The sequence below is a fragment of the Providencia sp. UF-224 genome (assembly GCF_058245955.1).
Window position 1 is genome coordinate 115,343 of sequence record NZ_JBSICC010000010.1, and the last position, 57,671, is coordinate 173,013.

Here is a 57,671-nt window from a genome sequence, read left to right on the forward strand (position 1 = left end):
AAGTTGCTCCCGAAGGAAAACGCAAAGTGGTGCTAGCGACTAATATAGCCGAAACCAGTTTAACCATCGAAGGTATTCGTTTAGTGGTCGATAGCGGCTTTGAGCGTGTTGGGCAGTTTAACCCACGTTCAGGGCTAACTAAACTGGTCAAACAGCGGATTAGCCAAGCCTCAATGGCTCAGCGAGCTGGGCGGGCAGGACGTTTGGAGGCGGGTATTTGCTGGCACTTATTTAGTGAAGAACAAGCCGAGCGTGCCGCGCAGTTTAGTGATGCAGAAATTAACCAAAGCGATCTCAGTGGGTTATGGCTCTCCTTATTGCAATGGGGATGCCATGATACGGCACAACTAAGTTGGTTATCGCCACCGCCACAACCTGCTATTGCCGCTGCGAAGGATTTATTAACGAAATTAGGCGCGGTTGATAGCCAAGGTAAGTTAACAGTCTTGGGGCAAAAGATGGCAGCTTTCGGTAGCGAGGTGCGAACTGCCGCGATGCTCTGTAAAGCGCAAGAAAGCGAAAATAAAAATGTGATTCAGCTCGCCGGATTGCTCACGGCAATCATTGAAGAACCTCCACGTAATGGGGGGGGCGACTTACGCAGCTTCATTGAAAGGCCGACAGATAATTGGTGCAAGCGAGCATCAGTGCTGAGTGAACAAAAAGTATCAAATAAAATTGGGCTGCAATCAGAATTGATAAGTGAGTGGTTACCAACATTATTAGCCGCGGCTTTCCCAGACCGCATCGCCAAATCGCGTGATAACCAACTGCGCTACCAACTCGCCAGCGGGCTGGGGGCATCCCTGACTGAATCGGATCCGCTAATTGGCACGCCTTGGCTAATGGTTGTCTCTCTCTGGCAGCCTGAAAACTCAGCGGATGCGAGAGTCTCATTAGCCTATCCTATTCAAATTGAAAGGTTACAAGCAGATTGCCCTTTTTTATTTAGCACACAAGAAACCGTTGAATGGGATGAGCAAAAAGGCACTTTGCTAGCATGGAGGCGCTTACAATGTGGGCAATTGGTGGTGAAATCTGAGCGGCTCACAAATCCAGATAAAGCAGAAATTCGCCAAGCATTGGTTTACTGGTTAAAGCAAAATGGGTTACAACAGCTAAATTGGCAGGAAGATGCACTGCAACTGTGCATTCGTTGCACATTGGCAAAGCAGTTGTTTCCTGAAGTCAATTTCCCTGATTTTGATGAAAATGCCCTATTGGATTCTTTGGGAGAATGGTTAGAACCCTATCTGGATGGCGTGACAAACAAGCAAAAGTTGCAACAAATTGATTTGGCTAAGTTATTAATCAACCGTTTGGATTGGCAGCAACAACAATGGTTACAGAGTCTGTTCCCTGATACCTATCACGCACCATCTTCCCACGATGTGAGTATTCACTACGCTTTAGACAAGCCTCCCTTTATTGAAATTCGCATGCAGGAAATGTACGGTGAAAAAACGAACCCGACTGTTGCTCAGGGAAAACTGACGTTAACCGTGTCTTTGTTATCGCCTGCCATGCGACCACTGCAAATTACGCAAGACCTTGGTGCTTTTTGGCAAGGTAGCTACAAAGAGATCCAAAAAGAGATGAAAGGGCGTTATCCAAAGCACTTGTGGCCCGATGACCCTGCGAATACGGCACCCACAAGGCAAACAAAAAAAGCGATGATGAGTACGAAATAACCGATTTTTATGCTCTAATAGCGGGTTTCCAAAACTGGCTTAAATGGGCGAGTCAGAGTAAGGAAATGTAATTAAGAGCTTTCTTTGGTGAAATCTCAAGGGTTATGGGCCAAAATTAACCACTACGCGTTAAGCAATTAGTGAATAATTAAGTTGTTAAGTGATTTTGTAAGGTGATATGGAGCGACCATGTCCGGTAAAGATTTTGAACCAATCGGCCGACGTAATAAAAAAACGGCTGACAAAAAACAATCTTCATCACGCCGCCGTAGAGACCGCGATGATTATGATGATGAAGATTTATACCAAGATGATGATATTGAAGAACAATATCTTGACGATGAAGATGAAGAAGAGCACATGGCTAAAAAAGGCTCAAAAAATAAAAAAACACGCAAAGTAAAAAGCAAATGGCGTTGGTTCTGGCTACTTGTCAAACTGATGATTGTATTTGCAGTGCTATTGGCTGCGTATGGTTTTTATTTAAATCAACAAATTAAAGAACGCCTCGATGGTAAGGTCTGGGATCTCCCCGCTGCGGTATACGGCCGCATGGTCAACCTTGAGCCGGGGATGGATTACAGCCAAGCAGAAATGACACGCTTGCTTGAAGGCATGCAATATCGCAAAGTCAGCAAAATCACCACATCGGGTGAGTTTGTTGTGCGTGGCAATACCATCGAAATTTTACGCCGCCCATTTAACTTCCCTGACCAAAAAGAAGGGCAGATTTTGGCGCGTATGGTGTTTGAAAACAATTCATTAAGTAAGATTGAAAATATGGAAAATGGCCGCTCATTTGGCTTTTTCCGTTTAGATCCAAAACTTATCACCATGATGCAATCAGCAAATAACGAGCAGCGCTTAGTTTTGCCACTCGCTGATTTCCCTGAATCATTGGTGAAAATCTTACTTGAAACCGAAGATAGGAACTTTTACGAGCACGATGGCGTCAGTTTGTACTCTATCGGCCGAGCTGTTGTCGCTAACTTAACCGCTGGGCGTTCTGTTCAAGGGGGAAGTACCCTGACACAGCAATTGGTCAAAAACCTATTTTTAACCAATGAGCGCACCCTGAAACGTAAAGCCAATGAAGCCTACATGGCGATTTTGTTGGACTATAACTACGGTAAAGAGCGTATTTTAGAACTGTATTTAAACGAAGTTTTCCTTGGCCAAAACGGTAATGACGAAATTCGTGGCTTCCCATTAGCGAGTTTATATTATTTTGGTCGTCCAATTAATGAGCTGAGTTTTGATCAGCAAGCATTGTTAGTGGGCATGGTGCAAGGGGCGTCAACGTATAATCCTTGGACGAAACCGCAAAATGCCATTAAACGCCGTAATATCGTGCTAAAAATTCTTGAAACGCGCGGTGTGATTGACCAAGAAATGTACCAAGTCCTTAGTGCAAGGCCGCTAGGTGTGAAAAACAAAGAAGGGCTGGTGGCTTCTCAACCTGCCTTTATGCAGATGGTACGGTTAGAACTCAATGAAAAATTGGGTGATAAAGTCAAAGAACTATCAGGCGCGAAAATTTTCACAACCTTAGACCCCGTTGCACAAACTGCGGCAGAAAATGCCGTGGAAAATGGTGTCGCAGATTTACGCAAAACCCGTAAATTAGATGACATTGAAGGTGCTATGGTGGTGGTTGACCGCATTAATGGCGAAGTTCGTGCCATGGTTGGTGGTTCTCAACCTCAGTTCTCAGGTTTTAACCGTGCATTGAACGCACGCCGCAGCATTGGTTCATTAGCAAAACCGCCTGTGTACCTTGCCGCATTGAGTGAACCGGACCGTTACCGTTTGAATACGTGGTTAAAAGATGAGCCGCTGACGGTTAAAGTTGGCAATCAAAATTGGAGCCCAAGAAACTACAGCCGTAACTTCAATGGCCGTATGATGCTGGTTGATGCATTAGCTAAATCGCAAAATATCCCAACAGTAAACTTAGGGTTAGATGTTGGTCTCGACCAAGTGTTTAATACCTTTGTTCGTTTAGGGGCACCTGCCGCAGCGATGGAAAAAGTCCCTGCAATGTTATTGGGTGCCGTTAACTTAACACCAGCGGAAGTGGCTCAGGTATACCAAACCATTGGTGGCGAAGGGAATCGGGCGAAATTATCCTCCTTACGTTCTGTTATTGATGGTGATGGTAACGAAATTTACCAAAGCTACCCATCCGCAGAGCGTGCTGTGCCTTCGCAAGCTGCTTATTTAACACTTTATGGTATGCAGCAAGTGGTGAATCAAGGCACAGGGCGCGTTTTATTATCCAAATACGGTAAGTACAATTTGGCGGGTAAGACGGGGACAACCAATGATTTGCGTGATAGCTGGTATGCGGGTATTGATGGTAAAGAAGTGGCAATCGTCTGGGTTGGGCGTGATAACAATGGTCCAACACAGTTAACAGGGGCGACAGGGGCTTTGAAAGTCTACCAACGCTACCTTGATAACCAAGCACCTTTAGCGCTGATTAACCGTGCACCGGAAGGCATTGTTGATATGCAAGTTACGGCAGATGGGCAGTTAAGTTGTTCAAACTTTGGTGGCGGTAGAATGTTACCGATTTGGACAGATAACCCAGAAAGCTTGTGCCAAGGCTCAGAAAATCAAGCACCTGAGTGGAATTTAAATGGCAATAATGACGAGCAAAAAAGTGATGCGCCAGATTGGGTAAAAGATATGTTTGGCGATAACCCATAAATTCTCGTCATATTTCGAGCTGTGGCGGTGTTGGCTACATTCAACTACTCGGGTCACATACTAGTGTATGCTCCCCGAGATAGTTTCACTTGCCGCCTTGCCACAACTCGAACTATTTAGAGAATTAACGGTATATTTAGTTTTCTGATTCTCTTCATTGTTCATGTATCTAGACTAGTTACAGTTCAAGCTATTTAAATAACTAATAAAGATGATCTGTTCTAGATTTAATAACCTAATTGGGTGAGTTAGCGGGGAATACTGATAGATAAGAGAGAGGTGAAGCGAAATTGCTTCACCTCTTTGTTTTTAATACGAATTAGTTTGCTTTAATCTTTGCCAGTGCTGTTTCTGCAGCTTTGATGGTTTTCTCAATATCTTCATCGCTGTGTGCGATAGACATAAAACCTGCTTCAAAGGCAGATGGTGCGAGGTAAATACCTTGTTCTAACATGTAATGGAAGAATTTTTTGAAGCGTTCCACATCACATTTCATCACGTCTTGGTAGCAAGTTACTGTTGGCGCATCAGTGAAGAAAAGACCAAACATACCGCCGACATGGTTAATGACCATCGGAATACCTTGCTCTTGGGAAACACGTTTTAACCCGCGTGCTAATTTTTCGGTTAACTCATTTAAACGTGAATGAACCCCCGGCTGAGACACTTCTTTTAAGCAAGCAAGGCCTGCGGCCATCGCAACAGGGTTACCTGATAAGGTACCTGCTTGGTAAACAGGGCCGATAGGCGCTAATTTTTCCATGATTTCAAGACGGCCGCCAAATGCACCTACAGGCATACCACCACCAATAATTTTACCTAAGCAGGTTAAGTCTGGCTCAACACCGTAGTAATCTTGTGCGCCACCTAATGCAACACGAAAGCCTGTCATCACTTCATCAATGATTAGGACAGCGTTGAACTCATCACATAGCGCACGTAGGCCCGGTAGAAATTCAGCGGTTGGTGGTACACAGTTCATGTTCCCAGCAACAGGTTCTACGATGACACAAGCGATATCTTCAGGATAGTTTTCAAATGCTTGGCGTACAGATGCAAGATCATTGTAGGTGCAAGTTAGCGTGTGTTTGACAAAATCTTCTGGTACACCCGGTGAGTTTGGTTCACCCATAGTCAGTGCGCCAGAACCTGCTTTGACTAATAAGCAATCTGCGTGGCCATGGTAGCAGCCTTCGAATTTGATGATTTTATCGCGGCCCGTATAGCCACGCGCTAGGCGAATGGCACTCATGGTGGCTTCAGTACCCGAGTTCACCATGCGTACTAAGTCCATAGAAGGAACCAGTTCACAAACTAATTCAGCCATTTCAACCTCGGCCGCGGTTGGGGCGCCGAAACTCAACCCTTTATGGACTGCTTTAATGACAGCATCACGAATTTCTGGGTGATTATGGCCTAAAACCATTGGTCCCCATGAGCCAACGTAATCGACATACGCTTTACCATCAACATCATAAATATAAGCGCCATCTGCTTTTTCGATAAATAAAGGCGTGCCACCGACACCGTTAAAGGCGCGAACAGGCGAGTTTACACCGCCGGGAATTTGTTGTTTTGCTTGCTCATACAGAATTTCAGATTGCGACATGGCAGGGCTCCAAAAAAGGGCGAAATAAAAATTTGCTACCATTCTAAAGCACCACATCAATTAAACCAAATGTTGCTATCAAGATATGCACAATGTGTCTAATTGTGTAACAACACTTGAACGATTTAGTCAAGTGGCGGATAATTAGGTTAATTGATCTGAGTGGGTTTTAGCCCACGCATGAATTTACCGGTCACCGGTTTGGAGTAAAAAATGAGTGATGATGCAGCTCTGCCATTGCAATTTACTGATGCGGCAGCAATTAAAGTTAAAGATTTAGTCTCTGATGAGGACAACCCAAATCTGCGTCTGCGTGTATATATCACCGGTGGCGGATGTAGCGGTTTCCAGTATGGTTTCACCTTCGATGATCAAATCAATGATGGTGATATGACGATTGAGAAACAAGGCGTTGCACTGGTCGTTGATCCTATGAGCCTGCAATATTTAGTAGGCGGAAGTGTTGACTATACCGAAGGTTTAGAGGGTTCTCGTTTTATTGTTACGAATCCAAATGCTAAGTCTACGTGTGGGTGTGGTTCGTCTTTTAGCGTCTGATTTTCGTCATATTTCGTAATTTTCGTCATATTTCGCGCTGTGGCGGCGTTGGCTTCATTCAGCTACTCGGGTCACATACTTATGTATGCTCCCCGAGATATCTTCATTCGCCGCCTTGCCACAACGCGAACTATTTAGAAAATTCCTGTAATTCGTAATTCGTAATTCGTAATTTGTAATTCGTAATTCGTAATTTGTAATTCTTAATTGGATAAATCGTTTAGCTGTTCGCGTAGTTGTTAGCTTTACGCTCTTTTCACCCTAGCCACATACTTGTGTATGCTTCCCGAGATATCTTCATTCGCCGCCGTGCCACAACACGAACTATTTAGAAGATTTTTGTAACTTGTAATTTTTAATTATTACTTATCAATAGGATAAGGTGTTTAGCTGTCCGCAGAGTTGCTCGGTGGCGTCGATAATTCGTGGGCCTGCGCGGTGGAACCAGTCTTCATTTAAACGAATGATTGGCACATCCAATTGTGAATGCCAAAAATCCCTGACGACTTTTTCCTGTTCAGCTGAGCCGGTCATTACAATCACATTAGGATTGCGTGTGAGCACTTGCTCACGACTAACTTGTGGCCATTGTACAGCGCTGTTAGCAAAAATATTTTCCCCTCCACAAAATGTCACGACATCATTTTGCAAGGTATGGTTACCTGCGCTGAATAAAGGCTGAGTTCCCAGTTGGATAAATACTTTTTGGGTTTTAAGGCCTGATTTTTTTTGGTTTTGATAAGGTGTTAGTTTTGCTCGCATAGCATCAACATTTTGCTGAGCCAGCTCAGGTTTAGGGCTATATTGGGATAATTCATTGACTGCATCAATGACATCATCAATGGTTTGTGGGTCAAAATAGACAATGGGAATACCAAAGGACGCTAGCTGATCAAGTGGCCGCTGTGGGTTTCCCCCTCGCCATGCCAAAATCAAGTCAGGTTTAAGCGCGATAATACGTTCGACATTAACCCCTTGCCAATCAGAAACTTGTTCTAATATTTTTGCCTGCTCGGGGTAATCTGAATAAGCACTGACCGCAATCAAGTTATCACCTAAACCAGCGGCATAGGCGAGCTCTGTATTTGCAGGGGATAGGCTAATTACACGCTGCTTTGGCTCTGACAAAGCAGAAAATGAGATAAAACAAGCCAGTAATAAAGCAATAAGTTGAGATAAATAGACGGTTAATTTTTTCATCGCTATCATCATATTGAAATAAAAGGCATGCCTGACAAACAGTTATGCCTTTTTTGTTGAACTAAGCCAGCTTAGCTAAAATTGCATTAATCATCAGTGAAGATTGGCGGGCAGCAACGGGAAGAAATTCGTCAAAACTGGTGTGCGATTCTTTATCAGCAACATCTGAAATCGCGCGAACTACGACAAATGGTACACCGAATTGATGACAAACTTGGCCAATCGCAGTGGCTTCCATTTCAACGGCAGCTACTTGCGGGAAAGTGGCTTTAATACGTGCCAACGGCTCTGCGCCATTAATAAAAGCATCGCCACTGCACACTAAACCACGAACTGCATTCATGTCGAGTAACTGAATGCACTGCTCAGCAACATCAATCAGTTTGCTATCGGCAACAAATGCAGGTGGGCATTGTGCCATCTGACCCGGTTCATAGCCAAATGCGGTGACATCGGCATCGTGATAACGTACTTCGGTAGAAACGACGATATCACCCACATTTAAGCGTGGATCCAACCCGCCTGCGGAACCTGTGTTAATCACTACATCAGGCTGGCAGTGTTCTAATAATAAGGTTGTACCAATTGCAGCAGCAACTTTACCAATACCTGATTTTAATAGGGCAACATCAACACCATTAATTTTACCTGTATAAATTTCACAGCCTGCACGGCTAATGGTTTGGCAGTTTTCAATTTGTGAGCGCAAAATGGCAACTTCTTGCTCCATCGCACCAATGATCCCAACTTTCATTTTGTCTCCTTTTCCCTGCTTAATGTGTACGATTAGTGTCAATATTTTGACTAGGGAAGATAATGTTTTATTGTGTTAGTGCTGTATTCTTCGAGCGGGTTCGCAAATTTTTTTGCAACAACTCGAATTTTGACAACGAAATTACAAAGATGCACGAAGTGTAACATTGAAAGGCAAGTCGGGAAGTATTTTTCCTGTATTTAGGCTATATAATGAAGCATCAATCGAGATAGGGAAGGTGGCAGCGTGGGTGAGATTAATTTTCTAAAGAAACTGAGTTTTCAACGTAACTACATGAGCAGCGCTAAAAACCAGAAAGTCTCACCGCAGGATGAAGACGCTGTAAACCGCTTATTTGAAAGTGACCGTGGGCGCATTATTAACTCCGCTGCTATCCGCCGTTTACAACAAAAAACACAGGTTTTTCCATTAGAACAAAATGCAGCAGTGCGCAGCCGGTTAACGCATTCACTTGAAGTTCAGCAGGTTGGGCGCTACATCAGTAAAACGGTGCTTGGTGAGCTGAAAAAGAAAAAATTGTTAGAAACCTATGGGTTAGATGAGCGTTGTGATGCTTTTGAAAGCCTAGTGGAAATGTCTTGCTTGATGCACGATATCGGCAATCCACCTTTCGGCCACTTTGGCGAAGCCGCTATTCAGCGTTGGTTTAGTAAGTTACTTTTTCCTGATTACGTTTATTCACCAGACTTGCCTGATCCTTGCCAAATTCAGGCACTGCAATTAACGGGGAATGAGAAACAAGACCTTTTTCGCCGCCAATTAAAACAAGATTTATGTTCATTCGAAGGGAATGCGCAAGGTTTGCGCATGGCTCACCGCTTGCTGAAACTTAACCTAACCTATGCACAAATTGGTGCCATCTTGAAATACACGCGTGGCGCTTATGATTTAGAACCCATTCCCGCAGAATTTGATTATTTGATGAAAAAACCAGGATATTACTGGTCTGAAGCGGATTTTGTAAGCGAACTCACCAAAAAACTCGATATGGAGAAATACTGTCGCTTTCCACTTTCGTACATTATGGAGGCGGCTGATGATATATCTTATTGTATTGCCGATTTGGATGATGCTGCAGAGAAAGGGATATTTACCGTTGAGCAACTGATCGATTATTTACGTGAAGAGTGGGGCGAAGTTGAGCCGAATGATTTATTCGACCAAACCATTATGCGTGCTTATAACAATATTAGTGATAATCACACTAGGCGTATTCAGCAAGACCAGTTTTTTATGTATTTACGCGTCAATATTACGGGTAAGTTAGCGCACTATAGCGCTCAACGCTTTATTAAAAACCTTCCAGAGATCTACCATGGTAATTTTAATAGCGCGCTATTAGAGGATAAAAGCCCCGAGCATCGCTTACTGAAAGTGTTGAAAACCGTTGCTTTTAAACATGTGTTTAATCATCACGAAGTCGAACAGTTAGAGTTACAAGGTTATAAAATTATCAGTGGGCTACTCGATTTTTATAGCCCATTATTGATGATGAGCCGGACTGACTTTGCGGATTTAGTCGAAAAAAACTACCACAAACACTTTTTTATTGAAACACGGCTATTCCATAAGTTATCCAACAAGCACCGATTATCCTACAATGAGGCGCTTGAGAAAGTATCTGCAACGAATGAATCGGATAAATCTATTCTTGAGTTTTATTACCGAGCTCGTTTGATCCAAGACTATATTAGTGGGATGACAGATCATTATGCCTATGAAGAATATCGAAAATTTATGGTGAGTAATTAATAATATTAATTCGCTAAGCAATAAAGTCGTAAAGTAGGCAATAAAATAAAAGGAAAAACAGGTATACTATACATGTCTGTTTTTCCCTCTTCATGCATCAAAAATGCTTGAAATGGAAGCAAACAAGGACCCTTTTTTGTAACTAATACTTCGTTGTGATGACTTATGGCTCAATTTTACTCTCCGAACCGCCGCACCACTCCACGCCGTCAACTTACGGTTATTGCTGATAGCTTAGATGCCGCTGGGCAAGGTATTGCACGCCTTGATGGCAAAACAATTTTTGTTGCGGATTTATTGCCTGGGGAAGAAGCCCAAATTGAGTTAACGGAAGATAAACGTAGCTTTGCAAAAGCGAAAGTGGTTAAACGTTTATCAACAAGTCCACAGCGGGTAAAACCCCAATGTCGTTATTTTAATCAATGTGGTGGCTGCCAACAGCAGCATATTGATATTGAATTACAAAGAAAAAGTAAGGCAGAAGCTTTACAATATTTAATGATGAGGGAAACTGGAGTTGATAAAAGCGCAGCTCCTGTAATGAGTGGTGAGTCTTATGGTTATCGACGTCGTGCGCGTTTAGGCCTGCAATACCAGCCTAAAAATCAACGGCTGGTTATGGGGTTTCGACAAACACAATCAAATACACTCGTTGATATTAAAAATTGCCCTGTATTAACCCCAGAGCTGGATGCTTTACTTAAGCCGCTTTCTGAATGCCTTAACCAACTGAGCATTAAACCAAAATTAGGCCATGTTGAGCTTATTCATGGGGATAACACCAATATCATCATGATACGTCATTTAGTGCCTTTTTCTCATGCAGATAAACAAAAACTCCATGATTTTGAATGTGAATATGGCGTGTCTGTTTGGTTGGCAGGGAATGAGAACGCATTAGAGGCTTTGACGGGGAACTCTCCAATGCCTGAATATCAAGTTGCGGGTGAAGTGCTTAAGTTTAACCCATTAAATTTTATTCAAGTGAACGGGCAAGTGAACCAATTGATGGTGGCACAGGCGTTAGAATGGTTAGATCTAACACGTGAAGACAGGGTATTAGACCTTTTTTGCGGAATGGGTAACTTTACGCTACCAATAGCGCGATTAGCGAAATCGGTTGTCGGGGTTGAAGGTGTCGAAAATTTAGTCGAACAGGCACGAAACAACGCTCAGCTCAATACTATTTCCAATGCGACCTTCTATAATGAGAACCTAGAAGCCGAAATTCATACGCAACCGTGGGCAGCTCAAGGGTTCAATAAAGTGTTATTAGACCCTGCCCGGGCAGGGGCGGCGGGCGTGATGGAACATTTAATTAAACTGATGCCCGAAAAAATTGTCTATGTTTCTTGTAACCCAACGACATTAGCAAGGGACAGTAAAGTTTTGCTTGATGCAGGGTATCAATTATTACATTTGCGGATGTTAGACATGTTTCCGCACACTAGCCATTTAGAATCAATGGCACTATTTATCCGTCGACCAGAGCATTAACAGGTAGGGAGAATATATGGTTGCAGTAAGAAGTGCACATCTTACCCCAGCAGGTGAGTTTGCCCCGGAAAAATGGGTAGGCGGTCTGGGTTTGAGCAATAAACAATCAGAAGAAAAGCTCATCCATACCTGGCAGTTTTGTCACGATAAATTAGCAGGCCAAGAAATTGGGCCGTTATTGCTATGGCGTGGCATCGAGATGACCGAAATATTATCCACGCTCAGCATGGATATCGGCAGCTTACAAGCCGCATTATTATTTCCGTTAGTTGAAGAAGGCAAACTGGAAGAGCAAGAAGTCATTGATGAGTTCGGGAATTCGATTCACGAATTGGTTAAAGGCGTGCTTGAAATGGATGCTATTCGCCAATTAAAAGCGACACAATCAAGTGAAACTAGTTCTGTCCAAGTTGATAATATCCGCCGCATGTTATTGTCGATGGTGGAGGACTTTCGCTGTGTTGTCATTAAGTTAGCAGAACGTATCGCACATTTACGTGAAGTCAAAGACGCCACGGAAGATGAACGTGTATTAGCCGCAAAAGAATGCTCCAATATTTATGCACCGCTAGCGAACCGCTTAGGAATTGGGCAATTAAAATGGGAATTAGAGGATTTCTGTTTCCGTTATTTGCATCCAGATGAATACAAAAAAATTGCTAAGTTGCTCCATGAACGCCGTATTGACCGTGAAGATTATATCGATAACTTCGTCAGTACATTGCGTAAACATATGTTAAAAGAAAACATTCAAGCTGATATTTACGGTCGTCCCAAGCATATCTACAGTATCTGGCGCAAAATGAAGAAAAAATCATTGGCGTTTGATGAGCTGTTCGATGTGCGGGCTGTGCGGATTGTGGTTGAACGTTTGCAAGACTGCTACGCAGCGCTGGGAATTGTGCATACACATTTTCGCCATCTTCCGGATGAGTTTGATGACTATGTAGCTAACCCGAAGCCAAATGGCTATCAATCCATTCACACCGTCGTGTTAGGTCCTAACGGTAAAACGCTTGAAATTCAAATACGCACTCGCCAGATGCATGAGGATGCTGAGCTGGGGGTAGCTGCACACTGGAAATATAAAGAAGGCGCAACGGGAATTGGTAAGGGAAGCAGTTACGAAAACCGCATTGCATGGCTGCGTAAATTAATCGCATGGCAAGAAGAAATGGCTGACTCAGGTGAAATGCTTGATGAAGTTCGTAGCCAAGTATTTGATGACCGTGTATATGTTTTCACACCGAAAGGTGATGTGGTCGATTTACCTGCGGGGTCAACACCTCTTGATTTTGCCTACCATATTCACAGCGATGTAGGGCATCGGTGTATTGGTGCAAAAATTGGTGGTCGGATCGTGCCATTTAGCTATCAATTGCAGATGGGTGATCAAATTGAAATTATCACCCAAAAGCACCCGAACCCAAGCCGTGACTGGTTAAACCCAAACTTAGGTTATGTCACAACAAGCCGCGGGCGTGCAAAAATTCAAAACTGGTTCCGTAAACAAGATAGAGATAAAAACATTCTTGCAGGACGTCAGATTTTAGATAGCGAGCTATCTCAGCTAGATATTAGCCTGCGCGAAGCGGAAAAACTGCTTGTTGCTCGTTATAATGTTCATTCACTGGATGAAGTATTAGCGGGTATTGGTGGCGGTGATATTCGTATTAACCAGTTAGTGAATTTCTTACAAAGCAAATTCAATAAAGCCACTGCGGAAGAAGAAGACCGCGCGGCGATGAAGACGCTAGAAAGTAAATCTTCCGTACCAAGAGCACCATCTCACAGTAGTGGCCGTGTTGTTGTTGAAGGTGTTGGTAACCTAATGCACCACATCGCAAGATGCTGCCAACCTATCCCTGGAGATGAAATTGTTGGTTTTATCACCAAAGGGCGAGGGATCTCAATCCACAGTGTCGATTGTGAGCAACTGGCAGAGCTACAGAGCCATGCCCCAGAACGTGTGATAGATGCAGTATGGGGTGAAAACTACTCCAGTGGCTATTCATTAGTGGTTAGGGTTATTGCAAACGACCGTAGTGGATTATTGCGTGATATCACTACAATCCTTGCTAACGAGAAAGTAAACGTACTAGGGGTTAGCAGCCGCAGTGACGTTAAGCAGCAGTTAGCAACCATCGATATGACAATAGAAATTTATAATATCGAGGTGCTAGGCCGGGTGTTAGCGAAGTTGAATCAGTTAGCCGATGTTATTGAGGCCAAACGTCATTCTCAGTGATTTTCGTCATATTTTGAGCCGCAGCGTTGTTGGCTGCGCGCTCTCACCTTAGTCACATACTAATGTATGTGACTAAGGGCTCGCCTACTTGCCGCTTACCTACAACTCAAACTATTTTGAAAATCGGTACCTTTATAAATGACCGTTTTTATATTTTGAAAATAATTTTTTCTTTGTTTTCTCATTTGTTGGGAAAAATTTGTTGATTAGCGTTTATATCTGGTAAGTTTGAGATAAAGGTACAATGTAGAAGCAAAAGAAAATCAAAGGGTAATACTATGAGTCAGGAAAATCGCCAAATCGAACGTTTACTATCCATTATGGCGCAGCTGCGCGACCCGCAAACGGGGTGCCCTTGGGACAAAGTACAAACATTTAAAACGATTGCCCCCTACACACTTGAAGAAACTTATGAAGTGCTTGATGCGATAGAACGTGAGGATTTTTCTGACCTAAAAGGTGAACTGGGTGACTTATTATTCCAAGTTGTTTTTTATGCACAAATGGCGAATGAAAAGTCACTCTTTGATTTCAATGATATCTGTCAGGCGGTTAGTGACAAACTTGAACATCGTCACCCTCATATCTTTGATACGAAAAACCAACTTTCAAGTTCTGAAGTGATTGAGGGATGGGAAAAGCGTAAGGCAAAAGAACGCGCTGAAAAATCACAATTTTCTGTACTCGATGACATTCCCAACTCACTTCCTGCCTTGATGAAAGCCTATAAAATTCAAAAACGTTGCGCTTCTGTTGGTTTTGACTGGGATACGCTTGGCCCAGTGGTTGGGAAAGTCCATGAAGAACTTGAAGAAGTTATGGAAGAAGCCACTCAGGTGGTTGTAGACCAAGGCCGGCTAGAAGAGGAAATTGGGGATTTACTGTTTGCGACGGTAAATTTGTCTCGTCATCTAGGCCATAAGCCTGAAATTGCGCTGCAAAAAGCCTGTAATAAATTTGAACGACGTTTTAGGCAAATCGAAAAAAGTTTATCTGAAAGTGGTAAGTCTGTAGAAGATGCTACACTTGAGGAGATGGAAGCGCTCTGGCAGCAGGTTAAAAGCCAAGAATAAAATGTCTCGTCATATTTCGCACTACAGCGTTGTTGGCTGCGTTCGGCTACATGGGTCACATACTTATGTATGCTCCCCGAGATATTCTCTCTTGCTGCCTAGCTGTAATGCGAACTATTTAGAGCTATTACATGTAAGTATTGAAACTATTTGTCGTTTTAAGATTTGGATATTGTTGGTTTACTCTAAAAGTACCTTATTCAACAGCGCCAAACAAAGCTTCAAAAACAATGAATAACGTGGCACTTTTGGGCGTTAAATGCCTTGTGATAGAGTAAATAGTTATTCAAAATCAAACTTAGTGCAGAATCGCATTTTTTACGCTATAGAATGAGCTGAAAGGATTTAGCTTTTGCCTTTAAACTGTGTTAATGTATAAAAACAGACGCAGATGACTATTTTTGAAGCGATAAATAATTTTCGTTTTTAACTTGCTGATAATATTAGAGTATTGATGAAATTTAGCCTTATTATGCTTAGAACATTTGTAGCGAAATTAAGGTTCGGGTATACTGTTTTCCCGTCCTGTTATATCCATCATCTTTTAAACCTAAACTTTCAGGTTCAGCATGAAAACTAACTATATTTTTGTGACCGGCGGGGTCGTATCCTCTCTGGGTAAAGGCATTGCCGCAGCCTCGTTGGCGGCTATACTCGAAGCCCGTGGACTCAATGTAACCATTATGAAACTGGATCCCTACATCAACGTAGACCCAGGTACAATGAGCCCAACCCAACACGGGGAAGTTTTCGTTACAGAAGACGGCGCTGAAACTGACTTAGATTTGGGTCATTATGAGCGTTTCATCCGTACTAAAATGACACGTCGTAATAACTTTACGACAGGCCGTGTCTACTCTGAAGTTCTGCGCAAAGAGCGCCGTGGCGACTACTTAGGCGCTACCATTCAAGTTATCCCTCATATCACTAATGAAATCAAAGACCGTATCATCCGTGGTGGTGAAGGTCATGATGTTGTTCTCGTTGAAGTTGGCGGAACTGTCGGTGATATCGAATCTCTGCCATTCTTAGAAGCGATTCGTCAAATGGCGGCGGAAGTGGGTCGTGAACGCACACTATACTTGCACTTAACCTTAGTGCCATACCTTGCAGCTGCAGGTGAAGTGAAAACCAAACCAACGCAACATTCTGTGAAAGAGTTGCTGTCCATTGGTATTCAACCTGATGTATTAATTTGTCGTTCAGACCGTGTGATCCCTGCAAATGAACGTGCGAAAATCGCGTTATTCTGTAATGTGCCAGAAAAAGCAGTTATCTCACTGAAAGACGTTGATTCTATTTATAAAATCCCAGCTTTGTTAAAATCCCAAGGTTTGGATGAATACATCTGTAGCCGTTTCCGTATCGATGTGCCAGAGGCGAATCTGTCCGAGTGGGAACAAGTTATTTACGAAGAAGCTAATCCAGCGGGTGAAGTCACCATCGGGATGGTAGGTAAATACGTTGAGCTACCAGATGCATATAAATCTGTTATCGAAGCACTGAAACACGGTGGCTTGAAAAACCGTTTAACAGTGAATATCAAGTTAATCGATTCGCAAGATATCGAAACGCGCGGTGTTGAATTACTGAAAGGTCTGGACGCAATTTTAGTCCCAGGTGGTTTTGGTGAGCGTGGTGTTGAAGGGAAAATTCTGACGGCACAATATGCACGTGAGAACAAAATTCCTTATTTAGGTATTTGTTTGGGTATGCAAGTTGCTCTGATTGAATTTGCACGTAATGTTGCCAACATGGCAGATGCAAATTCAACAGAATTCAAAGCAGATTGTAAATTCCCAGTTGTTGCGCTGATTACAGAATGGCGTGATGAAGAGGGTAACGTTGAAGTGCGTTCTGAAGAGAGCGACCTTGGCGGTACAATGCGTGTTGGTGGCCAGCCGTGTCATTTAGTGAATGGCAGCTTAGTTCGTGATATGTATGGTTCTGATACTATCGTTGAACGTCACCGTCACCGTTATGAAGTGAATAATTTATTACTGAAACGCATCGAAGATGCGGGCCTGAAAATTGCAGGTCGTTCAGTAGATAACAAGCTGGTGGAAATTATCGAAAACCCAAATCACCCTTGGTTTGTGGCTTGCCAATTCCACCCAGAGTTCACTTCGACCCCAAGAGATGGTCACCCGTTATTTGCAGGTTTTGTTAAAGCCGCTGGTAAGTACCAGAAAGGTGAGTTGAAATAAGATATGGGGAAGTCGGCGCAATGGCACCAACTTCCCGAAATTTAACTTGTACTGAGGAAAACCTAATGTCCAAAATTGTTAAAGTGATCGGCCGTGAAATCATTGACTCTCGTGGTAACCCAACTGTTGAAGCTGAAGTTCACTTAGAAGGTGGATTTGTTGGTTTAGCAGCTGCACCATCAGGTGCATCTACAGGTTCTCGTGAAGCTCTGGAACTGCGTGACGGTGATAAAGCACGTTTCCTGGGTAAAGGTGTTCTGAAAGCTGTTGGTGCAGTTAATGGCCCAATCGCAGAAGCCTTAATCGGTAAAGATGCAAAAGATCAAGCAAACATCGATAAAATCATGATTGACCTTGATGGCACTGAAAACAAATCTAAATTTGGTGCGAACGCAATTCTGGCTGTTTCTTTAGCAAACGCAAAAGCAGCAGCAGCGGCAAAAGGTATGCCTCTGTATGAGCATATTTCTGACCTGAACGGAACTCACGGCCAATATTCTATGCCTCTGCCAATGATGAACATCATCAACGGTGGTGAGCACGCAGATAACAACGTTGATATCCAAGAGTTTATGATCCAACCTGTTGGCGCTCCGACTCTGAAAGAAGCGGTTCGCATGGGTTCTGAAATTTTCCATCACTTAGCGAAAGTACTGAAATCTAAAGGTATGAACACCGCTGTTGGTGATGAGGGTGGTTATGCACCTAACTTAGAATCTAACGCAGCAGCATTAGCCGCTATCAAAGAAGCGGTTGAGCAAGCGGGCTATGTATTAGGTAAAGACGTAACTTTAGCGATGGACTGTGCAGCATCTGAGTTCTTCAACGCAGAAACAGGTAACTATGAACTGAAAGGCGAAGGTAAAACCTTTACTTCACAAGAGTTCACCCATTACTTAGAAGAACTGACTAAACAGTACCCAATCGTGTCTATCGAAGATGGCCTGAATGAATCTGACTGGGATGGTTTCGCATACCAAACTAAAGTTCTTGGTGACAAAATCCAACTGGTTGGTGACGACCTGTTTGTAACTAACACTAAGATCCTGAAAGAAGGTATCGATAAAGGCATCGCTAACTCTATCCTGATTAAATTCAACCAGATCGGTTCTTTAACTGAAACTCTGGCTGCAATTAAAATGGCGAAAGATGCTGGCTACACTGCTGTTATCTCTCACCGTTCAGGCGAAACTGAAGATGCAACTATCGCTGACTTAGCGGTTGGTACTGCAGCGGGCCAAATCAAAACGGGTTCTATGAGCCGTTCTGACCGTGTTGCTAAATACAACCAATTAATCCGTATCGAAGAAGCTCTGGGTAACAGCGCACCATTCAACGGCTTAAAAGAAGTTAAAGGCCAAGCATAATTTAATTGCTTAGCAAACTGACTGAAACGGGAGGCGAAAGCTTCCCGTTTTTTTATATAAAATAAATAATAAAAATATTAATCTTTTTATTTAAAAGTTTATCTTAAAATTTTATTTTTCATTAGAACTAACGTAATAAATTCTATTTTTTATGATAGTAATAAGATGTTTGTAACTAGTGGAAATTAATATTAAAGGATAAAACTATGGAAACGGAATGTTATAAATCATTGCTCGCAATTTCAAGATTGGGAAGGGATAAAGCAAAAATTGATCAGGAAATTATAGATTTAGTTAGAGAGATTAAAGTTGCTTATAAGAATAATAACTTTAATTGGGACCCAACACTAAGAGCAAAAAAGAAATATATCGAAGATAAAATCACAGATATTATTTACCATTTATACAGTAATGACACACCATCAGAAGCATCTAGGTTAAATCTTGAAGAAAGAAAATTATTTCTAGAAAACTTTCAATTAACTCTAAATTCAATGGTTAGAAAAAAGGTTAATATTAAGGTTCAAGGGCAAAATGAAGAATCTTTTTTTAAATTAAATCAAGAGCAGCTGTTAAATGCAAGTGCATATCGTATTTTACCAAAAGACTCTCGGCAACGTTATTTGCATAGTTCTAAATTAATGGCTCGATTAACCGTCAATGTGAACAAAAAAAACTATAATAATTTAGCTGATGCGTTAATTAAGTTATATGACAATGACCCACAAAAAAGAGTTACTCAAGCTAAAATTATGGGGCCCAGAAAATTAGGCAGTCGAACTGATCAAGCGGTTATTTATTTGTCAGAAGCGAATATTGAATCAGCGAAAGAAGTGAGCCAGCAATTGAAATTACTCTTACCTTCAGATGCACTCATTGGGCATACACCAGCGGGTATGAAAAGGCTAACGACAGGGATTTCCTACTCAGAGACAGTCGAGGGGCAATCAAGCAGCCATGGGGAATCAAGGGCACTGATAATGGCGAAAGCCACTACTGAGTCGTTGCTTACAGGTGAAAAGTTGAAAAACACATTACCAAGAACATTACAACGCTTTGGCTATGACCCTAAAGACCCTGCACTTATTTCTCAAACCATTAGAGACCGATTTTTGCTAACAGGATTAAATAGCCCGGACCAAGAATTAAGCACAATACAGCCAAGTCGAGATATACAGCAATTTGTATTAAATCCCGAACAATTTTGCTATGCATATAAAATTAATGCGAGTTACCTTAACGATATAAAAGAAATACCTGAAAGTGGAAAAGTTGTATTTTACCGTAATGAAGAATCTGAATATGAAATAAAGTATGTTGATGAAACCTACCGTCCAGACCTTTCATATGCACTCAATAGTGACTTCTTAGATACCAGTTTGAAGGAATCTGATAAGGGCTTCTCTAATTATATTGATATAAAAAAGACCGCACCTGATAACGTTTTTTTATTTTTAAGCGAGGTTAAAAAAGGCTCGGTTATCGTGACGGAACTAAATGCTGAGAAGTACAGGGTTTATTATGACGCTCGCTATAATAGTTCCTTACTTTACGATAATGTTGTCATGGCGGTAGATGAACAAGATTATAAGAATGAGTTTAGCAATAATAATTTGGTTTTTTTATATTTTGATGAAGGCTGGAAAATAGTCATTCAAAACAGAAATAATAATGAAGGGGTTATTTTTGAACCTAATAATGTTAAGGTTAAATCAGCTGGAGATTATTCTTTAGATGAGAAAAAAGCTGAGTTTAATCTTTATCGAAATAATATACATGAAAAATTAAACATTTTTTCGAAAAAGTTAGATGTCTATATTTCTACAGCAGAAGAATATTCAACGTCAGATAAAAACCCAACTAACTCTATTCATTGGCTAAATCTGGCTAATGAAGTAAAAAGAAAAGTTCAAGCGAGTTCGGATGAGTTAAAAAATAGAATTCAAAGTATAGAATCAGACTTGAAGAGAACCAATGATGAAAACATTATTGCTGACATGAAAGCGGCGATGGATGTTAATCAGGTTCTTGATATCATAAAAAATAAGCAATTTAATGAAATATATTCAAATTTGCTTGAAGTTGAATATGCTTTTTATTTGCAACAACTTAAGCAAGATAAAGGTATGGATTTCGTTGTTCGAGGAAATAAGTCAGGAGCTTCATCATCTAAGGCGGATGAACATGGTCGACTAACGATAGTTGAACGCTATGAAAATTTATTATATTTACATAAAACATCAAAAAACAGTGAATTTAGGCATGAGTTTAATGAGGGAATAAAAAATTATAATGATATTGTGGTTAAAGGGATTGATAGTACATCAACATCTTGGGAGTTAAAAAAACGATATGTGATAGCTGAGCTTTCTGCAAAAGAAAGAGGTGCATTATATCGGTTGATTCAAGATGCTGGTTATGCCGAATATATTGATAAAATTCTTACCGAAACGGGAAAAATTAGCGAGTTTTTTTATGAAAATGGCAGCAAAGCGAACCGACTAATACCACAGGATTTTTATTTATCTGTTATTAAAAGTGAATCCGGTGGGCGCTGTTATCCTCTCGTTAGAGCAATGTCTGTTGCATTGGCAAAAGATGGGCAAAATGGCGCAGGTAAACTCATTGATAAACTCTATGTCGCAGCTGCAAATCCAGATGATAAAAACTCTATTTTCTTAAAAGAGGGACTGAAAAACTTACACTCAAATACTGATGCTGTAGAGGCTTCTTTTTCCTACGGAAAAATGGGACTTAATAAGATTCAAGAGATATTAGATGTTCGTGATGAAACAATGATGTTTGCATTAAATAGTAACAATCACTCAATGATGTTGGGCAAAAAAATAGAAAAAGGGAAGAAAACTTACTATTTTTATGATCCTAATTTTGGTGTTTTTGCATTTGATGATAACCAAAGTCTGTTTGAGGCAGTGAGAAAGTTTTTTATTGAAAAAAAATTTGCACCATATTATTCCGCGTTTGAAATAGATGGGAAACCTGCCTTTAATCTCGTTTATATTGATACCAATAAAATGGGGCGTGTCCCAATAGGTAGCCAGCTTACAGTTGAAAATTTAAGTGAAAATGATGATCTTACAACAATAGAAACTAGGCAGAATAAAGCAAGATTAATATTAAAAAACCAAGATGAAATATACCAAGATTTGCAATTAAAAAGGTCATTAATGATCTTAGATGCTAATCAGTGGGCAGAGAAAATCCATGAAGCAACATTTAAATTATCGGTAGAAAACGAACTTGATGGTCGATGGCTTCCTTTATTTTATAATGTAGAAGAAGTCAAAGAGGGCCATTATCGTCTTCAACTTATCCATTTAGATGATCCAAGCTTGACGCGGTGGGTTGAAACAACGGATAAAACATTTAAAGATTTTCACCAATATAGCTTAGATAAAATGATGGAGTTTGGTCGTTATTACCACCTTATCGAAGAGGAGTTTAAATTAAAGCCTGAAAGTGCTGAAGGTGATTCTATTGATGGTTTGAATGCAGGCATTGCGATTCAATCTATCATTCAATGGGTGGAAGATAGAAATCGGAATGTAAACACAGAGACTTCAGATACATCAAATCTAGCGATGGCTTTAAAAATTCACACTTATCTTAACTATGCATTAATCGCCCATAGTACCGCAAAAGATGTTGCTCATATGGCAGAGCTTGTTAAAACAGCACTGAGGTACCAGAATAAATCTGTGGCATCCTCAATGACTATTTTTTCATCTTCACTGGCTAAAGTTGCAAATGAAGGTCTATCAACATTTTTTAATGGAGCTTTAATTGGGTTTGATGTTTACGAAATAACGCAAGCTGAAAACGAACCACAAACAATTACATTTGGAACACAATTGGCTTTTGATTCAGCTAGTTTTTTGACAAGTAGTGTAGCTATAGGCGCAGATGCTTTTGGTTATTCGACGGCATCAGCCTCTTTAGGTGGAATAGGTGTTATTGTTGCAGGGCTTGGTATTGGATTCACAGCACTTGCGCGTAATTTTGCGATTATTGGCGAAGATGCCAAAGCGGTTGGTTTGTATTTTAGCGCTTTGGATAATGCATACCAAGGCAATGGGTATGAATATTCGAAAGATAGGACCGTTTTAATACCTAAATTTGGTGCGGTGTTTAAAACGATAGATTTACAAACCAATCAAATTGAATTTGATAGCCAATATATTTACCGTACAAGTGAGAAATCGTCGGGAGGGGGGCGGAAGAATTATCTTTTTTGGGCAGGTAATTTTCCAACTATGGTGCATGATAGGCAGCAAGCAATTAATATTCGTGCTGGAATAGGCTATGCAAATAGTAATCACACTGTAGATTTTTCTTCACAAGAAAGCCTTTTTTTGCCGATCACGCCAAAATCATATATAAAATATGATTATAATTTATGGCCAGGCGCAACAACAAGGCATGACAACGGTTTTGATGTTATCCGTAGATTAGAGCAAGGTGATAATTTTGATTATGATTTTTATATTTTTCCAAGTGAAAATATAATTACTCACATTTATCATGAGTATGTCAATACCCCTATAACTATTAAATTAGATAATAAAAAACGTAATTTAATTATACCAAATTTGCCAAAAGAATGGCGGGGTTTTATTGATTATAAATTGGAAGGTAGTGGAGGCCAGTACACAGTTAATATTAATGAGGGAGTTAAAATATTATTATCAGATAGCCCAGTTACTCAAACTCCATCTCAATGGTTTATTAATTCAAAAGAAATCGGAAATGGGCGCATTCAAATTTTTGATGACAGAGTTAGAGTCGGGGATGTGGATATTTACATCGAGAATAAAAATCCCGAAAGTAAATATTATATTATTAAAAATAACAATGAAGTAAACGAGATAGAACTCAAGACAAAATCAATTAAAACGGTGAGTGTTGATGAGGAAGTATGGAAAGATAATATCAAAGGCTTTGAAGAATACTTACATACCTTATTCCAAGAACAAAAATCACATCAGCAGTATGTTATTATTGAAAATTATCAACACCATGGAAATAATGTAGGACGAGCCTATTTTGATGTAAAAACAGAAAAAATAATATTTACACATTCAATTGAAACAGAGAAAAAAGATGCGTTATTAGCAGGTGTTAGAAATGATAAGGCTATTTTTTATTCATTAGAATCTCCTTTAATTTGGGTTACGGATCTTAATAATGGGAATATTCTTTTTGAATACCGGTTAGAAAATAAAATGGCTCGTAATTTGGAAATTTTAAAAGTTTGGCCAGGAGAAAATACCATTTATTTTTCTTGCCGCTATCAAGACTCATTTGAGGTGGCAAATTATCAAATTGTAGAAAATAATATTGAATTAGTGAGTATCGTTTCAACGCCTGAAACACTCGTATATTTAGCCAGTACACATACTCAATTAGAGGAAGTTGAGCCAGAGGAAATTTTAAAAAATTATTTAATTGATAATAAGAATAATATTGCAACACCCGGTTTGAAGGGCTCAAACTTAGCAAGCTTAGTGATGATATCTGGAAATGACCATAATCAAACGCAACATCGCTACTGGATCAGGCCGCAAGATAATAAACTGATTAAGCCTAACCTATCGGCATCATTAGGGTTTGGCCATTTTCCTGTTGATCGTACTTTGAAGCAAAGCCACTGGGCAATTCCCGAAGACTTACATTTAGTGACTTCATTGTTTGATAGTGACGGTACTGAAGTTTTTTACTTTTATAGTGATAAACAAAAATCACTTTATCGACAAGAAGGTGCTGGGCAAGATGTCTTAAATGTGATTAAACCTTCAGCATGGTTTATGTACACTCCAAATTTAGAGAGTGTATTTACATGGAAAGGGAATTTGCTACTTATCGATAGCTTTGGTGTTGTTAGCCAGTTAAGTGCAAATGGAAATTCATCCATTGTTGCATTGAATGACAAATGGTTTAAGGATCATGCGTACTGGTGGCGAGACTTAGAATATGTTTATCGAGATAAACCAGTTATTGCATTACTAGGTATTAAAAGTGTTGATAATGGAAAAATACTCCCAGCTTGGAGTATTCAAGGAAAAATAATCATTGCACATCAACTTTCATCAGAAAATGAACTGCAATTTTTAGGTATGAATGCAACTCGTTCAGGAGGGTTAATCTTTGATAAAAAGCAACAAAAATTGTATGAGCAATATTTTGCTACAGAAAAAGAATTAATTGCTGCATTTGCTGAGGGCTCAACATTGAATAACCCTGCTGATTTACCTGCCATCATTGATCTTTACCCTAATTATCAATTTAACAAAGTCGAACGGGTCGCTGATGGTTTATTAATGTCTGCTGGAAGTGGAGAAATATTTTACATTGATCTGGTAAATAGCCAATCTATTAATCCTAATCATCTAAGTTCATCTTTGATTATTAAAGGTGGGAAAGAACATGATATTTTGAGCCCATCAATAATAAAAAATGTGAAAAATATCATTTTAAGTGGCGGGGAAGGGCAAGATAGCTATTTAATTACCCAAGAGGCTTGGTTAAATTACCAAACGATTATTATTGACAATGACAGCTATGATGAAAAAGAGGATTTGCTTATTTTACCCCCATTAAATCGCCAATCGCTTATGACACTTCGGCAGAATGATGATTTAGTTATTTTTGATATGCACTCATCGACGTCATTAATTATCAGGCAGGTATTTGGTGAACAATCTAAAACGCATAACCATTTGAATATAAGGATGCACAATCAATCATACTCAATGAGTCTAAGCGAATTTACCAGTGGCACAATACAATCAGAAGGCTTATTTAATATACAACAAGGTGGTGTTATTTCACAGAGTGAGCAGCAAACTCAATTAATTATTGAAAAAATAACAGCGTTTAATTTTGATACGGAATTATCTCAACAAGACTCTGTTGCTTTTTTTCCTTCAGAACGTGTATTGAGTTTAATGCCACCGCTTTTACCCGCTAAAAAAGAAAAGTAAAGATAAATGATTTCTAACTGATTTTTATATTAATAAATAGTACTGAGAAGGAGTTGGTTTATTTTAATAAAAATCAGTTGGTTATGCTTTTATATTTTGAATGTGAAATGGTTGTTTATGTTGCTTTTAACTATTATGTTGACATTTAATTCTTCGTTTTTTACGATTTAATAGTTCGGATTTTTGGAGTTCATGTTAATTACTAGAAAATTACACGGTATAGATCGCACTTTTGGCTACAACACATTTTCATTCCATTCAATTAACTCTATATTTCAGACCTCGTAAATAAATATTAACAATAATACTCGAAAACAATTTGCTTCCGAGCTATGGAGTTTTACATGGATGCTTCTGAATCTTTGACGCCGGCAGTAAGTCCTACTCCCGCAAATAAGCGTGGTTGGATTATTTTAGCAATTGATATTGTGCTTCTAATTGTACTTTTGAAATACCTGCCCTTTGATGAAAAAGCGAATGCAGGTTTAGCAATGATGGTCTTCATAGGTGTACTTTGGTTAACTGAAGCTATACACGTCACAGTGACAGCGCTCTGTATTCCTATTTTAGCGGTAGTCCTAGGGCTCATGAATACAGGGGATGCACTTAAATCCTTTGCAAACCCAATTATTTTCTTATTTTTTGGGGGATTTGCGTTAGCAACGGCTTTACATATTCAAGGTCTAGATAGGCTTATAGCCAATCGCTTATTAATGGCAGCGCGTGGGCGCCTTTCTGTAGCCGTATTATTGCTATTCGGTGTCACAGCAGGCTTATCAATGTGGATCAGTAACACAGCAACAGCGGCAATGATGTTACCGCTTGTACTCGGTATTTTATCTAATCTTGATGTGCGCCATGAACGCAATACCTTTGTGTTTGTATTACTTGGTGTTGCTTATAGTGCAAGTATTGGTGGATTAGGGACGATTGTTGGTAGTCCTCCAAATGCCATTGCGGCTTCTGCTTTAGGTTTAGATTTTCTCTCTTGGATGAAATATGGCATTCCAATTATGGTTGTCTTATTACCAATGATGTTTGTTTTAATGTACATGATGCTGCGCCCAAACCTTAAACATCGCTTTGAAATTGAATTAGAGCATGTTCAATGGAACAGCAAGCGTATTACTGCAATGGTCATATTTTTGTTAGCTGTAGTTTGTTGGATCACCAGTACTTTCATCAGTGACGCGTTCGGTGGTGTAAAAGATTTAGATACTATCATTGCGATGAGTGCCGCAATCCTCATTTGTGTTACGGGTGTCGCAAGCTGGTCTCAGATTCAAAAAAATACAGAGTGGGGCGTATTGATGTTATTCGGTGGTGGTCTAACACTGAGTGCAATTTTAAGCTCTTCTGGTGCAAGTAAAATTATGGCGGATTGGATGCAGCTGACATTTGGTCAAAGCCATTGGTTTGTTATCATTTTAGCGGTAACAACGTTTATCATTATTTTGACAGAATTCACCAGTAATACAGCGAGTGCTGCATTATTAGTCCCTATTTTTGCAACAGTAGCTGAAGCGTTAGGGATGCCAGTGATCGTACTGACAATGATTATTGGTATTGGTGCATCGTGTGCCTTTATGTTGCCTGTAGCAACACCGCCAAATGCGATAGTGTTTGGTTCGGGGTATATTCGTCAAATAGAAATGGTGAGAGTCGGAGCGGTACTGAATGTCGCTTGTATCATTGTGATTTCATTATTTGCTTGGTTCTTCTGGATGTAATTCAAAAAATATACCTTACGGCCTCTTCTTTTGAGGCCGCTTTACATTGTTGTGCTGCATTTCGATATTATTGTGAGGGGCGTGCGACAAGTGCTTGTTGATTTTTCCCTATCTGAATAACTCCTGTATCTGTAAATGTAATTTCACTGTTGCCACGCAACGAAAAATTCATCGCTTTAATTATTCCCTGTATATCGATTTTATTTTGTGGGCAAAGAAAATCATTATTACATTGATATTGATGACTTTCTAACATAACGGTGTGCCCTGTTAATTTCGCTTGTTCACTTAATTCAAAGTGATTTCCTTGAAAATAAGGGATATCAGTTTTGAATTTAGTGCCGAGTTTTACCACACCTTCACTGGGAGAAAGTGTTCCACTGCCTGATGAACTTATGTAGTTTTGCAAGGCAGCATTGATATTGAGGTTGTTTTGCAGTTTTATTTGATCGGCAAAAACATTCATTTTAGATAGTTGAATTGGATTGCCTTGTTGTTGGCTTATGCTGACGAGCCCAGCCGGTTGGGTTGAAAATTTAAGGTTGCTATAATCCTCCTGTTTTTTAGGGTCGAGTTGTTTCTTATTTTCTTTATTTCTACTGTATTGTTGTTCTAGTTTCCCTGCAATTAAAGACAGACTATTGATATTATTTATCGCGCCTTTTTTCCACGAGATACCATTTGGGTTTGCAATAACCAGGTTTGCACGTTGCCCCTTGATACCCAATATCCCTTGAATTTGCGTTTCTTCGGTGCCTGTCACTTCAGCTAGTATTAACTTGGCTGCCCTATCACTCAGGTTGTTATTACTGGCTATGTCATTATTAAAAATTAAACCATGTTCATTTGAAGATAACGCTTCAAATGTATTGAATGAAATATGGTTTTTTAGTGGAGCATTGATATTGATGATTTTGGCTTTATCAATGCTGATTTCATTTGCATTAGTGATAGGTGGTGAAAATAAGAAAATGACCGTAATTGTTTGTGCCGCTATTGATTTCATTTATCAGCTCCCTGCTATTAAAAAATCCCTTCATCGCTAACGAGTATAAGGGGTAATGCATTTTTCAAAGCAATCAAAAAATAGTATGGGATTGATAGAAACAATCAAAACAGGGTAACTGTGTTGGGTTAAGGATAAGGATAAAAAAAGAGCCACATTTCTGTGGCTCCCATTATTTAGGTCACTTATCAGCAATTAGTGTGCTGTTGGTGGATGGCTGTGTTCAATATCTTCAGACTTCTTAGAGAAGCGGCGACGGATCACCACAAAGAAGACGGGAACAAAGAAGATAGCCAGTGAGGTTGCGGCGAACATACCACCCAGAACACCTGTACCTACTGAGTTCTGAGATGCAGAACCTGCACCATTACTAAACACTAGCGGGATAACACCTAACATAAATGCCAATGATGTCATCAGGATTGGTCGTAAACGCATCTTAACGGCATTCAGCGTTGCTTCAACTAACCCTTTACCTTCTTTTTCCATTAAGTCTTTGGCGAATTCAACAATCAAGATTGCGTTTTTCGCCGAGAGCCCAATGGTTGTTAACAGGCCGACCTTAAAGTAAACGTCATTATCTAAACCACGGACGCTGGTAAAGAGTAATGCGCCGATAATACCCAGTGGAACGACTAACATAACGGAGAATGGTACTGACCAGCTTTCATAAAGTGCTGCCAGGCAGAGGAATACCACTATCAAGGAAATCGCGTACAGAGCAGGGGCTTGGTTACCTGCTAAGCGTTCTTGATAGGACATACCCGTCCACTCATAACCAATACCTTCCGGTAGGTTTTCAGTTGTTAGTTTTTCCATCAATAGCATCGCATCACCGGTACTTTGACCTGGTGCTGCTTGGCCTTGAATGTTCATCGCTGGTACACCGTTATAACGCTCTAAACGTGGTGAACCAAACTTCCAAGGGTCTTTGGATTCATCTAAGAATGCAGAGAATGGAACCATTTTACCTTGGTTATTACGAACATACAGGTTGCTGATATCTGATGGCAACATACGACTTTCTGCATCACCTTGTACGTAAACTTTCTTAACACGACCGCGGTCGATAAAGTCGTTCACATAGCTTCCACCAAAGACGGAGCTGAGTGTTGCGTTAATATCGCTGATTGCGACGCCTTGTGCCTGTGCTTTTTGTTGGTCAATGTAGATACGGTATTGTGACGTATCATCTTGCCCATTTGGACGAACACCTTGGAGCATTTCTGGATGTTGAGCCGCTAAACCAAGTAATTGGTTACGTGCTTGCATCAGTTTGTCATGCCCTAAGTTACCTTTATCGACCAACTCGAAGTCAAAACCGTCTGCGGTACCTAACTCAACAATTGCAGGCAGGTTAAAGGCGTAAATTAGTGCTTCTTGCTTCTTGGACATCGCGATATTTGCGCGTTGTACAATTGCATCAACGTGGTTTTCATCACCTTTACGTTCGCTCCAGTTTTTCAGAACGACGAAGGCAAGACCCATATTTTGACCTTGACCGGCAAAGCTAAAGCCCCCAACAGTAAAGACAGATTCAACATTGTCTTTTTCGTCAGTGTGGTAGTAGTTAGTGACTTCATCCAGCACGGCTTGGGTTTGTTCTTGTGTTGATCCTGGCGGTAATTGAACCATTGACAGGAATACACCTTGGTCTTCTGCTGGTAAGAAGGAAGACGGTAAACGAACAAACATAAATGCCATGCCTGCCACTAAAATCAGGTAAATCACAAGGTAACGACCTGTGCCGTTAAGCATGCGGCTTACACTGTCTGTGTAGTGGTGAGCTTGCTTTTCAAACGTTCTGTTAAACCATCCAAAGAACCCTTTTTGGCTACCATGGCTGCCTTTCTCAATAGGCTTCAACATCGTCGCACACAGTGCTGGTGTTAAAATCATAGCCACCAGAACTGACAGAATCATGGACGAAACAATGGTAATCGAGAACTGACGGTAAATTGCCCCTGTTGAACCACCAAAGAAGGCCATTGGGATGAATACCGCAGACAGAACCATTGCAATACCGACTAACGCACCTTGGATTTGACCCATTGATTTTTTGGTCGCTTCTTTCGGTGATAAGCCTTCTTCTTGCATAACACGTTCAACGTTCTCTACAACAACGATGGCATCATCGACGAGTAGACCGATGGCAAGTACCATCGCGAACATGGTCAAGGTGTTTATTGAGTAACCAAATGCCGATAGGATGGCAAATGTCCCCAACAAGACAACTGGAACGGCAATCGTTGGAATTAATGTGGCGCGAATGTTCTGGAGGAACAAATACATAACCACAACAACCAACATGATTGCTTCAACTAACGTTTTAACAACCTCGTTAATTGAGATTTTAACAAATGGCGTTGTATCGTATGGATAAACGATTTCTAACCCTTGAGGGAAGAAAGGTTTCATCTCTTCCAGCGCAGCACGTACGTTGTTAGACGTATCTAACGCGTTCGCACCTGTTGCCAGTTTGATACCAATACCTGCTGCTGGTTTTCCGTTAAAGCGCGCGATCGTACTGTAGTTTTCTGCACCTAACTGAACGTCAGCAACATCTTTAATACGAACTTGAGAACCGTCTTGGTTAACCCGCAGTAAGATATTGGAAAACTCTTCTGCACTATTTAAACGTGTCTGTGCAATGATTGAGACGTTTAAACGTTGGTTTGCAATTGACGGTGAACCACCGAGCTGTCCTGCTGCGACTTGGTTATTTTGAACCTTGATAGCATTAATGACATCGGTTGTCGTCATGTTGTATTTAACAAGTTGTTCAGGTTTTAACCAAATACGCATCGCATATTGGGTACCAAACAGCTGTGTTTCACCCACACCATTTACACGGCTTAATGGGTCTTTAATATTCGAACCTACATAGTCGGCAATGTCATATTGGCCCATTGAGCCATCATTAGACACGAAACCTGCAACCATTAAGAACGAACTTGTTGATTTATCGACACTAATACCTTGCTGCTGAACTTCTTGTGGCAGCAATGGCATCGCCAGTTGCAATTTGTTTTGCACCTGTACTTGCGCGATATCACCATCAGTTCCTGCTTCAAAAGTAAGCGTAATGCTTGCAGAACCTGATGAATCACTGCTCGATGACATATATACCAAGTTATCGATACCGTTCATATTCTGTTCGATAACCTGAGTTACTGTGTTTTGTACCGTCTCGGCATCCGCTCCCGGATAGTTAGCTGAAATAGAAACAGCCGGCGGTGCGATGGTCGGGTACTGAGAAACAGGTAACTGGATAATTGCCAACAGACCAGCAAGCATGGTGATAATCGCAATTACCCACGCAAAAATTGGTCTTTCTATAAAAAACTTAGGCATTAATCAGCCGCTCCCTTATTTAGACTTTTCTTCAGGTTTAGCCTGATTGTCTATGGATTGCGTTTCTAAGTTTGCTTCCTTAGGATTCACAACAATTCCTGGTTTGATTTTTTGTAAGCCAATGACGACAACGCGATCACCTGCTTTTAAGCCATCTTTAATCAGCCATTTGTTGCCAACCGCTTGTCCTGCTTTAACCGTTCTGACTTCAATTTTGTTCTCTGCGCCAACAACCATGACTTGAGAGGTACCTTGAGCAGTACGCGATAATCCTTGTTGAGGAACCAGAATTGCATTTTCAACAACGCCATCTTCTAAAATTGCACGGACAAACATTCCCGGAAGTAACTCTTTGTTCGGGTTAGGGAAAACGGCTCTCATTGTGATGGAACCTGTGGTTTCATCAACGGTGACATCAGAGAACTCGAGAACACCTTTTTGTGCGTATTCTTGGCCATTGTTATTAATTAAACTAACAGGTGCCTGACCAGATTCTTTTTGCACAGCGCCTTGTGCTATCTCATTTTTTAGACGTAAGAAATCATCGCTCGATTGCGTTACGTCAACATAGATAGGGTCAAGTTGCTGAACACGCATTAATTCAGTCGCTTGGCCTGTAGAGACCAATGCCCCTTCAGTCACATTCGATTTGCCAGTACGGCCACTGATTGGTGCGGTTACCTTGGTGTAGTTCAGGTTGATACGTGCAGTTTCAACAGCCGCTTCCGCTGCTTTGACGGCAGCAAGCGCTTGAGCATAGGTTGAAGTCGCTTGGTCGTATTCTTGCTGACTAATGTAATTCGTCCCTAACAATGGTTTATAACGCTTAACCGTCAGCGCCGCGATATTTGCATTCGCTTGCGCTTTTGCCAGTTCTGCTTTTGCACTGTCATAGGTCGCTTGGAAAGGAGCAGGATCAATTTGATACAAAGATGTTCCCGCTTCTACGTCGCTACCTTCTTTATAGTTACGTTTTAAAATGATGCCGCTCACTTGTGGGCGAACCTCGGCAACACGGAATGCAGATGTACGGCCTGGTAACTCGGTCTTGAGAGTCAGAGGTTCGGCTTTCAGCGTAACAATTCCTACTTCAGGCGCCGGGCGTTCTCCGCCACCTTGTTGTTCATCGTTACAACCTGATAAAGCTAAGCCACCTGAAAGAACCAACAGAGCCAGAGGTAACACCCCTCTGTTTTTTCGCATAAGTTAACCTCAATTAATCAATATGAGTTCAAAACAAAAATAAGAAAAATGGTAAACAATATGATTTATCACTGTGCTATAGTACAAACATACACGAATGTATGTAAATCAGCTTTCGATAGAAACGGGTCACAATGGCACGAAAAACTAAACAACAGGCTGAAGAAACCCGTCAGGAAATATTAGATGCTGCCATCAAAACATTCTCTGAGCGAGGAGTTTCAGCCACATCATTAGCCGATATTGCAAAAGCAGCGGGGGTAACCCGAGGTGCAATATATTGGCATTTTAAAAATAAAGTAGATCTCTTTTATCAGGCCTGCGAGTTTGGTGATAACCAAATAATCCAAGCCGAAGAATATTATCGTTCTAAATATACCAATGATCCACTTTCAATACTAAGAGAATTATTGGTTTTTATTTTGACCGACTTCATCGACAACCCTAAAAACCGTGCGTTGATGGAAATTTTCTTTTTAAAATGTGAATTAGTGGGCGAAATGGCGGAATTAGTCGATTTTAAACGGGCTAATTATGTGGCTAGTCAGTGTCGTATTGTCGATAATTTGCAAGATTGTATCGATGCAGGGCAATTACCTGCTGACCTTGATATTGAATGCGCCGCCATCATGATCCGCTCATTAATGTCGGGTTTATTAGAAAATTGGTTATTACAACCTGAGAACTTTAATATAAATCAACACACGATAACGCTGGTTGAGACACTATTAGAGACGTTAAAATGTAACCCAGCAATACGGCTTAAACCCACCCAAATAAAATAACTTGGAGTCACAGATGGCCTCTATTCTGATCATCGCTAACGGCGCACCTTATGGCAGCGAAACTTTATTTAACTCATTGCGCCTTGCTATCACGCTAAAAGAGCAAAACTCAGATTTAGATTTAAAAATCTTTTTAATGTCAGATGCAGTTTGTGCAGGTTTAGCGGCTCAAAAACCGAAAGAAGGTTACAACCTTCAGCAAATGTTAGAAATTTTAACGGCTCAAGGGGTGCCTGTTAAATTATGTAAGACATGTACCGATGCCCGTGGTATCAGTGAGTTAACTTTAGCGGATGGTGTTGAGGTTGGCACATTAGTGGAACTGGCTAGCTGGACATTAACATCAGAGAAAGTCTTAACATTCTAATTTGTTGGTTTAAAATGTTGCTCTAATTGTATGTGCTGGTAATGTGTTACTGGCACTTTGTTTTTTTGAATAACATACTGAGCAAAGAAAGAAGATGCGTGGGTATAAGGATATTACGATGATAAAACAACATAGAATAGAGCGGTATTTTATTAGCGCTGCGTTGTTACTCGCAATGATATTTTTTTCTTACTCTGCATCTGCTTTAACTCCAAGTAACCTACCTAACAAAAACGACATTAAAAGTTCGCTCACCGCATTAAGTAAAAAAAGTAGCTTAAGTGAAGAAGAAAAATTGGTGCGCGGGGACTTAGAAAAAACATCCGATTTTTATAATGAATTAGATAAACTCGAACAGCGAACAGAAGAACTGCAAAAAAAACTTAATCGAACCAATGAAGAATCAAGAATTGCTGTTCAAGGTTTACAACAAGTTAGAAATGAAAGCCAACAACAGGCTTCGCAATTTGCTGAAAAAATAAAAAATAGCTCACTTCCCCAATTAGAAGCCCTACAAGCGACCTACTTAGAAAACTTACAGTCGGAACAAAACGACCTCGCAACCTATAATAGCCAACTAATCGGTTTACAAACCCAGCCAGAACGCGCGCAGGCGTTGATGTTGGATAATGCGCGGCGGTTACAAGAAATTCGTAATGAACTTAACAGCACGGTTAATGACTCAGTGAGCTTGCGCCCATCTCAAATTGATATGCTGCAAGTTGAGCAGTATCTCTTACAGCAACAAAATGAATACCAAAAACGTATTTTGCAAACCAATACGCAATTACAAGATGTTCTGCAAAAACAACGTGATTATACCGCTGCATATATCGCTCAGCTTGAGGATCATGTTCAACAATTACAAGCCGCTATCAGCAACCGCCGTCTAGATGATTCCCAGTCAACGGTACGCGAAGCGTTAAATACTTCTGAAGCGGATATTCAAGCGCAGCAAAACCCCGTCATCCAAAAAGAAATCGCCATCAATAATGCGCTCAGCGATCGTTTGATTCAAGTGACTGAAGATAGCAATAAGCTGGTGCAAAATGGCATTCGTGTTAAAGCATGGCTAGAAAGGGCGACGCAGTCAGAACGTAATTTGAAAGAGCAAATTAACGTTTTACGTGGGAGCTTATTGCTATCTCGTATCTTATTCCAACAGCAAATTGATTTACCGCCAGATATTTTAACCAAAAACTTACCTGTGACGATTGCGGATTTACGTCTTGAACAGTTTGATATTAATCAGCAGCGTGATGCTTTATATCAACCTAATGACTACATCTCTGGTTTAGAGAGCCAACTGGCCGTCAAAACAGGTGAAGAGCAGGGTAACGGATCATTGCTATCAACAGATGATAAGGCCGCATTGACCAAGCTTTTAGATGTCAGGCGTGGCTTGTTAGATGAACTCAACCAGCAACTGGGTGGGCAAATTTCCCAAGCAATTAACTTACAGCTCGACCAAAACCAATTATTGAGTGTGGTAAGCTCCCTTGAAAATACATTAGCTCAGCAAATATTTTGGGTGAACAGCAATAAACCGATGGATGTGGAGTGGATTAAAACCTTCCCTGAAGCCGCGGCAGCCCAAATCAGCAGCTTTGATTTCAGTTTATCGTCTCGCAGTATTCAGCGCGGGGTAACAAACTCATTGTTAGTGGTGATCCCGCTGGTATTGATTGCGGTGATTTTTATTTGGTTTCATCGCAAAATTAACCGACGTTTACAAGAGATTGACCAACGCTTATCGAGCCTACGGAATGACAGTGTTTTGAGCACGCCAATAGCGCTCTTACTGACATTGATGCAAACCCTGCCTATCTCTTTATTATTATTGGCAATAGGTTATTGGTTCTTAAAAACAGGTAATGTCCAAGGGCCGTTCTTTTGGCAGTTTTGCCAGCAGCTTGCCGTTTTTTGGGCGTTGTTTGAACTCACATTTCGCATCTTGAAGCCCCAAGGCATTGCACAGAAGCATTTTGGGATAGACCAAGGCACTATCTCACGAACGCGTCGGCGTATGTCGCGCTTATCTATCCCGCTGATCCCATTAATCTTCTTTTCAACTTATGGGGTTATCAACCCATTAAAAGTTTCAGAAGATGTGATTGGGCAATTGATTGTTTTCGTTTCGCTACTGTTGTTGTGTATTTTTACCGTGCCATTTTGCAAACAAGTTTGGCAAGAGAAAGGCAGCCATTTAACGCGGACGATTGTTATCACATTATTGACGTTTTCCCCGCTTATTTTAGTGGGGCTAATGATGGCTGGCTACTATTACACCACATTGCGTTTGGCAAACCGCTGGCTTGATAGTTTGTATTTGTTGTTGCTTTGGTACATCACCTATAACGCCTGCTTAAGGGGCTTGACGCTGGTGGCACGCAAGCTGGCTTATCAACGTGCAGTCGAACGCCGTGAAGCATTAAGGCTAGAAAGGCAGGAACCGCAGGAAGATGCGGAAAATGAGCCAATTAAAGAGCCGCCAATGACCATTGAATTGATTAGCCAGCAATCTTTGCGTTTAACAACCATGGTGCTGTTTATCATATTTGCGTTGGCATTTTACGGCATTTGGTCTGATTTTATTACGATTTTCTCGTTTTTTGATAGCGTAGAACTGTGGCGCTATAGCGATGTTTCTCCTGAAGGTACGAATATTCTTCAGTCAGTGACGCTCGCTAATCTAATTTTAGCGGTGGTGATTATTATTGTGGCGTGGGTGATGACGCGTAACTTACCGGGCTTGTTAGAAGTACTTGTTTTATCACGCTTAAAATTGAGGCAAGGGTCAACTTATGCCATCACCACAATACTGACTTATATCATCGTGGGTATCGGTGCGATTGCGTCACTCGGCATGATTGGTGTGACATGGAACAAACTGCAATGGTTAGCTGCCGCTTTAACCGTTGGGTTAGGGTTTGGTTTACAAGAAATTTTTGCAAACTTTGTTTCGGGGATCATCCTTTTATTCGAAAGACCGATCCGCATAGGCGACACAGTCACCATCGGGACCTATTCAGGTACGGTAAGCAAAATTCGTATTCGAGCGACCACCATTGTTGATTTCGATCGCAAAGAAGTGATCATTCCCAATAAAGCGTTTGTCACTGAACGGCTGATCAACTGGTCGTTGTCAGATACGGTTACGCGGATCACGATTTCACTCGGCGTAGCGTACGGATCGGATCTGGACAAAGTGAAGCGTGTGTTACTCTCTGCGGCCACCGGTAATGCCAAAGTGATGACAGAGCCCGCACCGAGCGTCTATTTCACCACGTTTGGTGCGAGTACGTTAGACCATGAACTGCGCTTCTACGTCCGCCAAATTGGCGATCGCAGCGTGACCAGTGATGAAGTGAATCGAGCGATTGATAAACTGTGCAGAGAAAACGACATTGATATCGCCTTTAACCAGCTGGAAGTTCATCTGCACAATAATAAAGGGGAGGAGCTACAGGAAGTGCAACGTACCCCGAAAAAAAACGGCCATAATAACGAAAAATAATTAGAGTTATTCAAGGCAAGTGGTTTCTACTGCTTGCTTTTGCTGTTTTAAAACATAATCATTTTTAACAATATCAAGAGCTTTAAGAACAATATCGGTTTCAATATCTGATGTTTCTAATAAGTAAATCAAATCAACGGCAAGCTGTGTTTCGAGGGGGGCGTCTTTGAGTGAGTCCATTCGTGTTCCTTATATCGCAGTGTGTCGAATTATTCAAAATATTGATTTTCTTGATGCTCTATGGCTTTTTCAATGCGTAAAAGGGCTTGGCGGCAACGATACAAACGGCCTGCTAATGTTGCGAGCTCTTTTTGGCATTGATGTTGGATACGGTGATCTGTTAGCCCTGATAACTGAAGTTCTTTTTCACTGACCATTGCTTGGAGACGGCGCTCATAATCCTGATGTTGTGATAAACGTTCATATAAATCAACCTGTTCCTTTTTCTTGGTAAAGGATGATTCCTTTTCACGCAACGATTGCGTTGAAATTTCGCGGGAAATGGCCTGCATTTGATGCACAATTTTTTCGGTGAGAAAATTGACTTGTTCTGTGTGGTTCAGTGTGACACTGTTACACAACTGCTGATAAAGGTTATTCAACTCTTTTTGGCAGTCCCCCAAGCGCGTCGATTTATGGCTAAACAGCTGCATATCAAAACGGGAGTGGGAAAACTCATTATCTTTAATGGGGGCAACACGGGTTTCTAACTCATCAATCTGCTTTTTTAACGCATCCAACAGAGCCTGTATTTTCATTTTTTGTTCTCATTAAATGTGAAAAATCGCGGAAAATTGATATTCAGCAACAAAACTCGCTGCAAATAGGCGGCTGCTTATTGCATTTTTATGGTACTTTACATAGATTCTACACTTTCGTGTTTACTACATGGCTTTTATTATGACCGCTAAAGAGCAACAACTGCAATTGATTAAAGAAAGTATCGCATCCATTCAAGATTATCCAATCGAAGGTGTGATCTTCCGTGACATTACGACTTTGTTAAATAACCCTGCTGCCTATCAAGCAACGATTGATATGTTAGTTGAACATTACCAAAACAAAGGCGTCACTAAAATTGTAGGAACTGAAGCGCGTGGTTTTCTATTCGGCGCACCAGTTGCATTACGTTTAGGCGTGGGTTTTGTTCCTGTTCGTAAAAAAGGGAAATTACCGCGTGAAGTATTAAGTATGACTTATGATCTCGAATACGGTACCGATACCCTTGAGATCCACAAAGACAGCATTCGTCCAGAAGATAACGTGCTGGTGGTTGACGATCTGCTGGCGACTGGCGGAACGGTTGAAGCAACCGTGAAAATGATCAAACAGCTGGGTGCTAATGTGGTCGATGCTGCATTCATCATTAGCCTGCCTGACTTAGGTGGTGTTGAACGCTTACAAAAAGAAGGCGTTTCTTCATACAGCTTGGTTGAATTCCCAGGCCATTAATCTTTATTTTCCCTCTATTTTTATCACAGTCTCGCCGTAGAGGTTGAGGCTGTGGTAGCATGTACTATGATTACCTTTATTCACACATCATTATTAAATTACTGTGGGATCCATGAGCTATCAGGTACTTGCCCGTAAGTGGCGACCTCAAAAATTTTCAGACGTTGTTGGCCAACAACATGTCTTGACTGCACTTGCTAATGGGCTGGCGCACCAGCGGCTTCATCACGCCTATCTTTTTTCGGGTACCCGCGGCGTTGGGAAAACGACGATTGCACGCCTTTTTGCTAAAGGGCTTAATTGTGAAACAGGGATCACTGCAACACCTTGTGGGCAATGTGCAAACTGCCTCGAAATCGAGCAAGGTCGCTTTGTTGACCTGATTGAAATTGATGCCGCTTCGCGAACTAAAGTCGAAGACACCCGTGAATTGCTGGATAACGTGCAATACGCACCCGCGAGAGGGCGCTTTAAAGTGTACCTTATCGATGAAGTCCATATGCTTTCACGGCACAGTTTCAATGCGCTGTTAAAAACCCTTGAAGAACCGCCTGAGCACGTCAAGTTTTTATTGGCAACAACAGATCCACAAAAACTGCCAGTGACGATTTTATCGCGTTGCTTACAGTTCCATCTTAAAGCGTTGGATGTGACGCAAATCAGTGAACAGCTGGAGGTTATTCTCAATGCCGAAAATATTGAACATGACCTGCGTGCACGCCAGTTAATTGCTCGTGCTGCCGATGGCAGTTTGCGTGATGCATTAAGCTTAACTGACCAAGCCATTGCCATGGGGCAAGGCAAAGTCACCGCAGACATTGTCAGCCAAATGTTAGGGACGCTGGATGATGAGCAACCTTTAGCCATTATCGAAGCCCTCGTTAGAGCCGATAGCATTGCGGTTATGACCCAAGTGGAACACGCGGCAAGTCGCGGTGCTGATTGGGAAAATTTATTAGTCGAAATTTTATCGCAACTGCACCGTATTGCGATGATCCAGCTATTGCCTGCGGAACAAGAAACCGACCCATCTTCAACCGAAGGGCGTTTACGCCAAGTGGCGAGAGTCGTTTCCCCTGCGGATCTGCAACTTTTTTACCAAACACTGCTGGTGGGTAGAAAAGAGCTTCCGTATGCCCCAGAGCGGCGTATGGGGGTTGAAATGACGCTATTGCGAGCGTTAGCTTTTCACCCAAAGAGCGTGATTGAAGAGATTGAACCGCCCCCAAGAATTGTGCAGCAAGCGCCAGTTATAAATCAGCCTGTCGCTCAGCAACGTGTTGCTCCTTCAATGCTGCGTTCAGAAAATTTGCCTGAAAATAGCCCGACAGCGCAATTGCTCAAAGCAAGGCAGGCACTACAAAGTGAGGATCCTAGCCCAAAAAAGGCTAAACCGGTGATGTCTGAAAGGGCAAAGCCGGCGGTATCAGCACTTGAAAGGCTGGCCGCCGTGACCAGCAAACATCAACAAAATGTGGAAAATAGAGCATCTGGGTCTGCGAAATCGGAAAAACCGAAGCAGTACCAGTGGAAGCCGCAAAACGAAGCGGCCATGCAGCCAAAAGAGGCGGTTACGACGCCAACGGAGATCAAAGAGGCACTCGAATACGAGAAAACCCCTGAATTAGCAGTGAAAATTGTCGAAGAAGGGCGTGAGCGAGATAGCTGGTCAGGTAAAATTGCACAATTAAATATTCCAAAGCTAGTTGAACAATTAGCTTTGAATTCATATATAGAAGAATTAAGTGAGTCGCAAATTGTGTTGCATTTGCGCCCCGCTCAGAAACACCTTGATAAACCGGCTGCACACAAAGCACTGGAAGAGGCTCTGAGCGAACTGTATGGTCGTACTGTTGAACTGAAAATCGTTCACGATGATAATAGCGAGGTGAAAACCCCGCTAGAATGGCGACAGGCGATTTATGAAGAGAAACTGGCGCAAGCTCGCCAGTCTATTATTGCGGATAAAACGATTCAAAAATTGCGTTCCATGTTTGATGCGCAGTTGGATGAAGAGAGTATTCGCCCCGTTTAACGCTACAGTCTTATGTTTAGCTGTAGCCTCAGTTGTGAGAGAAAACTATGTTTGGTAAAGGTGGATTGGGTAACCTGATGAAACAGGCCCAGCAAATGCAAGACAAAATGCAGAAAGTTCAGGAAGAAATCGCCAACTTAGAAGCAACAGGTGAATCAGGCGCAGGTCTGGTCAAAGTCACTATCAATGGCTCACACAACTGTCGTCGCGTAGAAATCGACCCAAGCTTGCTCGAAGACGACAAAGATATGCTGGAAGATTTAATTGCTGCGGCATTTAACGATGCAGCGCGTCGTATCGAAGAAACCCAAAAAGAAAAAATGGCGAGTGTTTCCAGTGGTATGCAATTACCACCAGGCTTTAAGATGCCATTCTAATGCAAACCAGTCCGCTTCTTGAATCATTAATGGAAGCTCTGCGCTGCCTTCCCGGTGTCGGGCCCAAGTCAGCGCAGCGAATGGCTTTCCAACTACTACAGCGTGATCGTAGTGGCGGGATGCGTTTAGCGCAGTCGCTCACACGCGCAATGTCTGAAATTGGCCATTGCCGTGATTGCAGAACATTTACCGAACAAGATGTCTGCAATATTTGCGATAACCCCCGTCGCCAACAAAACGGTTTGATTTGTGTGGTGGAAAGCCCTGCGGATATCTATGCCATTGAGCAAACAGGCCAATTTTCAGGGCGTTATTTCGTTCTGATGGGGCACCTGTCACCGCTAGATGGTATCGGTCCGATGGATATTGGTTTAGACAGGCTTGAAGAGCGCTTAGCTGCCGAAACGATTGTCGAGGTGATTTTAGCCACCAATCCGACGGTAGAAGGCGAAGCGACGGCAAATTATATTGGGCAAATGTGCGCACAATATGGGGTGACGGCGAGCCGTATCGCCCACGGGGTGCCTGTGGGCGGGGAGTTGGAGCTTGTCGATAGCACGACTTTGTCCCATTCGCTCTCCGGCCGCCTTAAACTTTGATATCCTCGTCATACTTTGCACTGTAGCGTTGTTGTCTTCATGCGTTAACCCTAGTCACATACTCGTGTATGCTCCCAGGGATTAACGCATTCGACGCCTAGCTACAGCACAAATTATTTAGAGGATATGATTGAAACTCTCTCATCCTCGGTTTCTTTTAAAATAATTTATATTGTTATTATTTCCTTTCTAATCATTGGTTTTAGGTTTTTATTCGATAAAAATTTTTGCCTTTGTCGCTTGAATTTCTGTTTTTTGCCCCCAACTAATCTGCATCGGTAAGTCAAACCTATCCAATTAGATTGATGAAATAGAGGCGATTAATGAGTATGAAAGGACAGGAAACACGTGGTTTCCAATCAGAAGTTAAACAACTCCTCCAATTAATGATCCATTCTCTTTATTCCAATAAAGAAATTTTCCTGCGTGAGCTTATCTCGAACGCATCTGATGCGGCAGATAAACTGCGTTTTCGTGCGCTGTCTAAACCAGAATTGTATGAAAATGATGGTGAGTTACGTGTACGCATCAGCGCAGATAAAGACAATGGCACGCTGACCATTAGCGATAACGGTATCGGGATGAGCCGTGACGAGGTGATTGACAACCTTGGGACAATCGCAAAATCAGGTACAAAAGCCTTCTTAGAAACTCTCGGTAGCGACCAAGCTAAAGACAGCCAAATGATTGGCCAGTTCGGTGTGGGCTTCTACTCGGCGTTTATTGTGGCTGACAAAGTTACCGTGCGTAGCCGTGCTGCGGGTGCGCCAGCTGATGAAGGCGTTTTCTGGGAATCTGCAGGCGAGGGTGAATACACCATCGCTGATATCGAAAAAGCAGAGCGTGGGACTGAAATCACCTTACATTTGCGTGATGACGAAAAAGAGTTCCTTGATAACTGGCGCTTACGTTCCGTTATCAGCAAATATTCCGACCATATTGCGCTGCCTGTTGAAATCGAAGATAAAAACGAAGAAGACGGCACGGTCACTTGGGAAAAAATCAACCAAGCAAAAGCCCTGTGGACACGCAGTAAATCTGAAATTTCAGACGAGGAATATGTTGAGTTCTATAAACATATCTCCCACGACTATGCCGACCCACTAACGTGGACACACAACCGCGTCGAAGGTAAACAAGAGTACACCAGCTTGTTGTATGTGCCTTCCCAAGCGCCATTTGATTTGTGGAATCGCGACCAACAACACGGCTTAAAACTGTATGTTCAGCGTGTATTCATCATGGATGACGCAGAGCAGTTTATGCCAAATTACCTGCGTTTTGTCCGCGGTGTCTTGGATTCCAATGATTTGCCACTAAACGTGTCTCGTGAAATTTTACAAGATAGCGCACTGACTCGTAGCTTACGCAGCGCATTAACGAAACGCGTCCTGCAAATGCTCGAAAAACTGGCAAAATCAGACGCAGAGAAATATCAAGCCTTCTGGCAGCAATTTGGTTTAGTGATGAAAGAAGGCCCTGCGGAAGATATGGCGAACAGCGAAACTATCGCGAAATTGCTGCGTTTTGCGACAACACATACCGACAGCAACGTACAAAACGTGTCGTTGGAAGAGTATGTGAGCCGTATGGTTGAAGGTCAGGATAAAATTTACTACATCACCGCAGACAGCTATGCCGCAGCGAAAGGTAGTCCACACCTTGAATTGTTCCGTAAAAAAGGCATTGAAGTCCTGCTGTTATCTGACCGCATTGACGAATGGATGATGAACTACCTGTCTGAGTTTGATGGCAAACAGTTCCAATCAGTCAGTAAAGCAGATGAATCATTGGATAAACTCGCCGATGAAAACAAAGCAGAACAAGAAGAAGCAGACAAACAGCTGGAGCCGTTTGTTGAGCGCGTGAAAACCTTCTTAGGTGAGCGTGTTAAAGAGGTGAAATTAACGCACCGTTTAACCGACACACCCGCGATTGTCACTACCAACGCCGATGAAATGAGTACGCAAATGGCGAAATTATTTGCGGCTGCGGGGCAAGCAGCGCCAGAGGTGAAATATAACTTTGAGCTAAACCCTGCGCACCCATTGGTGAAAAAAGCGTCTGAAGTCTCAGATGAGTCTGTCTTTGCTGACTGGGTGGATGTCCTGCTGGATCAAGCCTTACTGGCAGAACGCGGCACATTAGAAGATCCAAACCTATTTATACGAAAAATCAATGAATTACTTTTAAAGTAACGTGAGCTTGTATTTTCGTTTTTGAACATAAACCGCGCTTTTGCTTATGCTTTAGCGTGGTTTTTTTCTTTTGCGAAAAAAGATAAATGCGAAAACGTTTACGTGTGTTCTTGAGTAATGCGCCATGCTAATGGTATGGTAGCGTGTTTTCTTTTCAAATTATAAAAAACTAAATAGCAAGGGGTTTACGCAATGCGTATCATTCTGCTGGGCGCTCCGGGCGCTGGTAAGGGCACTCAAGCTCAATTTATTATGGAGAAGTTTGGGATCCCACAAATTTCAACAGGTGACATGTTACGTGCAGCTGTTAAATCAGGGAGCGAGTTAGGTTTACAAGCTAAAGAGCTGATGGATAACGGTAAATTAGTGACTGATGAACTCGTTATCGCACTGGTTAATGAGCGCATCAAACAAGATGACTGCCGTAACGGTTTCTTGTTGGATGGGTTCCCTCGCACAATTCCACAAGCGGATGCGATGAAAGAAGCGGGTATCACCGTTGATAACGTACTTGAGTTCGACGTACCAGACGAAATCATTGTTGAGCGTATTATCGGTCGCCGTGTTCATGCACCATCAGGCCGTGTTTACCACGTCAACTTCAATCCACCAAAAGTGGAAGGCAAAGATGATGTGACGGGTGAAGAGCTGACTATTCGTAAAGATGACCAAGAAGACACAGTTCGTAAGCGTCTGGTTGAATACCATGCGTTAACAGCGCCATTGATTGCTTATTACCAAAACGAAGCGAAAGCGGGTAACACCAAATACTTTAAATTAGACGGTACTCGTAAAGTCGCAGAAGTTAGCGCAGAGTTAGCGAAAATTTTAGGTTAATATTTATACGTATCATGCGCTAAATTACAGTATTGATAACTGCAATTCGAATTATTTAGAGTATGAATGTATTATGTGAAGGCAGCGATTATCGCTGCCTTTCTTTTTTATACCACTTGGTGACAAAAATCGTTATTTAACTGTGATAAAGTTGGGAATGATTATCAATTAGGAGCTGTTTCATGTCAGAAAAAAAAACCGGCATTCTGTTAGTTAACCTAGGAACCCCTGATGCCCCAACGACTTCAGCAGTGAGACGCTATTTAGCCGAGTTTCTTAGTGATAAGCGTGTTATTGATGTGCCGAGCTTGATTTGGAAACCCATTTTGCACGGGGCAATTCTGCCACTTCGTTCATCGAAAGTCGCCAAACTCTACCAATCAATTTGGCTTGATGATGGCTCACCTTTATTGGTGTACTCATTGCGCCAAAAGCAAAAATTGGCAGAGTTGATGCCAAATACCCCAGTAGAAATTGGCATGAGCTATGGTTCTCCTTCTGTTAAAAGTGCCGTTGATAAATTAATGGATCAAGGTGTTAATGATTTAGTGGTTTTACCGTTATACCCACAATACTCTTGTACAACAACTGCGGCGGTGTATGACGCAGTAACAAGAGCGTTTCAAGGTAGACGTACCATTCCGTCAGTGCGTTTTATTCGCAGCTATGCGACGCACCCCGCTTATATTCAAGCATTAGTCGCATCAATAGAAGAGAGCTTTGCAGAACATGGTGAACCCGATAGGCTAGTATTGTCGTTCCACGGCATCCCACAGCGTTATTGTGATACAGGGGATATCTACCAGCAAGAATGCGAGCAAACGGCTCAGTCGCTTCGAGAGGCGCTAAATTACCCAAGCGAAAAAGTGTTACTCACTTACCAGTCACGTTTTGGTCGCGAACCTTGGTTGATGCCATATATGGATAAAACCATGCATGAATTACCCTCAGAAGGCGTAAAATCTGTTCAGGTTATTTGCCCAGGTTTTTCGGTTGATTGCTTAGAAACATTAGAAGAAATAAGCGAACAGAATAAAGAGTTTTTTATCAGCAGTGGGGGCAGTAAATATAATTATATAGCGGCGTTAAATGATAATCCAAATAGTATTCGTATGATTAATTTAATTATTCAGGATGAGCTAATTTAGGTTATCGCTTAAATTAGCATTAAAAAGTTCGGTAATCGATATATCAAAATTTCCAATATAGACTATAATAACTTATCTTAAATTATAAATTATTAAAGAAATGTTATGTCTTTTGGAATTAATATGAGCAACGAGCAACCGCCACGAAAGAACATTGAGCAGAAGTCAAACTCTGCTCATCAATTTCATATTCAACAGAATGATGAAATTGACCTTATGGCGTTATTGAGTGTTTTATTAAAGAATAAAGTATTGATTATTATTTTTACGGCTTTTTGTATCGCATTAAGTGTGGGGATTGTTAAACTCTTACCTCAAAAGTGGAGTAGTACGGCGATCGTTATTCCACCTATTTCTGAAAACATGAAGGAAGTTAATGCACTAAAAGCCCAATTGGATGTGCTTGAAATTCCTATCGATTTAACCTCTCAACGTATCTTTAATACCTTTATTGACCAATATCGTTCTAAAGTTAATCAAAGCGATTATGTCAAAAGTACAGCGTATTATCATAAGTTTGCACAAAATGTTGATCCTAAAGATGATGTGATGGCACAGCAGCGTTTAGTGAATCAAATCATCAATAACGACATTCAAATCCAAGACCAATCCAAAGAAAAAAATAGTACTTCGAGCGATATCGTCTTGAAATTTACAGCTCCACAGCCAACGGAAGCGCAAGATTTACTGGATGGTTATATCCGCTATAGCGCCTCCAAAGTGAGAAGCCAGATTAAAAACGAAATTGATAATACGGTTTCTCAACAGCTTATTTTTGCCACTGAATCCCTAAAGCGTGAAATGAGCAAAATTCAAACTGAGTACGATGTTAAAGTTGAAAGACTAAAACGTGCGGTTGATATTGCTAAAGCGGCAGGGATTGAAAAGCCCATTGCTAGCGACTCACAGGCGATTAACGACGACCCTGATTACCCTATCGCATTAGGGGCTGAGGCGTTAGAAAAGAAATTGCTGATTGAGACACAAAATCGCGACTTAGCTTTAATGAGTGAAAACCTGCAAAATCGCCAGATTTATATCAATGAAATCAATGAGCTTAAAAGTAAAGAATTGGGTTTTACGCCAGTAACGTTTATCCTGCAACCTGATTTGCCATTGAGTAAAGAATCACCGAAATCAGCGTTGATAGTGGCATTAAGCGCCATTCTAGGCTTAATTTTAAGCTGTGCATTTGTATTAAGCCGCGAGCTTTATCGCGATTATAAACTGCAAAATCACTAAACTAGCTATACAAAAGACAAACGATGAAGCCAGTGCTTTCTTTGAAGGTGCTGGCTTTATTTTATCGTGCTAGAATAGCGCGATGTTCCATTGTTAATCTTCTTATTATGAAATTCCCCGGTCAACGCAAGTCAAAACACTATTTCCCTGTCAGTCTCAGAGATCCCCTTTTACAGCCATTAAAAGAGACATTGGCAGATGATGAGAATTGTAAATCCTATATTGTCGGGATAGACCAAACTCTTGTGGATATTGAAGCAAAAGTGGATGATGATTTCATCCAACGTTATCAGCTCAGCAAAGGCCACTCATTGGTTATTGAAGATGATGCTGCGGAAGCATTGTATAAAGAACTAACTGACAATGCGCTGATTACGCATGAATTTGCGGGTGGTACTATCGGTAACACGCTGCATAATTACTCGGTGTTAGCGGATGATAGATCGGTGTTATTAGGTACAATGTGCAATAACATCCAAATTGGCAGCTATGCTTATCGCTACCTGTGCCACACGTCAAGCCGTATGGATCTTAATTATTTGCAAGGTGTAGATGGGCCTATTGGTCGCTGCTTCACATTGATTACCGAAAATGGTGAGCGGACATTTGCGATTAGCCCTGGTCATATGAATCGTCTGCACCCAATGAGCATCCCTGAAGAGATTATCGCAGGCGCATCGGCATTAGTTTTAACAGCATATTTAGTGCGTTGCAAACCGGGTGAAACCATGCCAGATGCCACGATGCAGGCCATTGCCTATGCAAAAAAACACAATGTGCCAGTAGTGCTTACCCTTGGAACTAAATTTGTGATTGCCCAAGATCCGCAATTTTGGCGTGATTTCCTTGCTGAGCATATTTCAGTTGTCGCGATGAATGAAGATGAAGCACAAGAGCTGACAGGCCTGAGTGACCCGTTATTAGCCTCTAATATGGCATTAGACTGGGTTGATTTGGTGCTCTGTACAGCGGGCCCATCAGGGCTGTATATGGCAGGGTATACGGAAGAGAGCTACAAACGTACAACTCAACATCCATTATTGCCAGGGGCGATTGCCGAATTCAACTTATATGAATTTAGCCGAGCTATGCGTCAGCAAGATTGCCAAGTACCGTTGCGCATATTTTCGCATATTGAGCCGTATATGGGCGGCCCTGAAAAAATCATGAATACAAATGGGGCGGGAGATGGCGCATTATCTGCGTTACTGCATGATATTACTGCAAATTCCTACCATCGTTCCAATGTGCCTAATTCCAGTAAGCATGAGCGTCAATATTTAACCTATTCGTCATTGGCTCAGGTTTGTAAATATGCAAATCGGGTTAGTTATCAAGTGTTAACCCAGCATTCCCCTCGGCTAACTCGTGGGCTTCCTGAAAAAGAAGACAGTTTAGAAGAGTCTTATTGGGAACGTTAATCATTAGATTATAATTTATCCAATTTCTGTCTGTTCAGTATAAAAATGCTTTAATTTCCATAAGGAGATTAAAGTGTTTTTATAGACTCAATGAGACATATCATTAATAAGTTAATAAAAAGCCAATTATTTAATTCATTGATTAACTATTCCTTCCTTCTTGATAATCAAAAATACATCAAGCTAATTTATATATTAATTACCAATACTAAACTCAATTGCTCTCATCGTTCATAATGATGAATAACCCAAAAAAACAGCATTCGACATTATGGAGTAGCAATATTCTAATAATGATAAGTTGTAATAATGTTTTTCATTGTCATCATAAACCCTATGAACTGCTATCGCTCAGTTTTAAATGACGGTTTAGTGCATGGACCTATGGCGTGCAGTGGCATTGTTGTTATCAAGCGCATCATCAATAGAACTAGTAAATTTCTCCACATCATTTCACATTAATGTTGCTATAGATTTTGCAATTTTATGTTCACCAATAATGGTACGGTCAGTATCACACTTTTTAATAAAACTGACTCTATGAGAGTGTTGTTTAAAAACAATGTTTAAATATGTAATCAAAAACACGTTGTTGCGTTAATGCAGCTAAGGCATTTATTAATTTATTATTAATTGAGATAGTAATAATAATTTTGGATATGTAAAGTAAATTATTATTTACATACTTACAAAGAAAAGGTGTAAAGCATTATTTTAATATTGTACGACAAATTCCCATAAGTAATATTAGCTACCTTATTTATAGGGTAATTGGTTTTTTAGCGGGTATATTTTCTTTCTGTTTAATTTAATAACATTACATATTAAAAGGTTATAGTATTAATATATAAGATATGGCAATATGGAGTAAATTTGTAACAAAATGTTAACTCATTGATTTTATTTTGTTTTTTTTAACTCGCGAGACGGGTTAAAATTAATTATTAAACGTGATCTTCATCAATTTTGGTATTAATGTATTAATAGGTGTAAAATTAAGGGTTTTATATCGAATTACATATTTAATGATGTCAGTTTTAGTGTTATCTCTGGCTAATTCTTGCTCGTCAAAAAATGATGGATAAGGTATTGGTTTGTTATGAAAGGGTTTTATTTTAATAAGTCTATTTTTAAGTGTAAAAAAAAACTTAAATATCAATAGCTGTGCTTTTTTCGATAGTTGCAATTATTTTACTGAATATATTAAAATTCGTCGCAACAGCAGAGTGGTAATATAAGTCAAATAAACATATCCGATATTTAAATTTGGCTTAAGTTATTTTTTGGAAATATAAAAATGAAAGAAGAAAGTGTCCACACTACAATGTTGGAATCTAAACAACATATGTCTAGTGCAGTAGGTCACCAAATTCACTTATTAAGAAAAAACCTTGGTATATCAGGGAAAACATTAGCCGAACAAGTTGGTGTTTCTCAACAGCAAATATCACGTTATGAACGAGGTATTTGTCAAGTGAGTATAGATACACTGATATACATATTGCATAATCTAGGTGTGCCATTAGATGAGTTTTTTTTTAAAGTATCCTTATCTTTAAAAAAGGACATGCCAGATTTTTATGAAAAATATCAACCAATATTTTTACCTTTAATGGATTTTAATAATGAGTATGCAATTCGAAATAAACAGTACCTTTATTTCGATTGATTATTTTTTATTGGAAAATAATTTTGGTTTTTTATGTCTGTTTTATCACTGTAAATTTATTTAAATAGATCTTTAGTTTTTATTTTTATATGAATAAATTTTTTATTAAATATTATATTTGAGGCAATTATGAAAAAATTAATTATAGCGACATTAGTTTCTGGTGTAATGAGTTCATCTGCTTTAGCTGTTGATGCAGGTAAAGGAACTGTTACTTTCACGGGTTCAATTATTGATGCACCGTGTTCAATTGCACCTGGCGATGAAAATCAAACCGTGGAACTGGGCCAAATTTCTAATGTGACATTAGAAAATGGTGGCGCATCTTCAGCTCAATCTTTCAAAATCAATTTAGAAGGTTGTAACCTGAATGCTAAATATACAGACAGTAAAGGTGACGAGCAGACTTATAATAATACTGTAGATGTTACTTTCGCAGGTACAGAGTGGATTAACGGCACAACAAACACAGGTTTATTGCAAATTATCGGTGATGCAAAAGGCGCTGGTATTAAGTTAATGAATAAATCAGGTGCTCAAATCAATATCAACTCAGCGGTAAACCAAAATTTTGTTAAAGGTGAAAACGCGTTGAATTTCCAAGCAGCTCTGCAAGGTGTTAACGGCACAACGGTTACTCCTGGTGAATTTTCAGCAGTGACTAATTTTACTCTGCAATATAACTAATTAGTACGGATATCCCCCTGAACATCTTTGGTGTCAGGGGAATTAATGAAGAAAGGGATGCAAGGTTATGAAAGCGATAACAGGTGCTGCATTATTACTGACCAGCTTTTTAATACCATTGCCTTTCGCTCAGGCTGAAAAAGTACAGTTGTTAGGCCTTGTGAGTATGAATGGCAGTATTGTGGACTCTGCATGTGCCATTGATATAGGTTCTTATGAACAGTCAGTTGATATGGGGATATTGCCTGTAAGTGCTATTCGTCAACAAGGACATGGCCCAGTTCATCCTTTTTCAATTAAATTAATTGGTTGCCAATTAGTACCTATTGATGGGAGTAATTGGAAAACATTTTCCGTCACCTTTGATGGAGCTTCATTAGGAGAATGGTTTACCGTATCAGGTGAAGCCAGAGGGGTAGCATTGTTATTACAAGATGCTCAAGGGAATTCAATTTACCCAGGAAAATCGATGGCTCGTCAAAATATAGTTCAAGGTGAAGCTGTTTTAAATTATGGATTACGGTTGGTATCAGACAATAAGCCATTACGGCCAGGTGAATACCAAAGCGCGATCCGTTTTAAGTTGGACTATTACTAATAACAATAATTCTGTTCATATTTTTTCCTGACGTTAATTTCTAGGGATATTATTCATGTCTTCATCACAACCTTTATTTCTTCGTCCTACAGGGCTTAGTTTAGCTATCGCGTTGTCATTATATGGTGTATTAACGCCAATATGGGCAGCACAAGCTATTCAGTTCAATACTGATGTATTGGATTTAGAAGACAAAAATAACATCGATTTAGAACAGTTTTCACAGGCTGGATATATTATGCCTGGTAACTATTCATTGGCATTAAAAGTGAATAGCGAGCAAGTTGCAGATATTTCAGTGCCTTTTTATCTCGCTGAAAATGATCCTAATAGCAGTATCGCGTGTTTATCTCCTGATATTGTTCAACAACTAGGCTTAACGGCTTCAGCGTTGAAAGATGTTAAGTGGTGGCATGATGGGCAGTGCTTAGAGCAAAATAGCCTTCCTGGAATGCTAATTAGTGGGGATTTATCCACTTCTTCTTTATATGTCAGCCTACCTCAGGCTTACCTTGAATATACCGCACCAAATTGGGACCCTCCATCACGTTGGGATGACGGAGTTTCAGCGCTGACATTGGACTACAATCTAAACGCAAATTCTAACCATTCATATAATGGTGGTAAAGATACACACAGCGCAAATGGTAATGGTGTTGCAGGCGTTAACCTTGGTGCATGGCGTTTTCGTGCCGATTGGCAAGGAAGAGTAAACCATACTGCGGGCCGTTCTCAAGGAACTCAAAAAGATTTCAATTGGGATCGCTTCTATGCCTATCGTGCGTTACCAACGGTTGCTGCAAAATTAGTACTTGGTGAAGATTATTTAGTTTCTAATATTTTTGATTCATTTCGCTATATTGGTGCAAGCATTCGTTCAGACCTCAATATGCTACCTCCTAATTTGCGAGGCTATGCGCCGGAAGTGACGGGCATAGCGAAAACTAATGCCACCGTAACGGTGAGCCAGCAAGGTCGTATTTTATATGAAACGCAAGTCGCGCCGGGACCATTTCGAATTCAAGATTTAAGTGACGCGGTGAGTGGCAAGTTGGATGTAACAGTTAAAGAGCAAGATGGCACCGTTCAAGAGTTTCAAGTTGATACGGCTAATTTGCCATATTTAACACGACCGGGGCAAATTCAATATAAATTAGCGTTAGGACAACCAACAGATGATAAGCGCCATAGTGAAGGAGATAACTTTGCTACAGGTGAATTTTCTTGGGGAGTGAACAACGGCTGGTCACTGTTTGGTGGAAGTTTAAACAGTCAACGCTATAACGCGTTATCACTCGGTGTTGGTCGCGATTTATTAGTTTTTGGTGCTTTATCTTTCGATGTTACTCAATCATTTGCGCGTTTACCAGAAACCGGGCAGCTTACGGGGAGCTCGTATCGTGTTAACTATTCAAAACGTTTTGATGAGATAGATAGCACTATCCAATTTGCGGGTTATCGTTTTTCTGAACGTGATTTTATGACGATGTCTGACTTTCTAAATGCAAGAAAAACAGGAGAGCGTTCAGGGGGAAGCAAAGAATTATATACCGTTTCCTTAAACAAAAATTTTGCTGATATTGGAATGTCTGTTTATTTGAACTACAGCCACCAAACCTATTGGGAGCAGCCAGATAATGACTATTACAGCATTATGCTTTCTAAGTATATGGACCTTGGTTCATTAAAAAATATTAGCTTCACGCTGTCTGCTAACCGCAGTGTTTATAACGGGGTAAATGATGACAGCATCTATTTGTCTACTTCAATACCGTTAAGTAATGGCGCTAGCGTTGGTTATTCAATAAGTAACAGCCATTACGATACTACCAATAGAGCCACCTATTTCGACCGTATTGATGATCGTACAACTTACCAATTGAGTGCGGGTAGCAATAAAAAAGGGGGAATGGGGAGTGCATTTGTCACCCATGAAGGTGATAGCGCACGTATAACGGCAAATGCCAGCTACATGAACAACCAATATAGTGCATTTGGTGTCACAGCAAGTGGTGGTATGACGTTAACGTCTGAGGGTGGAGCAATACATAGGATGAACTCACTGGGCGGAACTCGTTTATTAGTAGACACGGATGGTGTTTCAGGTGTTCCGATTAAAAGTTTTAAAGCACCAATAGAATCGAACCATTTTGGTAAAGCGGTCGTTGGCGATGTGAATAGTTACTACCGTAGTAAAGCTCAAATTGATTTAAACACCTTACCCGATGATGTTGATGCTCAACAATCGGTGGTACAAGCAACTTTAACTGAAGGGGCTGTAGGGTATCGCCATTTTTCTGTGGTTTCAGGTCAAAAAGCAATGACTGTATTGCGTATATCAGATGGTAGCTACCCGCCATTTGGTGCTCAGATTGTCAATAGTAAAGGGCAAAATACAGGGATTGTCGGTGATGCAGGAAATACTTATATCAGTGGAATAAATCCACAAACCTCAATGACAGTCACTTGGGGGGAGGATAAAGCCTGTGAAATTCAATTTCCGGCAAGCATAGATTTGCAACAGGAGGCTTTACTGCTGCCATGTATACCAATAGATAAGGCGGCTGTATTAGTCAATAGAACCCGCTAAAAATTAAATAGAAAATAACGGTGTACTTATTATTGAACACCCATAAAACGACTTAGTGTAATGACCGAACCATTTGAAAGGTGAAATACCATGACAGCAAATAAATACTTATACTCATTAGCCAGTGTTATGAGTTTAATTCTTTTAAGCAGCGCAGCACAAGCGGCGATATCAATGGATAGAACGCGCGTTGTTTTTGATGGTGGACAAAAATCCATCTCGTTAAATATTTCTAATAACAATAAACAATTACCTTATTTGGCACAGGCTTGGATTGAAAATGAAGAGGGTAAAAAAATACAGTCACCATTGATTGTGTTACCGCCTGTTCAACGCCTTGAGCCAGGTAAATCAAGTCAGGTTAAAATTGAGTCATTGCCTGCTATCGCTAATTTGCCTCAAGATAGAGAGTCTCTGTTTTATTTTAATATGCGTGAAATTCCACCTAAAAGTGACAAACCAAATACGTTACAAATTGCGTTACAAACTCGAGTGAAACTGTTTTATCGTCCGAAAGCTATTCAAGCAGAAAAAAATGGAACGCCTTGGCAGCAAAAAATAACGTTAGAAAAACAAGGCGAACAGGTCATTGTTAAAAACCCAACGCCTTATTACATCACTATTATCAATGCAGTTGGAAATAGTAAGCCTGTGAATGGGCAAGAGTTTACACCTGTGATGGTGGCGCCATTTGGACAAGATAAATTAGGGTTAACGGCTAGCCAATTAGGGAACAACCCACAAGTTATGTATATCAATGATTTTGGTGGGCGTCCTGCATTACAGCTTAATTGTCAAACAACAACATGTCAGGTTGTCTCCCAAAGCAATGATTAATCACTTTGAACCACTATATTGGCACGCATATTAAAAGACAGTAAGGAATAGTAGATGATTGACCTAAAAAGCAAAAATCGGTTTCGATATGGCCTTACTGCGGCTGTGGTAAGTTGCAGTGTTGTCACTTCAATGTGGGCTGCTAATAATAATTCTACGCTTTATCGTTCTGTTGATAATTGGAATGTTGATGGGCAACACGGTGTTGTTTATGTCTCCGGCTCATTAACAGAAAGCCCATGTCGCTTAGGTATGGCATCGAGTTATCAAACGGTAGAAATGGGGAATTTAGATATCGGGACTTTGAAACAAAATGGTCAAGGCAGTTCAGTCCCATTTCAAATTGAATTAGAAGACTGCGTTGACACTCCCACAAAATTAGAAAATAAACGTTCTGGTTTATCTATTTGGAGCATGAATCAACCTGCGGCAAAAATTCGTTTTTTAGCGCCAACAGCTGGTAATTTGCCGAATGTCGTTAAGGTTAATGGCGCTAGTGGTTTAGGGTTATTATTAACTACTGCTAAGGGCGACTTATTATCAATAGGCGAAGCAAGTAGCCCGCAGTGGTTATCTCCTAATCAAAACCAATTAACATTTTATGTCACCCCTGTACAGACAGGTTTATTACAGCCTGGGGCTTATTCAGCTTTGATTTCTTTTGAAATGCAGTATGAGTAAGTGAGGGAAATATGAAAATAATGCTTAATTTACCTTTTCTATTTGCCATTAATCGCGTTGCAAACGGCATGCTTTTGGTCGTGTTGTGTTTTTGTTCCAGTATTGCATTCGCTGAAACGTACACATTAAAAGTGAAAATAACCGTTGTTGAAAAAACGTGTGATATTTATGGGAATGGTGGTATCAACCAACCCATCACAGTTGATTTAGGGGATATAACCATCAAAAAAATTGATGGTGTTCGGTATGAAACTGACATTCCTTATACCATTGATTGTGAAGATTCGGCTCAAAACCCAAAGTTAAAATTAAAATTTGATGGGGCTTCTAGTCCTTTTAATGCCAATTTACTCAAAACACAAGACCCCAATTTAGGTTTGCGCTTCAAGGCTGGCACCACATTGTTAAACCTTGGTGCATGGGAATATTTTAATTATGCAACTAGGCCTACATTGAGTGTCGTTCCGGTGACAAGCCAAACGGGTGGAGTCAAAGACGGTGAGCTAGATGCGTCTGCAACCTTGAGTGTGGAGTATCAATAGTGAAAAAGAATCATATTCGAGGGATCGGGTTAATATTGTCTGGCTTAGTTTCACTCAATAGCTATGCAGTAGACGTTAAAATTAAAGGTAATTTAATTAAGAACCCGCCGTGTCATATAACAGGTCCCGATGGCCCAGACCAACCAATAAAAATCCAGTTTGGAGAAATGGGGATTACTAAAATTAATGGCGAAAACTATCAACAGAAATTCACCTTAAAGGTGAATTGTGAAGATGGTTTGGGGGAGGGCGTTTTGCTCTATTTAGAGTATAGAGGGATAAAGTCCCCCTTTGACAATAACGCAGTACAGGCTTATCCCGCGGGGTTAGGCATCCGTTTATATCATGGTGGGGCAGTCATTCCGCCGAATACTGGAACGAAGATTATAATGTCAAACAATGATACCGCAGATTTGCCATTAACCGCTATTCCAGTGAAAGATAATCGCCCCTCAGCGGCATTGCGAGAAGGTGATTTTACGGCATCAGCTACCATTGAAATATTATATCCGTAAAGAGGCAATGATGGCTAAACGTTATTACACCGTAGGTTATTTGATGTGGCTTAGCTTCATACCTCTATTTGCGCAGTCAGATAACCTGAAAAATATTGAGTACACTGGCACTTTGGTCGCACTGCCCTGCACAGTCGAGCCTTCATTTGAAATTATTGGGCTAGATATGGGGAATATAGTCGCAAAACAGCTGTATTTACACAAACGTACAACGGGCGTGGAATTTGATTTTGTATTGAAAGATTGTAGCACTTCGTTAGGGAGTGGGATTACTGCAACGTTTACAGGTAATAGTAACACGGAAGGGTTACTCGCTTTCGATACTAGTAGTGAGGCTTCTGGTGCCGCTATTGGTATTGAAACGATGAGTGGCGTAAAGCTACCGATTAATCCTGATAAGCCCTACTTAGCCCATCGGTTATATGATGGCACAACGACCGTCCGGCTGCGCGCTTATGTCGAAGGTGATAGCGCTGCAATAGCAAACCAATCCATTACTCCCGGCTTTTTCAGCGCAACAATGACCTATACCTTAGGTTATGAATAATCATTTTAGATAATTTTTATTTACTGCAGTGCTGGAAATATCAG

General features: G+C 40.8%; 40 protein-coding genes (1 of these 40 cut by a window edge). 32 read left to right on the forward strand and 8 right to left on the reverse strand.

The features are described 5' to 3' along the window. Window positions 1-1,691: the 3' portion of an ATP-dependent helicase HrpB gene (gene hrpB / locus AC4IFO_RS11775; RefSeq protein ID WP_490734573.1), read on the forward strand. 769 nt of this gene lie to the left of the window's left edge; 1,691 of the gene's 2,460 nt are visible here — the last part of the coding sequence; its start codon lies off the left edge, out of view; the stop codon is at window positions 1,689-1,691. Window positions 1,692-1,880: 189 nt separating this feature from the next. After that, window positions 1,881-4,403, forward strand: coding sequence for a bifunctional glycosyl transferase/transpeptidase (gene mrcB / locus AC4IFO_RS11780; RefSeq protein ID WP_490734575.1), 2,523 nt, complete (start codon window positions 1,881-1,883; stop codon window positions 4,401-4,403). A gap of 319 nt (window positions 4,404-4,722) precedes the next feature. Here the strand turns inward: mrcB and hemL are convergent, their stop codons facing one another. After that, entirely contained in the window at window positions 4,723-6,012 is a 1,290-nt protein-coding gene (gene hemL, locus AC4IFO_RS11785) for a glutamate-1-semialdehyde 2,1-aminomutase (RefSeq protein WP_490734577.1), read from the reverse strand. A 213-nt stretch (window positions 6,013-6,225) separates the two neighbouring features. On the opposite strand from hemL, the gene erpA reads away from it, so the two are divergent. Further along, the gene (gene erpA, locus AC4IFO_RS11790) at window positions 6,226-6,570 is read left to right on the forward strand and encodes an iron-sulfur cluster insertion protein ErpA (protein ID WP_154623408.1); all 345 of its coding nucleotides are present in this window, start codon (window positions 6,226-6,228) and stop codon (window positions 6,568-6,570) included. A gap of 369 nt (window positions 6,571-6,939) precedes the next feature. Here the strand turns inward: erpA and btuF are convergent, their stop codons facing one another. Both btuF and mtnN read right to left on the reverse strand, forming a co-directional pair. Further along, window positions 6,940-7,770: a vitamin B12 ABC transporter substrate-binding protein BtuF gene (btuF, locus tag AC4IFO_RS11795; protein ID WP_490734579.1), complete on the reverse strand. Its 831-nt coding sequence runs from the start codon at window positions 7,768-7,770 to the stop codon at window positions 6,940-6,942. Between the two features lie 61 nt (window positions 7,771-7,831). Further along, a complete protein-coding gene (mtnN, locus tag AC4IFO_RS11800; RefSeq protein WP_490734581.1) occupies window positions 7,832-8,524 on the reverse strand; it encodes a 5'-methylthioadenosine/S-adenosylhomocysteine nucleosidase in 693 nt (230 codons plus the stop codon). A 246-nt stretch (window positions 8,525-8,770) separates the two neighbouring features. Here mtnN and dgt point away from each other — a divergent pair, with 246 nt between their 5' ends. The 8 genes from dgt (at window position 8,771) to AC4IFO_RS11840 (ending at window position 27,420) form a co-directional block, all read left to right on the forward strand. After that, a complete protein-coding gene (gene dgt / locus AC4IFO_RS11805) occupies window positions 8,771-10,297 on the forward strand; it encodes a dGTPase (protein ID WP_490734583.1) in 1,527 nt (508 codons plus the stop codon). A gap of 165 nt (window positions 10,298-10,462) precedes the next feature. Beyond that, window positions 10,463-11,794 carry a 23S rRNA (uracil(1939)-C(5))-methyltransferase RlmD gene (gene rlmD, locus AC4IFO_RS11810; protein ID WP_490734585.1) on the forward strand — a complete coding sequence of 444 codons (1,332 nt, stop codon included), beginning with the start codon at window positions 10,463-10,465 and terminating at the stop codon, window positions 11,792-11,794. Window positions 11,795-11,810: 16 nt separating this feature from the next. Continuing rightward, window positions 11,811-14,042 (forward strand): GTP diphosphokinase, encoded by a 2,232-nt coding sequence (gene relA / locus AC4IFO_RS11815; RefSeq protein WP_490734587.1) that lies wholly within the window; start codon window positions 11,811-11,813, stop codon window positions 14,040-14,042. A 278-nt stretch (window positions 14,043-14,320) separates the two neighbouring features. Next, window positions 14,321-15,115: a nucleoside triphosphate pyrophosphohydrolase gene (gene mazG / locus AC4IFO_RS11820; protein ID WP_490734589.1), complete on the forward strand. Its 795-nt coding sequence runs from the start codon at window positions 14,321-14,323 to the stop codon at window positions 15,113-15,115. Window positions 15,116-15,684: 569 nt separating this feature from the next. Next, complete coding sequence (gene pyrG / locus AC4IFO_RS11825; protein WP_490734591.1) at window positions 15,685-17,322, forward strand: glutamine hydrolyzing CTP synthase; 1,638 nt, start codon at window positions 15,685-15,687, stop codon at window positions 17,320-17,322. A 65-nt stretch (window positions 17,323-17,387) separates the two neighbouring features. Next, window positions 17,388-18,689 (forward strand): phosphopyruvate hydratase, encoded by a 1,302-nt coding sequence (gene eno / locus AC4IFO_RS11830; RefSeq protein WP_206082943.1) that lies wholly within the window; start codon window positions 17,388-17,390, stop codon window positions 18,687-18,689. 206 nt (window positions 18,690-18,895) lie between these two features. Then, complete coding sequence (locus AC4IFO_RS11835) at window positions 18,896-25,690, forward strand: TcdA/TcdB pore-forming domain-containing protein (protein WP_490734593.1); 6,795 nt, start codon at window positions 18,896-18,898, stop codon at window positions 25,688-25,690. A 344-nt stretch (window positions 25,691-26,034) separates the two neighbouring features. After that, window positions 26,035-27,420 (forward strand): DASS family sodium-coupled anion symporter, encoded by a 1,386-nt coding sequence (locus tag AC4IFO_RS11840; RefSeq protein WP_490734595.1) that lies wholly within the window; start codon window positions 26,035-26,037, stop codon window positions 27,418-27,420. A 67-nt stretch (window positions 27,421-27,487) separates the two neighbouring features. Here AC4IFO_RS11840 and AC4IFO_RS11845 read toward each other — a convergent pair whose 3' ends face one another. The 3 genes from AC4IFO_RS11845 to AC4IFO_RS11855 all read right to left on the reverse strand — a co-directional run bounded on the left by AC4IFO_RS11845 (window position 27,488) and on the right by AC4IFO_RS11855 (window position 32,983). After that, window positions 27,488-28,426, reverse strand: a complete 939-nt coding sequence (locus AC4IFO_RS11845; protein WP_490734597.1) for a two-partner secretion domain-containing protein — start codon at window positions 28,424-28,426, stop codon at window positions 27,488-27,490. A gap of 195 nt (window positions 28,427-28,621) precedes the next feature. After that, a complete protein-coding gene (locus AC4IFO_RS11850) occupies window positions 28,622-31,780 on the reverse strand; it encodes an efflux RND transporter permease subunit (protein WP_490734599.1) in 3,159 nt (1,052 codons plus the stop codon). A gap of 15 nt (window positions 31,781-31,795) precedes the next feature. Next, complete coding sequence (locus AC4IFO_RS11855; RefSeq protein WP_219246126.1) at window positions 31,796-32,983, reverse strand: efflux RND transporter periplasmic adaptor subunit; 1,188 nt, start codon at window positions 32,981-32,983, stop codon at window positions 31,796-31,798. Window positions 32,984-33,117: 134 nt separating this feature from the next. Here AC4IFO_RS11855 and acrR point away from each other — a divergent pair, with 134 nt between their 5' ends. The 3 genes from acrR (at window position 33,118) to mscK (ending at window position 37,652) form a co-directional block, all read left to right on the forward strand. Further along, complete coding sequence (gene acrR, locus AC4IFO_RS11860; protein WP_490734601.1) at window positions 33,118-33,768, forward strand: multidrug efflux transporter transcriptional repressor AcrR; 651 nt, start codon at window positions 33,118-33,120, stop codon at window positions 33,766-33,768. Between the two features lie 13 nt (window positions 33,769-33,781). Beyond that, window positions 33,782-34,135: a DsrE/DsrF/TusD sulfur relay family protein gene (locus AC4IFO_RS11865; protein WP_219246128.1), complete on the forward strand. Its 354-nt coding sequence runs from the start codon at window positions 33,782-33,784 to the stop codon at window positions 34,133-34,135. Window positions 34,136-34,253: 118 nt separating this feature from the next. Then, window positions 34,254-37,652, forward strand: coding sequence for a mechanosensitive channel MscK (gene mscK / locus AC4IFO_RS11870; protein WP_490734604.1), 3,399 nt, complete (start codon window positions 34,254-34,256; stop codon window positions 37,650-37,652). Window positions 37,653-37,658: 6 nt separating this feature from the next. Here the strand turns inward: mscK and AC4IFO_RS11875 are convergent, their stop codons facing one another. Beyond that, window positions 37,659-37,832 (reverse strand): DUF2496 domain-containing protein, encoded by a 174-nt coding sequence (locus tag AC4IFO_RS11875; protein ID WP_490734606.1) that lies wholly within the window; start codon window positions 37,830-37,832, stop codon window positions 37,659-37,661. 29 nt (window positions 37,833-37,861) lie between these two features. Next, on the reverse strand, window positions 37,862-38,410 hold the full coding sequence (priC, locus tag AC4IFO_RS11880; protein WP_490734608.1) for a primosomal replication protein PriC: 549 nt from the start codon (window positions 38,408-38,410) through the stop codon (window positions 37,862-37,864). Between the two features lie 142 nt (window positions 38,411-38,552). On the opposite strand from priC, the gene apt reads away from it, so the two are divergent. The 18 genes from apt (at window position 38,553) to AC4IFO_RS11970 (ending at window position 57,627) form a co-directional block, all read left to right on the forward strand. Further along, entirely contained in the window at window positions 38,553-39,104 is a 552-nt protein-coding gene (gene apt / locus AC4IFO_RS11885) for an adenine phosphoribosyltransferase (RefSeq protein ID WP_219246132.1), read from the forward strand. A gap of 112 nt (window positions 39,105-39,216) precedes the next feature. Further along, window positions 39,217-41,139, forward strand: coding sequence for a DNA polymerase III subunit gamma/tau (gene dnaX, locus AC4IFO_RS11890; protein ID WP_490734610.1), 1,923 nt, complete (start codon window positions 39,217-39,219; stop codon window positions 41,137-41,139). A 47-nt stretch (window positions 41,140-41,186) separates the two neighbouring features. Further along, window positions 41,187-41,516, forward strand: coding sequence for a YbaB/EbfC family nucleoid-associated protein (locus AC4IFO_RS11895; RefSeq protein WP_070925175.1), 330 nt, complete (start codon window positions 41,187-41,189; stop codon window positions 41,514-41,516). Continuing rightward, window positions 41,516-42,115, forward strand: coding sequence for a recombination mediator RecR (gene recR, locus AC4IFO_RS11900; protein ID WP_273803791.1), 600 nt, complete (start codon window positions 41,516-41,518; stop codon window positions 42,113-42,115). The genes AC4IFO_RS11895 and recR overlap by 1 nt, the downstream gene beginning before the upstream one ends. A 329-nt stretch (window positions 42,116-42,444) precedes the next feature. Further along, complete coding sequence (htpG, locus tag AC4IFO_RS11905) at window positions 42,445-44,313, forward strand: molecular chaperone HtpG (protein WP_490734634.1); 1,869 nt, start codon at window positions 42,445-42,447, stop codon at window positions 44,311-44,313. Between the two features lie 192 nt (window positions 44,314-44,505). Then, window positions 44,506-45,150 carry an adenylate kinase gene (adk, locus tag AC4IFO_RS11910; RefSeq protein WP_206082928.1) on the forward strand — a complete coding sequence of 215 codons (645 nt, stop codon included), beginning with the start codon at window positions 44,506-44,508 and terminating at the stop codon, window positions 45,148-45,150. Between the two features lie 182 nt (window positions 45,151-45,332). Next, window positions 45,333-46,298 (forward strand): ferrochelatase, encoded by a 966-nt coding sequence (gene hemH / locus AC4IFO_RS11915; protein WP_490734612.1) that lies wholly within the window; start codon window positions 45,333-45,335, stop codon window positions 46,296-46,298. 123 nt (window positions 46,299-46,421) lie between these two features. After that, window positions 46,422-47,540 carry an LPS O-antigen length regulator Wzz(fepE) gene (gene wzz(fepE) / locus AC4IFO_RS11920; protein ID WP_490734614.1) on the forward strand — a complete coding sequence of 373 codons (1,119 nt, stop codon included), beginning with the start codon at window positions 46,422-46,424 and terminating at the stop codon, window positions 47,538-47,540. A gap of 107 nt (window positions 47,541-47,647) precedes the next feature. Then, entirely contained in the window at window positions 47,648-48,961 is a 1,314-nt protein-coding gene (locus tag AC4IFO_RS11925) for an inosine/guanosine kinase (protein WP_353242015.1), read from the forward strand. Window positions 48,962-50,258: 1,297 nt separating this feature from the next. Further along, window positions 50,259-50,630, forward strand: coding sequence for a helix-turn-helix domain-containing protein (locus AC4IFO_RS11930; RefSeq protein ID WP_490734616.1), 372 nt, complete (start codon window positions 50,259-50,261; stop codon window positions 50,628-50,630). 129 nt (window positions 50,631-50,759) lie between these two features. Continuing rightward, on the forward strand, window positions 50,760-51,317 hold the full coding sequence (locus tag AC4IFO_RS11935) for a fimbrial protein (RefSeq protein WP_490734618.1): 558 nt from the start codon (window positions 50,760-50,762) through the stop codon (window positions 51,315-51,317). A 67-nt stretch (window positions 51,318-51,384) separates the two neighbouring features. Further along, the gene (locus AC4IFO_RS11940) at window positions 51,385-51,915 is read left to right on the forward strand and encodes a fimbrial protein (RefSeq protein WP_490734620.1); all 531 of its coding nucleotides are present in this window, start codon (window positions 51,385-51,387) and stop codon (window positions 51,913-51,915) included. Between the two features lie 55 nt (window positions 51,916-51,970). Next, complete coding sequence (locus tag AC4IFO_RS11945; RefSeq protein ID WP_490734622.1) at window positions 51,971-54,505, forward strand: outer membrane usher protein; 2,535 nt, start codon at window positions 51,971-51,973, stop codon at window positions 54,503-54,505. A 90-nt stretch (window positions 54,506-54,595) separates the two neighbouring features. After that, window positions 54,596-55,342 carry a fimbria/pilus periplasmic chaperone gene (locus tag AC4IFO_RS11950; protein WP_272539460.1) on the forward strand — a complete coding sequence of 249 codons (747 nt, stop codon included), beginning with the start codon at window positions 54,596-54,598 and terminating at the stop codon, window positions 55,340-55,342. Between the two features lie 54 nt (window positions 55,343-55,396). Next, window positions 55,397-56,023 carry a fimbrial protein gene (locus AC4IFO_RS11955; protein WP_490734624.1) on the forward strand — a complete coding sequence of 209 codons (627 nt, stop codon included), beginning with the start codon at window positions 55,397-55,399 and terminating at the stop codon, window positions 56,021-56,023. Window positions 56,024-56,034: 11 nt separating this feature from the next. Continuing rightward, window positions 56,035-56,565 (forward strand): fimbrial protein, encoded by a 531-nt coding sequence (locus AC4IFO_RS11960; RefSeq protein WP_490734626.1) that lies wholly within the window; start codon window positions 56,035-56,037, stop codon window positions 56,563-56,565. Then, on the forward strand, window positions 56,565-57,080 hold the full coding sequence (locus AC4IFO_RS11965) for a fimbrial protein (RefSeq protein WP_490734628.1): 516 nt from the start codon (window positions 56,565-56,567) through the stop codon (window positions 57,078-57,080). The genes AC4IFO_RS11960 and AC4IFO_RS11965 overlap by 1 nt, the downstream gene beginning before the upstream one ends. 10 nt (window positions 57,081-57,090) lie before the next feature. Then, complete coding sequence (locus AC4IFO_RS11970) at window positions 57,091-57,627, forward strand: fimbrial protein (RefSeq protein WP_490734630.1); 537 nt, start codon at window positions 57,091-57,093, stop codon at window positions 57,625-57,627. Window positions 57,628-57,671 lie beyond the last annotated feature (44 nt).

What these genes read in the sequence shown, in the direction of transcription:
- mscK (WP_490734604.1), top strand. Translation starts at nt 34,254, where the DNA reads ATGATAAAACAACATAGAATAGAGCGGTATTTTATTAGCGCTGCGTTG.
- AC4IFO_RS11930 (WP_490734616.1), top strand. Translation starts at nt 50,259, where the DNA reads ATGAAAGAAGAAAGTGTCCACACTACAATGTTGGAATCTAAACAACAT.
- dnaX (WP_490734610.1), top strand. Translation starts at nt 39,217, where the DNA reads ATGAGCTATCAGGTACTTGCCCGTAAGTGGCGACCTCAAAAATTTTCA.
- mrcB (WP_490734575.1), top strand. Translation starts at nt 1,881, where the DNA reads ATGTCCGGTAAAGATTTTGAACCAATCGGCCGACGTAATAAAAAAACG.
- btuF (WP_490734579.1), bottom strand. Translation starts at nt 7,770, where the DNA reads ATGAAAAAATTAACCGTCTATTTATCTCAACTTATTGCTTTATTACTG.
- AC4IFO_RS11875 (WP_490734606.1), bottom strand. Translation starts at nt 37,832, where the DNA reads ATGGACTCACTCAAAGACGCCCCCCTCGAAACACAGCTTGCCGTTGAT.
- apt (WP_219246132.1), top strand. Translation starts at nt 38,553, where the DNA reads ATGACCGCTAAAGAGCAACAACTGCAATTGATTAAAGAAAGTATCGCA.
- AC4IFO_RS11925 (WP_353242015.1), top strand. Translation starts at nt 47,648, where the DNA reads ATGAAATTCCCCGGTCAACGCAAGTCAAAACACTATTTCCCTGTCAGT.
- eno (WP_206082943.1), top strand. Translation starts at nt 17,388, where the DNA reads ATGTCCAAAATTGTTAAAGTGATCGGCCGTGAAATCATTGACTCTCGT.
- AC4IFO_RS11940 (WP_490734620.1), top strand. Translation starts at nt 51,385, where the DNA reads ATGAAAGCGATAACAGGTGCTGCATTATTACTGACCAGCTTTTTAATA.
- AC4IFO_RS11970 (WP_490734630.1), top strand. Translation starts at nt 57,091, where the DNA reads ATGGCTAAACGTTATTACACCGTAGGTTATTTGATGTGGCTTAGCTTC.
- rlmD (WP_490734585.1), top strand. Translation starts at nt 10,463, where the DNA reads ATGGCTCAATTTTACTCTCCGAACCGCCGCACCACTCCACGCCGTCAA.
- priC (WP_490734608.1), bottom strand. Translation starts at nt 38,410, where the DNA reads ATGAAAATACAGGCTCTGTTGGATGCGTTAAAAAAGCAGATTGATGAG.
- pyrG (WP_490734591.1), top strand. Translation starts at nt 15,685, where the DNA reads ATGAAAACTAACTATATTTTTGTGACCGGCGGGGTCGTATCCTCTCTG.
- htpG (WP_490734634.1), top strand. Translation starts at nt 42,445, where the DNA reads ATGAAAGGACAGGAAACACGTGGTTTCCAATCAGAAGTTAAACAACTC.
- recR (WP_273803791.1), top strand. Translation starts at nt 41,516, where the DNA reads ATGCAAACCAGTCCGCTTCTTGAATCATTAATGGAAGCTCTGCGCTGC.
- AC4IFO_RS11950 (WP_272539460.1), top strand. Translation starts at nt 54,596, where the DNA reads ATGACAGCAAATAAATACTTATACTCATTAGCCAGTGTTATGAGTTTA.
- AC4IFO_RS11960 (WP_490734626.1), top strand. Translation starts at nt 56,035, where the DNA reads ATGAAAATAATGCTTAATTTACCTTTTCTATTTGCCATTAATCGCGTT.
- AC4IFO_RS11840 (WP_490734595.1), top strand. Translation starts at nt 26,035, where the DNA reads ATGGATGCTTCTGAATCTTTGACGCCGGCAGTAAGTCCTACTCCCGCA.
- hemH (WP_490734612.1), top strand. Translation starts at nt 45,333, where the DNA reads ATGTCAGAAAAAAAAACCGGCATTCTGTTAGTTAACCTAGGAACCCCT.
- adk (WP_206082928.1), top strand. Translation starts at nt 44,506, where the DNA reads ATGCGTATCATTCTGCTGGGCGCTCCGGGCGCTGGTAAGGGCACTCAA.
- acrR (WP_490734601.1), top strand. Translation starts at nt 33,118, where the DNA reads ATGGCACGAAAAACTAAACAACAGGCTGAAGAAACCCGTCAGGAAATA.
- AC4IFO_RS11955 (WP_490734624.1), top strand. Translation starts at nt 55,397, where the DNA reads ATGATTGACCTAAAAAGCAAAAATCGGTTTCGATATGGCCTTACTGCG.
- relA (WP_490734587.1), top strand. Translation starts at nt 11,811, where the DNA reads ATGGTTGCAGTAAGAAGTGCACATCTTACCCCAGCAGGTGAGTTTGCC.
- AC4IFO_RS11835 (WP_490734593.1), top strand. Translation starts at nt 18,896, where the DNA reads ATGGAAACGGAATGTTATAAATCATTGCTCGCAATTTCAAGATTGGGA.
- AC4IFO_RS11845 (WP_490734597.1), bottom strand. Translation starts at nt 28,426, where the DNA reads ATGAAATCAATAGCGGCACAAACAATTACGGTCATTTTCTTATTTTCA.
- erpA (WP_154623408.1), top strand. Translation starts at nt 6,226, where the DNA reads ATGAGTGATGATGCAGCTCTGCCATTGCAATTTACTGATGCGGCAGCA.
- AC4IFO_RS11855 (WP_219246126.1), bottom strand. Translation starts at nt 32,983, where the DNA reads ATGCGAAAAAACAGAGGGGTGTTACCTCTGGCTCTGTTGGTTCTTTCA.
- AC4IFO_RS11895 (WP_070925175.1), top strand. Translation starts at nt 41,187, where the DNA reads ATGTTTGGTAAAGGTGGATTGGGTAACCTGATGAAACAGGCCCAGCAA.
- AC4IFO_RS11935 (WP_490734618.1), top strand. Translation starts at nt 50,760, where the DNA reads ATGAAAAAATTAATTATAGCGACATTAGTTTCTGGTGTAATGAGTTCA.
- mazG (WP_490734589.1), top strand. Translation starts at nt 14,321, where the DNA reads ATGAGTCAGGAAAATCGCCAAATCGAACGTTTACTATCCATTATGGCG.
- hemL (WP_490734577.1), bottom strand. Translation starts at nt 6,012, where the DNA reads ATGTCGCAATCTGAAATTCTGTATGAGCAAGCAAAACAACAAATTCCC.
- mtnN (WP_490734581.1), bottom strand. Translation starts at nt 8,524, where the DNA reads ATGAAAGTTGGGATCATTGGTGCGATGGAGCAAGAAGTTGCCATTTTG.
- AC4IFO_RS11850 (WP_490734599.1), bottom strand. Translation starts at nt 31,780, where the DNA reads ATGCCTAAGTTTTTTATAGAAAGACCAATTTTTGCGTGGGTAATTGCG.
- AC4IFO_RS11865 (WP_219246128.1), top strand. Translation starts at nt 33,782, where the DNA reads ATGGCCTCTATTCTGATCATCGCTAACGGCGCACCTTATGGCAGCGAA.
- AC4IFO_RS11945 (WP_490734622.1), top strand. Translation starts at nt 51,971, where the DNA reads ATGTCTTCATCACAACCTTTATTTCTTCGTCCTACAGGGCTTAGTTTA.